The organism is Ruegeria sp. CH11 (assembly GCF_056537105.1).
The window spans coordinates 337,420-381,581 of record NZ_JBQFQX010000004.1 but is presented as its reverse complement, the minus strand read 5'-3'; the positions used below and the strand labels follow the sequence as shown (position 1 = coordinate 381,581).

The 44,162-nt window shown below is 53.5% G+C and carries 47 protein-coding genes and 1 tRNA gene (1 of these 48 running past the window's edge); 33 read left to right on the top strand and 15 right to left on the bottom strand.

Features of this window, described 5'->3' with window-relative positions; all coding sequences use genetic code 11:
- The coding region (locus tag ACR0LX_RS09755; protein WP_480783543.1) for a helix-turn-helix domain-containing protein at positions 1 to 145 on the bottom strand (145 nt) is incomplete at its 3' end.
- Between the two features lie 146 nt (positions 146 to 291).
- On the opposite strand from ACR0LX_RS09755, the gene ACR0LX_RS09750 reads away from it, so the two are divergent.
- Positions 292 to 570, top strand: coding sequence for a DUF4242 domain-containing protein (locus ACR0LX_RS09750; protein ID WP_480783533.1), 279 nt, complete (start codon positions 292 to 294; stop codon positions 568 to 570).
- 237 nt (positions 571 to 807) lie between these two features.
- On the opposite strand, the gene ACR0LX_RS09745 is transcribed toward ACR0LX_RS09750, so the two are convergent.
- Positions 808 to 1,281: a DUF6714 family protein gene (locus ACR0LX_RS09745; RefSeq protein ID WP_480783532.1), complete on the bottom strand. Its 474-nt coding sequence runs from the start codon at positions 1,279 to 1,281 to the stop codon at positions 808 to 810.
- A 385-nt stretch (positions 1,282 to 1,666) separates the two neighbouring features.
- On the opposite strand from ACR0LX_RS09745, the gene ACR0LX_RS09740 reads away from it, so the two are divergent.
- On the top strand, positions 1,667 to 1,915 hold the full coding sequence (locus ACR0LX_RS09740) for a hypothetical protein (protein WP_480783531.1): 249 nt from the start codon (positions 1,667 to 1,669) through the stop codon (positions 1,913 to 1,915).
- Positions 1,916 to 2,788: 873 nt separating this feature from the next.
- Complete coding sequence (locus ACR0LX_RS09735; RefSeq protein ID WP_480783530.1) at positions 2,789 to 3,049, top strand: hypothetical protein; 261 nt, start codon at positions 2,789 to 2,791, stop codon at positions 3,047 to 3,049.
- An 846-nt stretch (positions 3,050 to 3,895) separates the two neighbouring features.
- Here the strand turns inward: ACR0LX_RS09735 and ACR0LX_RS09730 are convergent.
- A complete protein-coding gene (locus tag ACR0LX_RS09730) occupies positions 3,896 to 4,792 on the bottom strand; it encodes a LysR substrate-binding domain-containing protein (protein WP_480783529.1) in 897 nt (298 codons plus the stop codon).
- 378 nt (positions 4,793 to 5,170) lie between these two features.
- Here ACR0LX_RS09730 and ACR0LX_RS09725 point away from each other — a divergent pair, with 378 nt between their 5' ends.
- The 6 genes from ACR0LX_RS09725 to ACR0LX_RS09700 all read left to right on the top strand — a co-directional run bounded on the left by ACR0LX_RS09725 (position 5,171) and on the right by ACR0LX_RS09700 (position 11,503).
- A complete protein-coding gene (locus tag ACR0LX_RS09725; protein ID WP_480783528.1) occupies positions 5,171 to 5,878 on the top strand; it encodes an IS6 family transposase in 708 nt (235 codons plus the stop codon).
- Positions 5,879 to 6,123: 245 nt separating this feature from the next.
- Positions 6,124 to 7,296 (top strand): alpha/beta hydrolase, encoded by a 1,173-nt coding sequence (locus tag ACR0LX_RS09720; protein ID WP_480783527.1) that lies wholly within the window; start codon positions 6,124 to 6,126, stop codon positions 7,294 to 7,296.
- 608 nt (positions 7,297 to 7,904) lie between these two features.
- Positions 7,905 to 8,189 (top strand): helix-turn-helix domain-containing protein, encoded by a 285-nt coding sequence (locus tag ACR0LX_RS09715; RefSeq protein ID WP_480783526.1) that lies wholly within the window; start codon positions 7,905 to 7,907, stop codon positions 8,187 to 8,189.
- A 47-nt stretch (positions 8,190 to 8,236) separates the two neighbouring features.
- A complete protein-coding gene (locus tag ACR0LX_RS09710; protein ID WP_480783525.1) occupies positions 8,237 to 8,920 on the top strand; it encodes a hypothetical protein in 684 nt (227 codons plus the stop codon).
- A gap of 134 nt (positions 8,921 to 9,054) precedes the next feature.
- Positions 9,055 to 11,232 carry a Mu transposase C-terminal domain-containing protein gene (locus tag ACR0LX_RS09705; protein ID WP_480783524.1) on the top strand — a complete coding sequence of 726 codons (2,178 nt, stop codon included), beginning with the start codon at positions 9,055 to 9,057 and terminating at the stop codon, positions 11,230 to 11,232.
- Complete coding sequence (locus ACR0LX_RS09700; protein ID WP_480783523.1) at positions 11,225 to 11,503, top strand: hypothetical protein; 279 nt, start codon at positions 11,225 to 11,227, stop codon at positions 11,501 to 11,503. The genes ACR0LX_RS09705 and ACR0LX_RS09700 overlap by 8 nt, the downstream gene beginning before the upstream one ends.
- A gap of 165 nt (positions 11,504 to 11,668) precedes the next feature.
- Here ACR0LX_RS09700 and ACR0LX_RS09695 read toward each other — a convergent pair whose 3' ends face one another.
- Complete coding sequence (locus ACR0LX_RS09695) at positions 11,669 to 12,187, bottom strand: Na/Pi symporter (RefSeq protein WP_480783542.1); 519 nt, start codon at positions 12,185 to 12,187, stop codon at positions 11,669 to 11,671.
- Positions 12,188 to 12,385: 198 nt separating this feature from the next.
- Between ACR0LX_RS09695 and ACR0LX_RS09690 the strand changes: the two genes are divergently transcribed.
- Positions 12,386 to 13,003 carry an exonuclease domain-containing protein gene (locus tag ACR0LX_RS09690; RefSeq protein ID WP_480783522.1) on the top strand — a complete coding sequence of 206 codons (618 nt, stop codon included), beginning with the start codon at positions 12,386 to 12,388 and terminating at the stop codon, positions 13,001 to 13,003.
- Positions 13,004 to 13,389: 386 nt separating this feature from the next.
- Here the strand turns inward: ACR0LX_RS09690 and ACR0LX_RS09685 are convergent, their stop codons facing one another.
- The gene (locus ACR0LX_RS09685) at positions 13,390 to 14,262 is read right to left on the bottom strand and encodes an amidohydrolase family protein (protein ID WP_480783521.1); all 873 of its coding nucleotides are present in this window, start codon (positions 14,260 to 14,262) and stop codon (positions 13,390 to 13,392) included.
- A complete protein-coding gene (locus ACR0LX_RS09680; RefSeq protein WP_480783541.1) occupies positions 14,259 to 15,272 on the bottom strand; it encodes an ester cyclase in 1,014 nt (337 codons plus the stop codon). Before ACR0LX_RS09680 ends, ACR0LX_RS09685 begins: the two co-directional genes overlap by 4 nt.
- A gap of 151 nt (positions 15,273 to 15,423) precedes the next feature.
- On the opposite strand from ACR0LX_RS09680, the gene ACR0LX_RS09675 reads away from it, so the two are divergent.
- The 14 genes from ACR0LX_RS09675 to ACR0LX_RS09610 all read left to right on the top strand — a co-directional run bounded on the left by ACR0LX_RS09675 (position 15,424) and on the right by ACR0LX_RS09610 (position 29,522).
- Positions 15,424 to 16,470 carry an ABC transporter ATP-binding protein gene (locus ACR0LX_RS09675; RefSeq protein WP_480783520.1) on the top strand — a complete coding sequence of 349 codons (1,047 nt, stop codon included), beginning with the start codon at positions 15,424 to 15,426 and terminating at the stop codon, positions 16,468 to 16,470.
- Between the two features lie 75 nt (positions 16,471 to 16,545).
- Positions 16,546 to 17,757, top strand: a complete 1,212-nt coding sequence (locus tag ACR0LX_RS09670) for an ABC transporter substrate-binding protein (RefSeq protein ID WP_480783519.1) — start codon at positions 16,546 to 16,548, stop codon at positions 17,755 to 17,757.
- Positions 17,758 to 17,824: 67 nt separating this feature from the next.
- Positions 17,825 to 18,847 (top strand): carbohydrate ABC transporter permease, encoded by a 1,023-nt coding sequence (locus ACR0LX_RS09665; protein WP_480571573.1) that lies wholly within the window; start codon positions 17,825 to 17,827, stop codon positions 18,845 to 18,847.
- 1 nt (position 18,848) lies between these two features.
- Positions 18,849 to 20,003, top strand: coding sequence for a carbohydrate ABC transporter permease (locus ACR0LX_RS09660; RefSeq protein ID WP_480783518.1), 1,155 nt, complete (start codon positions 18,849 to 18,851; stop codon positions 20,001 to 20,003).
- A gap of 128 nt (positions 20,004 to 20,131) precedes the next feature.
- A complete protein-coding gene (locus ACR0LX_RS09655; RefSeq protein WP_480571579.1) occupies positions 20,132 to 20,662 on the top strand; it encodes an ester cyclase in 531 nt (176 codons plus the stop codon).
- A 10-nt stretch (positions 20,663 to 20,672) separates the two neighbouring features.
- Positions 20,673 to 22,004, top strand: a complete 1,332-nt coding sequence (gene hisD / locus ACR0LX_RS09650; RefSeq protein ID WP_480783517.1) for a histidinol dehydrogenase — start codon at positions 20,673 to 20,675, stop codon at positions 22,002 to 22,004.
- Positions 22,001 to 23,053: an ester cyclase gene (locus ACR0LX_RS09645; RefSeq protein WP_480783516.1), complete on the top strand. Its 1,053-nt coding sequence runs from the start codon at positions 22,001 to 22,003 to the stop codon at positions 23,051 to 23,053. The genes hisD and ACR0LX_RS09645 overlap by 4 nt, the downstream gene beginning before the upstream one ends.
- Entirely contained in the window at positions 23,053 to 23,817 is a 765-nt protein-coding gene (locus ACR0LX_RS09640) for an SDR family NAD(P)-dependent oxidoreductase (protein ID WP_480783515.1), read from the top strand. Before ACR0LX_RS09645 ends, ACR0LX_RS09640 begins: the two co-directional genes overlap by 1 nt.
- A complete protein-coding gene (locus ACR0LX_RS09635; protein ID WP_480783514.1) occupies positions 23,817 to 24,860 on the top strand; it encodes a LacI family DNA-binding transcriptional regulator in 1,044 nt (347 codons plus the stop codon). Before ACR0LX_RS09640 ends, ACR0LX_RS09635 begins: the two co-directional genes overlap by 1 nt.
- Entirely contained in the window at positions 24,857 to 25,846 is a 990-nt protein-coding gene (locus ACR0LX_RS09630; protein WP_480783513.1) for a nuclear transport factor 2 family protein, read from the top strand. The genes ACR0LX_RS09635 and ACR0LX_RS09630 overlap by 4 nt, the downstream gene beginning before the upstream one ends.
- Before the next feature lie 152 nt (positions 25,847 to 25,998).
- Positions 25,999 to 26,958 (top strand): cupin domain-containing protein, encoded by a 960-nt coding sequence (locus ACR0LX_RS09625; RefSeq protein WP_480783512.1) that lies wholly within the window; start codon positions 25,999 to 26,001, stop codon positions 26,956 to 26,958.
- A 55-nt stretch (positions 26,959 to 27,013) separates the two neighbouring features.
- Positions 27,014 to 28,138: a cobalamin-independent methionine synthase II family protein gene (locus tag ACR0LX_RS09620; protein ID WP_480783511.1), complete on the top strand. Its 1,125-nt coding sequence runs from the start codon at positions 27,014 to 27,016 to the stop codon at positions 28,136 to 28,138.
- Positions 28,135 to 28,830: an alpha/beta fold hydrolase gene (locus ACR0LX_RS09615; RefSeq protein ID WP_480783510.1), complete on the top strand. Its 696-nt coding sequence runs from the start codon at positions 28,135 to 28,137 to the stop codon at positions 28,828 to 28,830. The genes ACR0LX_RS09620 and ACR0LX_RS09615 overlap by 4 nt, the downstream gene beginning before the upstream one ends.
- Positions 28,827 to 29,522 (top strand): RraA family protein, encoded by a 696-nt coding sequence (locus tag ACR0LX_RS09610; protein WP_480783509.1) that lies wholly within the window; start codon positions 28,827 to 28,829, stop codon positions 29,520 to 29,522. The genes ACR0LX_RS09615 and ACR0LX_RS09610 overlap by 4 nt, the downstream gene beginning before the upstream one ends.
- Positions 29,523 to 29,675: 153 nt before the next feature.
- Here ACR0LX_RS09610 and ACR0LX_RS09605 read toward each other — a convergent pair whose 3' ends face one another.
- Together ACR0LX_RS09605 and ACR0LX_RS09600 are read right to left on the bottom strand one after the other, a co-directional pair.
- Positions 29,676 to 31,061, bottom strand: a complete 1,386-nt coding sequence (locus ACR0LX_RS09605) for a hypothetical protein (protein WP_480783508.1) — start codon at positions 31,059 to 31,061, stop codon at positions 29,676 to 29,678.
- Between the two features lies 1 nt (position 31,062).
- Positions 31,063 to 32,316 carry a M16 family metallopeptidase gene (locus ACR0LX_RS09600; RefSeq protein WP_480783507.1) on the bottom strand — a complete coding sequence of 418 codons (1,254 nt, stop codon included), beginning with the start codon at positions 32,314 to 32,316 and terminating at the stop codon, positions 31,063 to 31,065.
- A gap of 290 nt (positions 32,317 to 32,606) precedes the next feature.
- Here ACR0LX_RS09600 and ACR0LX_RS09595 point away from each other — a divergent pair, with 290 nt between their 5' ends.
- The 4 genes from ACR0LX_RS09595 (at position 32,607) to ACR0LX_RS09580 (ending at position 34,832) form a co-directional block, all read left to right on the top strand.
- Positions 32,607 to 32,900: a hypothetical protein gene (locus ACR0LX_RS09595; protein ID WP_480783506.1), complete on the top strand. Its 294-nt coding sequence runs from the start codon at positions 32,607 to 32,609 to the stop codon at positions 32,898 to 32,900.
- Between the two features lie 272 nt (positions 32,901 to 33,172).
- Positions 33,173 to 33,249: transfer RNA gene (locus ACR0LX_RS09590), tRNA-Met, on the top strand.
- Between the two features lie 321 nt (positions 33,250 to 33,570).
- Positions 33,571 to 34,101, top strand: a complete 531-nt coding sequence (locus tag ACR0LX_RS09585) for a hypothetical protein (RefSeq protein WP_480783505.1) — start codon at positions 33,571 to 33,573, stop codon at positions 34,099 to 34,101.
- Positions 34,101 to 34,832, top strand: coding sequence for a hypothetical protein (locus tag ACR0LX_RS09580; RefSeq protein ID WP_480783504.1), 732 nt, complete (start codon positions 34,101 to 34,103; stop codon positions 34,830 to 34,832). Before ACR0LX_RS09585 ends, ACR0LX_RS09580 begins: the two co-directional genes overlap by 1 nt.
- A 98-nt stretch (positions 34,833 to 34,930) precedes the next feature.
- On the opposite strand, the gene ACR0LX_RS09575 is transcribed toward ACR0LX_RS09580, so the two are convergent.
- The 3 genes from ACR0LX_RS09575 to ACR0LX_RS09565 form a co-directional block, all read right to left on the bottom strand.
- Positions 34,931 to 35,428, bottom strand: a complete 498-nt coding sequence (locus ACR0LX_RS09575; protein WP_480783503.1) for a hypothetical protein — start codon at positions 35,426 to 35,428, stop codon at positions 34,931 to 34,933.
- A 61-nt stretch (positions 35,429 to 35,489) separates the two neighbouring features.
- Positions 35,490 to 35,735 carry a hypothetical protein gene (locus tag ACR0LX_RS09570; RefSeq protein WP_480783502.1) on the bottom strand — a complete coding sequence of 82 codons (246 nt, stop codon included), beginning with the start codon at positions 35,733 to 35,735 and terminating at the stop codon, positions 35,490 to 35,492.
- A complete protein-coding gene (locus ACR0LX_RS09565) occupies positions 35,732 to 35,974 on the bottom strand; it encodes a hypothetical protein (protein WP_480783501.1) in 243 nt (80 codons plus the stop codon). The genes ACR0LX_RS09570 and ACR0LX_RS09565 overlap by 4 nt, the downstream gene beginning before the upstream one ends.
- Before the next feature lie 619 nt (positions 35,975 to 36,593).
- On the opposite strand from ACR0LX_RS09565, the gene ACR0LX_RS09560 reads away from it, so the two are divergent.
- Positions 36,594 to 37,076, top strand: coding sequence for a hypothetical protein (locus ACR0LX_RS09560; RefSeq protein WP_480783500.1), 483 nt, complete (start codon positions 36,594 to 36,596; stop codon positions 37,074 to 37,076).
- 49 nt (positions 37,077 to 37,125) lie between these two features.
- Here the strand turns inward: ACR0LX_RS09560 and ACR0LX_RS09555 are convergent, their stop codons facing one another.
- Positions 37,126 to 37,911, bottom strand: a complete 786-nt coding sequence (locus ACR0LX_RS09555; RefSeq protein WP_480783499.1) for a heparin lyase I family protein — start codon at positions 37,909 to 37,911, stop codon at positions 37,126 to 37,128.
- A gap of 955 nt (positions 37,912 to 38,866) precedes the next feature.
- Here ACR0LX_RS09555 and ACR0LX_RS09550 point away from each other — a divergent pair.
- Positions 38,867 to 39,037 carry a hypothetical protein gene (locus ACR0LX_RS09550; protein ID WP_480783498.1) on the top strand — a complete coding sequence of 57 codons (171 nt, stop codon included), beginning with the start codon at positions 38,867 to 38,869 and terminating at the stop codon, positions 39,035 to 39,037.
- Positions 39,038 to 39,335: 298 nt separating this feature from the next.
- On the opposite strand, the gene ACR0LX_RS09545 is transcribed toward ACR0LX_RS09550, so the two are convergent.
- Complete coding sequence (locus ACR0LX_RS09545; protein WP_480577329.1) at positions 39,336 to 39,752, bottom strand: hypothetical protein; 417 nt, start codon at positions 39,750 to 39,752, stop codon at positions 39,336 to 39,338.
- Positions 39,753 to 39,949: 197 nt separating this feature from the next.
- Between ACR0LX_RS09545 and ACR0LX_RS09540 the strand changes: the two genes are divergently transcribed.
- Positions 39,950 to 41,377, top strand: coding sequence for a tyrosine-type recombinase/integrase (locus tag ACR0LX_RS09540; RefSeq protein WP_480783497.1), 1,428 nt, complete (start codon positions 39,950 to 39,952; stop codon positions 41,375 to 41,377).
- 489 nt (positions 41,378 to 41,866) lie between these two features.
- Positions 41,867 to 42,217, top strand: a complete 351-nt coding sequence (locus ACR0LX_RS09535) for a hypothetical protein (protein WP_480783496.1) — start codon at positions 41,867 to 41,869, stop codon at positions 42,215 to 42,217.
- Positions 42,218 to 42,324: 107 nt separating this feature from the next.
- Here ACR0LX_RS09535 and ACR0LX_RS09530 read toward each other — a convergent pair whose 3' ends face one another.
- Positions 42,325 to 42,969 carry an acyl-homoserine-lactone synthase gene (locus tag ACR0LX_RS09530; protein ID WP_480783495.1) on the bottom strand — a complete coding sequence of 215 codons (645 nt, stop codon included), beginning with the start codon at positions 42,967 to 42,969 and terminating at the stop codon, positions 42,325 to 42,327.
- Between the two features lie 338 nt (positions 42,970 to 43,307).
- Between ACR0LX_RS09530 and ACR0LX_RS09525 the strand changes: the two genes are divergently transcribed.
- Positions 43,308 to 43,493 (top strand): hypothetical protein, encoded by a 186-nt coding sequence (locus ACR0LX_RS09525; protein ID WP_480783494.1) that lies wholly within the window; start codon positions 43,308 to 43,310, stop codon positions 43,491 to 43,493.
- Positions 43,494 to 43,968: 475 nt separating this feature from the next.
- Here the strand turns inward: ACR0LX_RS09525 and ACR0LX_RS09520 are convergent, their stop codons facing one another.
- Positions 43,969 to 44,162, bottom strand: the end of a protein-coding gene (locus tag ACR0LX_RS09520; RefSeq protein WP_480783493.1) for a hypothetical protein. It continues 286 nt past the right edge of the window; 194 of the gene's 480 nt are visible here — the last part of the coding sequence; its start codon lies off the right edge, out of view — the gene reads right to left on this strand; it ends in the stop codon at positions 43,969 to 43,971.

Sequence of the window (44,162 nt, the reverse complement as noted above, 5' to 3'; positions counted from 1 at the left end):
GGTCTGTTCCAAGGTAATCTTCCAGCGCTCGGATCCTTTGACCGACTGCAGCAGGGGTGATCCCCAATTCGCTGGCGGCTGCTTTGAGCGAACCAGTTCGAAGAGCTACTTCGATAGCTTGAAGAGACTTTAGGTGCGTCGCCATAGTAAATTGATAAAGATTTTCTTTCGATGACGCAAATTTCTACGCGACCACGCCAGTTTTTCTTTAGTTCAGCAAAGAAAATTTGGTTCGGAATCTTGAAGCTTGGGTGCCACAATCTCTGTACACGGTAAAACGGAGGTTGAGAAATGTTGAAGAGATTTGTAATCGAACGGGACATTCCTGGCATCGGAGATTTTTCGTTGACTGAGCTTTGCGCTGCGTCGCGTGCTTCAAATAAAGCACTTGCCGATGTCGGCCCGTCAATTCAATGGCAACATTCCTATGTTGCCGGAGACAAGACATTTTGCATCTATCTGGCTGAAAGCGAAGCCGAGATTCAGAAACATTCAGAGTTGTCGGGGATTCCAGTGGGTAAGATAACCGAGGTTCACCAAATCATCGACCCGCTTACCGCGAACAACTGATGCACATGGCACACGCGCGGTAACCAGCCCTAGTTGGTCACCGCGCGCGAATTACCGATCTTGTTTTGGTAAAAGTAGCGTAGCTCAATCATAGTCCCGATTTGGTTGCGCAATGGTGAATTTGTATCAGCCTTGGTTTCGCAAATGTTGCGAATGGCGGGAAACCGGTTAGGACAAAAAGCGCTGCGAAGAGCCACATCAAATACGTAAAAATCATCGAACCGGTGACCACACGCCTTATTCAATCCAGTAATTAACCAAAGCGGCTTCCGCAATTTCGCCGAGATCAGGATGGTCGCAGAAAAAGTACAAAAATCTCAACACGGCCTCGTTCTGCGCAGGCGTCAGTTGGTTGAACTTGGACTTCCTGAACTCGTGCAGCATTTCTTTCGATGTGCCGGGGTCGAGTGCAAGTAGGATGCTTTCATTGGCATATTCCGGACTGTCCGAATTTCGCAGAGTCCAAATCAGATACGCAGGCAAGTAGTACTGAAAGGCCTTGGGGCTGAAAGCCGTGGGGGCAGCGTAACCGTAAACGATCATTTGATCGGTCATCTCATGCCATTTGACCCCGCCGTAGAATTCAAGAATATCCACGTCATCCAGACATTCGGGGTGAAGTAGTTCATCATCAGCAGGTGGATCAAGGCCGTCAAACGCAGCAATGATCTGTGTTGCAAGATCGTCCGTTGTTGTCGTTACCTTTGGCATGGTGCCACATTAAACTGGCTGAAACCCTGAGATCGAGTGTATCAGCAACAATTCGGATTCGAGTGATTGCGATGGATAACGGACAGAGGCTATTTTAAAACGTCAGTCATGAGTTCCATGACAATTCAATTTACGTCCTAAAATTGGTTTCGCCTGACCAGACAACAATGACTGGGTAAGCGAACTAATATCCCCCCTTCTCGGCCAAAGTAGTGGCCCAATTTTAGGGGGCAAATACAAAACCTGTGACCGGCATCACTGACATATGTCCAAGAATCAACCAGCCTCGCTGCATTAACAACTTAGCGTTCAATCTGGGTTTTGAACGTGTGATTTCACCGGTCCAAGTTTTCTCTGAGGGCCAATCAGTGAAAGGTAATGAGTTATGTCTAGCGATGAATTTCTTTTCGGCAATATCGATGAAGCGGATCCGGAATATGTTGGAGAAAACTTGTACATCTCATCTACAAGCGCGGAGAGGTGGGGTGTAGACGAAGGCTACGCGCTAGAGGTCACGGTTAGCGAAGCAAAATTTCAGTCGCTGCGTTCAACTGCCTTTGGCATCGAAGACTTACCCAATGAAGTGCCCGCAGAGTACGAATTCACAGGGTTTATGGAAGATGTGTTTTTTTGAATTATCAAATACCAAGCTGTACAAGTTCAAATGGCCAACAATCACGCTTCAAAGTCAGCCGCAATTTTTTGACAACACATAAACATCGCTGCGAAGGGGATACTTAGGAGCATTTGGAGCAGCTTGTTCCAAAGCCGTCGGACCGAGACTATTGCCGATGCAAGCTGCACCACTCGGCTTTTTCGCGCAATCACGTCATTGTCTGATTGGCGGGGCTGGCCGGGGGGTAGTGCCAGCCCCACCGAGCTAAACCGGGCAGGATTTGCCGCGGTCGTTACATTGAGAGTTAGGGGTTGAGGTATTTTCTGGCCGGTTTCGCAGTGCTCTAGCTTTCAGGCGAGGGCAGCGGCCAAAATGAAACCAAGGAATATTGCTGTCAAAGCAACTGAGGCATTCAATAAGCAATTTAACATCCAATCTCTCATCCCAACACGTCAGAGGTATGTCGCCGTGTCTTTGAACAAGCGACTGGGTCAAGTTGCAACAATCCAGTTTAATACTAGGAAAACACGCCGTTAACATTCAGTTAACAATCCTTCGGTTCGCGATGTTTTGTTGCCAGCCCTAAATTTGGATAGGGCAATCCAATCTAACCTGCTTCCGCCTGTACTATCAGGGCCGATATCCACCGGTATCAACCGGTGTCCAAAACTCGGAATTGGAACTATCCCCAAGCTAAAATCGCTAAACCCAATAAACGGTGTCGATTGCATAGGGCCTTAAATCAGTGCTCCGCAACTTTAGGGGGCGTTGGAGAAAGTTAACGTTACGTGAACGACGCATTCCCAATTGGTTCAATCTCGCTCAGGTAAACTGGTTTTGCTGGCCTCAATTATGGCCATGCGATTATCCAACTTTTTTTGGGGGAATATTATGCCAAAATCCAAACTTACTATCATCAGCTTTTTAGCCGCAACCATGGCTTTCTCCGCACCTGTCTACGCAGAGGACGTACCTGATGACCCAGAACCACCGTCTGAAACCAAGAAGGGTGATAACGGCTGGGGCAACGGTGCCGATACGACAAATGCCGGGAGTTTCTCAGGCGGCACCAGTTCGTCAAAGAGCACAAACGGCGGCTCGCGCAACGACAGAAACTATCCTTCGGCGCTTGATAGGTTCGAAGGGCGGTAACACGACTAGGATATGGAACATTTGGCGGGCAGTTTCGATTGCCCGCATCGTTCCTGATTAGAGCAACTAGTTTCTGAAATGTTGTCTATCGCTTTGGTATTCCAGAACCGCGCGTGTTCTCGGTGTATATCTGGAATTCTGACGGTCAATGACATCGAAGCGCGCGTTCGTCCGCAGTTGCGACTCACTGTCTGAACTGAACGTGTCAATTTTTAAGTGCTTGTTGCGTTAGAGCCCGAGTTGGATTGAGCGTTGCCGTTTTAGACATTGCCACACAAAAACTATGCTCTCGAAGGTGCCAACGAGCAGATGGAACGCTGCCGCCACGCAAACGCGAGTTTGTGAGCGGTAGTGAGAGAGGGGCTGGCGAGGGGGTCGATTCCAGCCCCTCTCCGCCGTCTTGTAGGCGTGTGTGACATTTCGGCATGGGCCGTGGAGAGCTATTATGATGATGAACTGAAACCGGATTTGCTTCCAGAAGACTTGGCTAAATCGGCAGAATTACAAACTTGAGCAAGAGTTATTGGCCTGTCGGAAATAAATGAAGGCATTGAAAAATGCGGAACGCCGAGTGCCGAATTGCGTTCACTCATCATCAAAGGGATTTAGAACGCATGTGAAAGGTGGTGGTGCCTCAAACTAACGCAAATTCCACTTCCCGCGCCAAAGCTATCAGCCGCTCACGCTCAGCCCAAGCGGCTAATTTGGCCTCTGAGATGCGTTTTCGACGGTCTTGTCAGATGAACTTTGGTTGAGCGGGGCAGGGCGGTTGCGTTGCTTTTGCCTACGCGGTGACCGAGTGTCCGTCGTCAGAGTGGCAGAGATTTCTTACTGCGCATAGCAAAATTAAGCAGTAGCCACCTCTTCAAGAGATAGCGCCTCCTGCTGCAGCCATTTTCGTACAACACGGACGGCTCGCCGCCGTCCTGCGCGCTGGTTGGTGGCGAGGTAATATCCGCCAAAGGGAATCTCTATGCCATTAAGGCTTACCAATGCACCCGTCTCAACTTCTGTTTGACAAAGGTGCTTGTCCATCAGAACCGCACCCAGGCCCGCCACTGCCGATTGGATTGACAGGAGTGCTCCTAATGGATGAGGCAGATCAAGAGTAGGAACTTCTTTCAAACCAGATTTCGAGAACCATTCTGGCCAAAGACGGAATGTTGCCTCTTCAATCAATGGGCCCGTAGCCAGAACTTTAAGGTCGGTCTCAGAACCTATAATTGGCGCAAAGTTTGGCGCGGCAAAAGCTCTTACCAGAGATGGGAACAACAGGTCGTACCCTTCGTCTGGGTGGATGCGCAGATATCTTAGGCCCAGATCGAAATCGTGCGCCTCAATATTCATGACCTCTGTTGTGATTGAAAGACGTAAGTCTATCTCCGGATGCGCGGCTTTCAGTCGTGGTAGCCGTGGTACGAGCCATTTTTGCGCGACGGCGCTCTCTGTTGTCATGGTAACAACACCCTTTGGTGCAGACGTCAGAGCGTCAGTTGCGATGGCAATTTGGTCAAGAGCGGGTGTGATCTGCCCCAAGTAGATTTGCCCTTGTTTGGTGAGGGCAACACCAGATTTTTGCGTCCGGAAAAGATGCACGTTCAGCCGCTTTTCCAACCCGCGTATGTGACGGGAAATTGCGGAGTGAGATACGTTCAATTCCTCCGCTGCACGGGTAAAGCTACCCAACCTCCCAGCTGCCTCGAAGGCACGCAGCGGATTTAGGGGAGGTAAGTTTCTTGGCATGATCGATTGTGACTTTTTGGAACAACAAATGTCAAGAAACGGCGTTTGTGGGATGCCAAGCTTTCTAAGAGAGTAGGTGCATGACCAATAAAGGAGAGATCCATGAAGTACGCCTATACTCGTGATTTTGTATCACATCGTGAAGTCCCGGTCTCAGGAGTCAAAAGTGCGTACGCCTTGTGCGAAAAAGTCAAAGGGTCGCTCCGTTCGCTGTTTGCAAAGCGAATAGACCCAACCAGAATGAGCAGGGTTGAACGGCAAGATTCAGGAATCTCAGACGACGAGATTGATTGGCATAACGCCTTACGCGGACCTTTGATTGGTCTTGTCAGATTAACTTTGCTTGAGCGGGGCACGGCGGTTGCGTAGCGTTTAGGGATGACCAGACCTGCCTCTTTTAAGTACTTCAAAACCAGTCCCGAGATCATCCGCTTAGCGGTGATGCTGTACGTCCGTTTCCCGCTCTCGCTTCGGAACGTCGAAGATCTGTTGCACGAGCGAGGCATCGTCTTGAGCCACGAAACTGTCCGATATTGGTGGAACAGGTTTGGCCCTATGTTTGCTGCTGAGATCAGGCGGAAGCGTGTTCAGCAGCTACGCGCGTTCTCCAAATGGAAGTGGCACGTGGACGAGGTTTTCGTAAAGGTGAATGGCAAGCGGCATTATCTTTGGCGGGCTGTTGATCATGAAGGCGAGGTGCTGGAAGCCGTTGTCACCAAACGCCGAATCAAAGCTGCAGCACTGAAATTCCTCAAGAAATTGATAAAGCGGCACGGTTGCGCCGAAGAGATCGTCACAGATCGCTTCGCTTCCTACAAGGCTGCGCTCAGAGAAATGGGCGCGCTCGAAAAACAACAGACGGGCAGGTGGCTCAACAACCGCGTCGAGAATTCGCACCTGCCGTTTCGACGACGCGAACGCGCATTGCAACGTTTCAGGCGCATGCGAAGTTTACAGAAATTCGCCTCCGTCCACTCTTCCGTCTACAACCACTTCAACCAGCAAAGATCGCTAAGCAGCAGAGATACCTTCAAGCTGACACGCACCGCCGCTCTCGCCGAGTGGCGTCAACTTTGTTCCGGATAGGTTCGCGGTTCCCGCAGCACACTGAGACTGGTTCGAATTCGTCTGACAGCACCATCTGAACCGTTCGCAGGGGTGTTTTAGCAGGTTGAGGTTTGATACGGGCATCATGGTTTTTCTCCATTGTTGTTGCCACGACCTTGGTTCAATGCCCACCACCACGCTTGCTGAGAACCCTTAGGAAATCCTGTTTTAACCCTGAGTACTTTCTCAGGGACATTTGAAACGCGTACTGTATGTTCTGTCACATGGAATTTTATTTCGCAGATTGCGTACTCGATGATGCGAAACGCATACTCATGCGCAGGGGTGCGCTTGTCGCAATCGAGCCTCAGGTGTTCGATCTGCTTTTGTTGCTGGCAAAAAACGCGGATCGCGTGGTTACAAAAGACGAGATCATTGATGTCGTATGGGGTGGGCGGATTGTCTCTGAAAGTGCAATCAGCGCTCGAATTGCTGCTGTACGCAAGTCGGTGGGAGATGACGGCAAACGGCAATCTGTTATCCGGACAGTGGCCCGTCGCGGGTTTCAGATGTCCGCGGACGTGTCAATGAAAGCGCCACAAAGCAGAGACCAACTTGCAGCAAGGGCAGATACGCAGCACATACGATATACAAAAAACATACGCGGCCATTCGATTGCTTATGCCGTGACCGGATCCGGATCGCCTGTCGTTCGAGTCGGATATAATCTCACGCACTTGGAAGAAGAATGGAAGCTAGAAGCCGACAGGCCTTTCTTTGGCCAAATGAGCGAGCACCATACTTTGATCCGCTTCGATCCTGCTGGTGTTGGTCTGTCAGAACCCGCACCTGTTGATGTGGACTTTGACGAAATGGCGGAAGACATTCTGGCAGTGGCGACGGCGGCGGGTTTCAAAAAATTTGCAATCGTCACACATTCCGGTGGAGTGCTTTCTGGGGTCCGCGCTGCCGCACGTGCACCTGAACGCGTCACTCATCTTGTAATAATAGCGGGATATGTGGAGGGACGTATGCGCCGCCAAGTCGACCCTGAGCCGGACGCAATTCGGGCGATGCTTGCCGAAGGATGGGACACACCAGATAGCGCGTTTAGCACAGCCTTCATGATGTCATATTTTCCTGAGGGTCCGCTCGAAGCAGTTCAGGATTATGTCCGGATCACCACGGCATCTTGTCCGCGTGATCAAGTCCTCAGGATCCGAGACGCAAGCAATGCCGCCTCCATCGCGGGGTATCTTGACTACGTCCAATGTCCAACCCTTGTCATTCATTCGAGGAATGATGGCGTGCATCCGCTATCAGAGGCCAGAAAACTTGCCGCTGGCATTCCCAATGCCGAACTTATCGTAATGGAGACAGCCAATCTGCAACCCTTGCCCGGCCAAACGGAATGGCCACGCATGATGCAGACTTTGCTGGATTTCTTACAATCCTAGAGGCCAAAAAAACAAACGCACCCAATCATTTCGACTTGCTGCGCTCGGGTGTAAGCGGACCTCTAACCATGGACTTGCAATGGCCCCTTTGTCCCGCGTTCTGTAAGTTCGATCAGCGTTGAGTTATGTGCCTGCAGTGAATGTCCGGTAAACGTGCTGCGACTGCAGCATCTTGAAGGTAGGTCTAAGGTCCGCTTTGGGCCGTCATGCGCTTCGAAAGCAGTGCCGGACGTACTTGATGTGTGGCGAGTCGAATTGTCGCACTTACGGGCAATTTAACTTCACTAAGTCCGTGTTTCATACATGAAGCGTTTGAAATTCGATGCGACCGTTCGCTGACCCCAATTTAACGCTAGAACGCCCTTCGGATCTCGAACAGTCAAGTTTCATTGGTGATTGCTGAATTTCCTAAAGTTCATAGTTAATTCTACCCTTGAGAAAGCAGTGAAGGCATTGAATAAAAATATCTTTTCCGAACAAGAAGCTCCACGTCTGACAAGTGGGAAAACCTTGCCTGTTTGATGATTCCCTACTCTTGCCAGCCGAGAATCACCCGCATAAAGATCGGTATGAAATTATACTACATCTAGCGGTTTGGTGTCGAAGAGATGCAAAAAGAAGTGGCCTTGAGAGAAAATCTGAAGTACCGGCTTCGGCTGCTCGGACATAGCTTCAGTAGCATTGCGGCGGAACTCAAAATCAATACTGGAGCCGTCTCAAATTGCTGCTCGGGTGTTATAAAAAGCAAGCGAATTCAGAGCGCTATCGCCGCTAAGCTTGATGAGGATCCGGCCGCCATATGGCCGTCGCGATATTCTGACCATCCAGATCAATCACAAAACGAAAATCAGCAAAAGGAGGTTCAGAACGACAAAGTTTCTGGGGTTCCGTAAAAGGCAAAGGCCGAAGCGTTGGAGCGCTCCGACCTTTGAAAGCTGCCGTGACAATCTGGTCGATCCATCACACTGCTTTGATCCCTCTTTTAACGCCAAAAGTCAAGTTAACGCCGCCCTACCTGGGGCAGCGACAGATGACTTTTGGTCAATTTCACCAAAAGAAGGGAGACAGCATGTCTTCAAATGCTACTACCCATGGCTTTCCTCAACCCGGTTTCCTACCGGGGGCGAGAGCTATCAATCGCCGAACAAAAGGACTTGGTACAAGCAACGTGGTGCTACCAAACGAGGGCTCCGGTCCAAACCACGTTGTTTCAGTTGAGGCTATTCTGGAGCGAAAAGCGCTCCAGCATTACCTGTCCCAACCAGGTATTGTTAACGTTACTGGGCAGGCTGGCCCAGTTGGTTACATGGATGCTGACGGTAACCAGAAGAAGCACACTTTTGATTTACTTGCTCATCGTTCAGATGGTTACAAGATTCTAGTGGCCGTCAAACCATTTGAAACCGCTGTACGAGATCGGCTTGATCTGACCCTTCAGCAAATCGCTGCCTACGTCCCTGCAGGATTTGCAAACGAAATCGCTTTGTTCACGGACCGCACGATATCGCGCCAACAACCGGTCAATAACTCGCGGTACCATGCCATCCGGAGGATTGTCGACCAGGAAGCTGAACTGGCGGTTGATCGGGTAATACGCCAACTGAACGGGAAATACAACAATTAGCGACCTAATTGACGCTGTAGGGCTCGCAGGAAGAGCCTATGGGGCGATCCTAAACTCCATCTATCGTGGTGCCCTGCCCAAGTCTCAACTGGACTGATCGACTACGGCACAGTTGGCCGCTTGGGGGCACTGTCATGAGTTTTATCAATCATAACTTCTGGAACTACTGCACCGGCGACAAATTTGTAATCGACCAGACCGCTTATAGATTTGTCAGACAAGACGCCAAGTGCGCCATGCTTGAAACAGTAATCGAACCACGCGTGGTTGAGACATTTTCACATGAAGAAATCTACGAACTCGGCCAGGCCGAGCGGTTGGTTTACAAGCGGGACGACTACAGTTTTCGCAAGTCACGAAAACCGCGAGTTGATGATGGCCTGCAGTTTGCTGACCTCCCCGAAGACGAGCGCAGAGATGTGTTTTGGAAGAAGCTCTTTTGCGATGATTTGCACCGCGCGCTCGAACTGAAAGAGGCTGTTCGAACAGATGCCTCAATCGAAGCTCTTCTGCCGAGCATCACGTCATCGGTGACAGAGAAGTGGAAAGCCTTCCAGCGTAACGGCAAAAACAAGCGGGCTGGAAAGATATGCGAAGTACCGGATGAACCAGGGGCTCGCACATTGCTTCGATGGTATTGGGATTATGAAGATGCGGGATTTCGCATTGAAGGTCTGAGAAGCCGCATTGGCGAGTCAGGAAACTATACACAACGGTTTGAACCCGGAGTGGTGGCACTGCTGACAAAGTGTGTTCAGGAATACGCTACCCGACGCAGAAAGAGCCAAAAGAAAATAGCGGAAGAGACCGAGGAGGCGTTTACTAAAGTCAATGCTGAGCGCCGTGAAGCAGGCCTGCATGAATGGAAGATCCCAAAACTCAGCGCCGTGCGCCGGGCGATCAAAAAGATGGATGCGTTCTACGTCTACTGCCAGCGTCGGGGGCTCGATGCTGCACGCAAGAAATATGCTTTGTTTGAAAGAGGGGTTCCTCTTCAGTTTCCTGGTGAGCATGTCGAGATCGATGAGGGCAAAATCGACTTGATGACACTGGCAACGACAACCTTCATTTGGGAGCAATTGACAGAAGAGCAACGCAAGAAAATCCCAAAGCAACGGCGTTGGATGTACGTTGCGATTTGTGCGACGACCAAGTGCATTTTAGCGATCCACATTTGCAAAAACCCATCCGGCGCAGAAGCCGTTAGATGCTTATCATTGGCAACGAGAGATAAAGCAGACATTGCAATTGCAGCCGGGGCGCAAGATCGTTGGGATAAGTTTTGCGGGCTGTCTTTCGTGTCAACGGACCAAGGAACGGCTTTTCTATCGTATCAGTTTGCGGAAGCTCTGGCGGCGTTAGGCGCCACGCACGATACACCTGCAGGGGCAACTCCGTGGTTGCGCCCGTTCATCGAACGGGTGTTTGGAACATTCAATACCGATTTGTTTCAAGAGGCCAATGGCAGGGTGTTTTCAAATCCTGCCGAGAAGGGAGATTTCGACTCCGAGGGAACGGCGACGCTAACTGATGACATGCTCGCGATGATGTTGGTGCGTTTTGTTGTCGATGTTTACCACAATCGGCCACATGAGGGCTTGAATGGTGAAACGCCAAACAACGCATGGGATCGATTGAGCCGACGGTATCCGATGTGCCCACCGCCGCTGCCTAAGGTTCGCCGCGCAATTTTCGGTCTGAATGTGCGCAGAAAGGTGCGCGGGAACGGCGTCTTGGTGTGCGGTATTCAGTATCGATGCGACCAACTTGACCAGTTATTCCTTCGTCGACCAGACGATGAACACAATGTCAAAGTGCGGATAAACCCCGAAAACATCGGAACTGTTGACGTGCTGATCGATGGGATGTGGTTTCCTGCCAAGGCTGTCGGTGGTGGGTTTGACGGCATTCGCATGGATCTCTGGATCGCGAAGGTGAGGGCCATTCGCCAATACAACCATGATCAATCCCTACTGAAGCGACAAGTCGTTCTGGAGGCGCAGGCAGATATTCGAGCAATGAATAACGAGCCATTCCTGTTGATGGACATGACTCCATTCGGGTGCACGGCGAAGCAGATTAACCGGGCTGAGAAATCTGTCTTCTTAGGGCTTGAAGCCGAAGCTTTGACCACGGCGGAGATGGAGAAAAACTTTGTCGCTACCTCGTTCAAGGTGAGTACTGCTGGGTCAGAGGCAGCAAATCCTGAAGCCAGCGAGGTCGATCAGAAACCGGAATGTCCAACCATAGATGACGAAGCCATTGTTGAGGCAAGTGGTCTGGTTTTTCATGGGACAGGCCACAATGAATGATTTTGACAATGCAATGCGGGTCTCGAAAGAGACCCGCAAACTCAACGACATCTTTGTTGAAAACCAACTTCATAGAGACTTCTCAAGGGCGTTCACATCCATTTTGGCTGACTTAAGCCTAGATATTGAAATCGCCGCTCCAAAACGCCGGAAATGCGAGGGCATTGTTCTTTTCGGCAATTCAGGCTTCGGAAAAAGTACGGTCATCGATTATGTGCTGGATCACCATCCCCATCTTCAGCCGAAGCGAATTGTTAGGCGCGGCGTGTAGCGGATAACCAAAACTGGCGTATGCGCTATCAAAGCATCTTCTCCTGCGACGCTGAAATCCGTTGGACAAAATATCTTAGCTGAACTTGGGTATCGAAGCGATGATGATCCCCTCAATCTCAACAATAAGGAAGCCCACTACATCTGGAACCTTGTTCGGCAGTATTTAAAGAAATCGGGGGTTCTGGTGTTGTTCATTGATGAAGCGCAGGATTTTTTCATCAATCAGAACCGCATAAAGAATAGACCGACCGAAAAGGGAAATCCTGCCAGGTAACAAAGACAACACGGCGCTGATAATGATTAGAAACGGCCCGAGAAATTTGGCGTCGATAACTACTAGCCAGGCCGTTGAAGTCGTCCCGACATTAGCACCCAGCAAAACCGGAAGACTGCCGCGCATTGGAATTGTTCCTGCTTCGACCAGCGCGACCGTGATGCCAGAAACTGCACTGGAGGATTGAACAAGTGCCGTGAGTGCAGCGCCGAGCGCAAATCCCGACAGGGGTCTTCGAGTGAGGCGCCCAAGCCATTGAGCGAGTGCTTGCCCGCCATATTTTTGCACGTCGTGGCTAAAACCTTTCAGTGCATAGATAAAGAGAACAACGGCCGCAGCGACCGATACCGCAACCTCAAAAAAGAGATGTCTTCCACATCCGCTATTTGAGTTGCTAGCGACTAAGATTACAACTGCAAACCCAGCCCAGCAAAACTCACAACTTGCTCGAGTTACAGTCTGTTTTGGGCTCTCTTCCGCTGTTCTCTACAAACTGTACCAATGACTGCTATAATGTGCTGCGCGGTCTGGAAAAGAAGCCTGGCTGCTTTGCTCAGCTGCTGGTCGGGCTTTGCATCAGTCAGTAAGCGTGTGAAAATCGTTCTCATGGCCAATGCTACATCTTTGTCTTTACCAACCTGTTTCAAGCAGGCCGAGCCACTGAGCGACAATCTCAGATTCATAGCTGTAGACGTCGAGACTGCCGGATACGATATCGCGAGCATCTGTCAAATCGGCCTCGCTTTTGTTGGGTTTGACAGCTCAATTGTCACTTATAGTGCATACATCGATCCCCGCACGCCATTCGCTGCAGGCAATACCCGATTGCATGGCATTGATGCTGCAACTGTGAAGAACGCCCCCAAATTTGCAGAAGTATTGCCAAACCTGCGTCCGATTCTTGAAGCATACCCGCTTATTCAACATAGCCGTTTCGATGAGAAAGCCTTTGATGCAGCGTGCCGAGTTGCAGGACTTCAAGTGTTGAAATCGGTATGGTCAGACAGCGTTGCCATCGCTCGCCAAGCCTGGCCGGAGTTGCGGGGCAATGGTGGGCATGGACTGGCCAATCTCAAAGAGGTGTTAGGGCTTCAATTCAAACACCATGATGCCGGAGAAGATGCACGTGCTGCTGCCGAAGTTACTTTGAAAGCAGAAGCTTCAATGGGGCGAAAAATCAGGTTGCTGAATGCCTCACAGCAGTTGGTCTTCGATTTTCAGTGATGCGAGAGGGCGACTTCGTGGGCCGTAAGGTATCAAAACAACCATCAGCTCAAACTGAATGCTCAAATTTCATGAGAAATAGTACTTAGAATTAATGAACATGCTATGTTTTTTTGTGGACGCCAAAGAGTAATATTCAAAGATGGGTCTCGGTTAAGGCTATGATTTGCATACCAAAAGTGTTTATCAAATGGGCAAACTATGGGCCATTTTACAGTTGTGAACACCAGCGACAGTCTGCAAATTGACCAGATCAAACCAAAACTCTGTTACTGTTTTTCTGGCAGCGGCTATTTCAACGAAGCCGGACTGTTTTGTCGGTGATCAGACCCTAGTGCGCGCTCCCGGCAAAGCGGGCGTGTTTCAAGGATCGCAATGTTTCGCCGCTACGCAATACGGTAAAATTGCTTTGAAGTGCCTTGAAACACTGCGTCTTGGACCGAGCTTGGGACAAGGTCCTGGTGCCGCGAAACGAGTTCTTTGTAGGTTGAGCTGAGGCTGTCGACCGGAAAATTCGATCCGAACATGCAGCGATCAGCGCCAAACTGTGACAGGCAGGTTGAAACGATAGGTGAAACGCTTTTTGCGCTCCAATCATGATCAAACATCCCCAAGCCGGAGAGCTTGCAATGGACCTGCGGCAGCTCTGACAGCGATTTCAAAGCCTCTGCCCATCTTTGCAACCCCTGCGGTGTCCGGTCGTGGGGTGATCCGGCGTGGCAAAGCGCGATTGGGGTTTCAGGAGCCTGTGTAAGAACAGCTGCGGTCTGAGGCATCAGCTCGGGCAGCAGTTGCAGATCGAAGGACAGGCCGCGCGCGCCCAATTTTTTGAGGCCCGCCAGAAACGCGGGATCTTGAAGCAGTGCATTCGTACCCGTCTGCGCGTCCTCACCGGGTGCGCGGCCAACAATCTGACGAACGCCGCGCAGCGAGGGCAGGGTCTGAAGCCGGTCAAGCTGTGCATCCACATCATCAGATGTCAGATCGCAGAATGCGACTTGCACCAGCGGCCAGTCCGGGAACTCGTCGGCGATGGATTGCACCCATTGTGCTTCGGCCCAGGGATCGGCCGCGCCAACCTGGATGTGTACCGATGCTCCAAAGCCCTCGGCCTCGGCATCTGAGCGAAATTCCGGGAGCAGATAATCACGCTGAATCGACGACGGGTCGCCAAAGAAGCGAACCGCGCCTTGCTCCTTGAGCCAGGGGTAATCCACTGCTGAGAGGTCCCACAGGTGGTGATGTGCATCTATCTTCATGGTGTTTCGATCCTGGTGGTTCGTGCCAGAATATCAACGCCCTGACATTTCCAGAAGTGGAGCAGGTCGATGAAGATCCAGTTTTCGGCCAGCTTGTCGCCAGCACGGCGATAGATGTCGATCACCCTGAATTCTCCAGGCCTGCCGGTGGCTGGCATCCCCATAAACCCGCCGGTCGGCGTTGCCGTGAAGTTGGGCCAGCCGAAAAAGCCGCCGTAATGACCTTCGGCAAGGCGGCAGATGTGGCTGGTTTTTGATCGGTCTTTAAAAGCCGCGCGGAACGGGCCTGAGTGTTGCTTTGCATAGCGTTCTATCGTGTACGTGGCGCCGATCCCTTCGGGACCCCACCAGATCATGTCCTGATGCCAGGTTCGGGCCAATTCGTCCTCAAGCGACAATCCGCTGTCCCATTGGCCCAGATCCGCGATCATCGCATTGATGACCGCCAACGTTTTTTCGCCCTCTGCTGATGGCTGCTCGCTCAGCAGCAGACCGTCATGCGGTCTTGGCCCCGGTTGCACCAGATGCGCCGCTGTCTGAGGGGGAAACGGGTTCTGTCCGGCTTGCACCATCAGGTGGGGAATGTCGAAATACATCGCCGTTTCTGTGATCTTGCCGTTGTCGACCTTGTAAAATGCACAATAGCGCAGAAATGCCAGTTTTCCGGTCGGTCGAATGCCCAGCCAGGGCTGGTCGAACAGCCCCATCAAATGGCCCATCGCCACAACCCAGACTTCGGTCCCTTCGGTAAGCGAATTATGCCCCGCAAAAAGAATATCCACACGGTTCTGCATTCTGGTGAGGCTATTTTTCAGCGGTTGCCAGAACTGCAGGGCAACCGATTCCGCACCATTGATTTGACCGAAGGGATGGAAACCGCGCCAAAGCAGATCAGCCGCGCAGAAGCGTGACATTGCTGCTGGGGATTCCTTCGCTGTCGCTGAATCCAAAGCGATGTGGAATTCGGTGACAAGTTCTTTTTCGGTCTGAAAGTTCACGGTTTTCGCCATTTTATCAGTGTGTTGTGCTCGGTTTTTCGCCGAAGTGAGTCGGGTATTCGCTTCAGTTTTGCATACGTATGCAAAAATGTCTTGCCTGATTTGATATTTACGAACTACAGTTTTGCAAACGTATGCAAAATGATTCCTTGCAGGGGGCACCATGGCGGAAATTCAATTGCGGAACGTCGGCAAGCGGTGGGGCTCTTTCGTTGGGGTTCATAACTTCGACCTGACGATCGCGGATCGCGAGTTTCTGGTGCTGCTGGGTCCTTCGGGCTGCGGCAAGACCACCACGATGCGCATGATCGCGGGTCTCGAGGACGTGACCGAGGGCAACATTCTGATCGACGGAAATGTCGTCAATGATCTGGAGCCCAAGGACCGGGACGTGGCGATGGTGTTCCAGAGCTATGCGCTCTATCCCAACATGAATGTCTACGAAAACATCCGTTTTCCCCTGAAGGTGCGTGGAACCGATCCGGCGACCCACGACGAAAAGGTGCGCCGCGCAAGTGCGATGGTTGAGCTGGACGATTTTCTGCATCGCAAACCAGCGGAACTGTCTGGTGGTCAAAGGCAGCGTGTCGCGCTTGCACGGGCCATTGTGCGTGAGCCGAACGTGTTCCTGATGGACGAACCGCTATCGAACCTCGACGCCAAACTGCGGGTTTCGACGCGGGCGCAGATCAAGAACCTCAGTCATGAACTGGCAGTCACAACCATCTACGTAACGCACGACCAGATCGAGGCCATGACACTGGCCGATCGCGTCGTGGTGATGAAACAGGGCGTGGTCCAACAAGTTGGCAGCCCGACCGAAATTTATGACCGACCCGCGAATACTTTCGTCGCCAGTTTCATTGGCTCACCTGCGATGAACCTGATGGATGGCGAAGTTTCGGGCGGTGTATTCCGCGCCGAGCATGTCGAGATTCCGGTCGATGCTCCGGATGGCCCGATGACGCTGGGTTTTCGGGCCGAAGACGCAAGCCTTGCCGAAGGAAGCGGCCAGATCACCGCACCGATCTACACGCTCGAGTTGCTGGGCGATGCGACCATGATCTCGGTTCGGGTTGGCGGTGCTTTGGTCTCGGTCAAAGCCGACAAAGCTTTCCGCGCTGAGATTGGCGAGACGGTCTCGTTCTCGGTGCCAACAGAAATCTGTCACCTCTTCGAAGCTGGAAGCGGTGCGCGGATCGGGGGTTGACCCCACAAATGGCCCGCACGGGCATAACACCGGTCCGGACGTCGACGACGGACCGATCCTGACAGGGAGAAACGCATGAAACTCAAGACGATCCTCATGGCAGGCGCCATGTCCTTTGCCGCCGCGGGCGCGTGGGCAGACTGTGCCTTTGAAAATGAAGTGCCGCTGAAATCGCTTTCAGCTGGCTTTGAAGCCTGGAAAGCGGTGACCGATGCGATGGCCGAATGCGGCAATTTCAGCGCTTCGCTGGACCAGGAATTCCGTGAAAAGCAGCCAGAGGCATTTGCCGCTGATCCGGCGCTCTATCAGATCGGTGGCGTGTCGAATGCCACGCTGGTGCCGTTGCTGAACGCGGGCACAATTCGCCCGCTGGACGATCTGGTCGAGAAGTACGGTCAGGATCTGCTGCCCAACCAATTGATCAAGGTGGACGGGAAGACCATGGCCATCGCCATGATGGTCAACGCGCAGCACCTGATGTATCGCGATGATGTTCTGGCCGAACTGGGCATCGAAGAGCCCAAGTCATATGGCGATGTTCTTGCCGCTGCCGCCAAGATCAAAGAGGCGGGCATGATGGATTACCCGATCGGGGGGACCTTCAAGACCGGTTGGAATCTGGGTCAGGAATTCGTCAACATGTATCTGGGCGAAGGCGGTTCGTTCTTCGGCGATGGCAACATGCCTGCGATCAACAACGATCAGGGCGTCGCGGCGCTTGAGACCCTGAAGGCCATGACCGAGTATATGGACCCCGAGTATCTGGTGTCCGACTCGACCTATGTGCAGCAGCAGTTCCAGCAGGGCAAGATCGCCATGGCGAACCTGTGGGCCAGCCGTGCCGCCGCGATGAATGATGAGGCCGAAAGCCAGGTTGTTGGCAAAGTGACTATGGCTGCGGCACCGATGGGCTCATCTGTCCCGGCAACCACTGTCTGGTGGGACGGTATCGTTCTGGCCGCGAACATGTCGGATGAAGAGGCTGATGCAGCGTTCCGCGTCGCATTGGAAGGCATGGACAGCGACATGGTCAGCGCGAATAACGATGTCGCCGTTTGGCTGAGCCCGGCCTACTCGGCAGGGGCTTTGGCCGCCGGTGCTGCGGCGTCCGCACAAGCGGGTGCCAAGGCGTATCCGGCCTCTGGTCCGATGGGCATCATGCACACCTCGCTTGGTAACGGTCTGGCCGACTATCTGACCGGCGCAAAGGATGCGCAAACCACGCTGGCCGATATCGAGGCGGATTACATCACCGCCGCGAAAGAAGCCGGTCTGATCAGCAACTGATCCTTCCTGCGGGAGGGCTACGGCCCTCCCGACCATTTCCCTCGCGAACCATGAGAAAGGCAGAGCCATGAATTTCCGGACATTTGCCGCCTTTGTCGGCCCCTCTGTCTTTATGATGCTTCTCTTCATCGCATTCCCGCTGGTCAGCGTGTTCAAGCAAAGCTTTTACGTCACCCAGCCGATCTATGAGACGGTCGAAAAGGAAACCTGTACTCCGGGATTTCTGACGCAGACCTGCGTGACCGAGCAGGTTTCGCAACCAAAGCTGGATGAGCATGGTGAGATCATCACCCAAACCGAATATGTCGGGTTGCAAAGCTATCGCAATGTACTGGAGCCGGAACGGGCGTGGCGCGCCATCAGCGATGGCAATTGGCAAGTGCTTTCGACGATCAACTTCTGGAAGGCGCTACGGTTCACGCTGACCTTCACGCTGATCACGCTGCCACTGGTGGTCGGGTGCGGGCTTGGGATAGCAATCCTGATCAACAACGCCGCGCGATCAATCCGCGGGCCGGTGATCTTCGTCTCATTGCTGCCGTTCATCATCACACCTGTGATCGGTGTGCTGTCGATCAACTGGCTGTTCCGCGGTGACGGTATCCTAACCGCAATGATGGAATGGTGGCTGAACCGCGACATCGCTTTGTTTGCGCAGGCCTGGACCATCGAGATCCTGATGATGCTTTACCGCGTCTGGCACGTCGCCCCTTTCGCGGCGATCATCTTCTACGCCGGGCTGCAAACGGTCAATCAGGACAGCCTGGAAAGCGCAGTGATTGACGGGGCGACGCGTTGGCAGCGATTGAAGTACATCGTCATTCCACACCTGATGCCCCTGATCATCTTTGTGGCGATGATCCACCTGATGGACAGCTATCGCGTCTTCGAAGAAATCGTCGGTTTCTCGAGCCAGGGCTATGTCATCTCGCTGCAATGGCTGACCTTCGATTACCTGACGCCGGATCAGGCGGGCAACAGGTCGATCAGCCGGGCCTCGGCCAACTCGATGCTGACCATGATTGGTGTCGTCATCCTTCTTATCCTGCCTCTGCGCCGCACCTGGCGCGATCACAAAGGAGGTCACTGACATGTCCTCGCGCGCGCTTCGCCAACCTTTCAGCCTGCGACTGACCTCGAACATCTTTCTGGCGCTTTGGTGCCTGATCGCGGCGTTCCCGATTTTCTGGATCGTGGTGATGAGCTTCAAGTCACCGGTTGATGCCTTCGACAGCAATGCGTTGAACGTGATCTTTGGTCCGGCCACGCTGGGCGGTGGCAAGGGACTTTCGCTGCTGGATATCATCTTTGGCATCGCGGTGATCTGGGCCACGATTGTGATCTCAACAAAAATCCTGCCGTCGATGGTGAAATCTTACTCGAAACCCGGGCAGGAATGGTTCGGGTGGGTCATCGGGGTACTGGCTGTCCTGGTCGGATTTCTGCTGGTCTTCTTTGTTGTTCTGCCTGCCATACTGAGCGTGCTGAACCCGTGGTTTGGGCCGTTGGGTCGGGACGTGCTGGGCCTGACCACCGAACATTACAAGACAGTCTGGATCGACCGGGGCTTTTCGAACAACTTCAAAAACTCGCTGATTGTCACAACAGGCGTGGTAACGGTTTCGCTGACAGTGGGTACGCTGGCGGGCTATGGTCTGGCGCGATCAGGATCGACGCTGGCCTTCTGGATTTTGATCGTGGCATTGGTTTTCCGCGCTTTGCCGCACTCGGTCCTGGTGGCGGGCTATTTGCCGGTCTTCATCAACTCGGCCGAATGGCTGGCTCCGATACTGGGTGAAAACGCGCCGACTCTTTACGGCAAACCCTTCGCGGTGATTGCTGTGCTCGTGGCCATCAATCAGCCCTTCACCATCTGGATGCTGCGGTCGTTCTTTCAGAACATCCCCGCCGAACTGGACGAGGCCGCCCGTGTCGACGGGTGCAGCCACTTCCAGGCGTTCCGCCGTGTGATCATGCCGGTGATGTGGCCGGGTGTGATCACCACCGGGCTGTTCAGCTTCCTGCTGGCCTATAACGACTTTCTGGTCACAGCGCTGCTGCTGGACGCGCAGAACCAGACCATGGTTCCCGCCATTGTCGGCATGTTCAATCGCGAGACGACGACAACCGATCAGGTGGTCGCCGTGGCCGCCGCCGTGTCGATCACCGCTCCGCTGATCTTCCTTGTGCTGATCTTCCAGCGCCAGATCGTCAGCGGCCTGACAGCCGGAGCGGTCAAAGGCTGATGAGCAACAATGCCCGACATAACGCCATGTCTCGCCATCCGGCGTTGAACAGGATGCCAAGGGACTTTCTGAGCATTGGGACGCGTCTCCCCAATCTCTTCCCTGGACAAACTGAAAGGACATGAAAAATGAAAGGTTCCCGCCCGGAACAAGCGGTTCTGACCCGTGACACGGATCTCAGCAAGACCGAAGACACGCGCCGTGTGATCGAAACCATGGTGGATGGACTGAACGACCACCGCATCGACGATATTGGTGAATTCTTCGCTGGCGGTTTTCGCTGGATGGGCAATCAGGGCTGCGGCACCAAAACCGGCCTGAAAGAGTTTCAGGACAACTGGCAACGCCCGTTTCAGGCTGCGTTTTCGGACAAGACCTGCATAGACGAGGCACGTCTTTACATGGGCGAATGGGCAGCCGCTTTTGGCCGTCAGGAAGCGACCCATTCGGGTGAGTTTCTGGGCATCGCGCCCACCGGCAAACGCGTCGAGATCCGGTACATGGACTTCTGGAAAGTCGTGGACGGCAAGATCGTCGACAACTGGGTGAATGTCGATTTTGCCCATGTTGCGGCTCAGCTGGGCGTGGACATTTTCAACGGCGAAGGCTGGGAAGCATTTGACCGGGGGGAAAAGACCCCGCCCCGGCCCGAGAACTGAGGATCTAAGAATGGCAATCGAGTATCTAAAACGCGGCAAATCTGACGCTGACCGGGCCGAGGATGACGCCAAAACCCGTGCCGTTGTCGAAGCGACCCTGAAAGATATCGAACTGCGTGGCGACACGGCTGTGCGTGAATTGAGCGAGAAGTTCGACAACTATTCTCCGGCGTCATTCCGGCTGTCTCAGGACGAGATTGACGGCCTGATTGGTCAGCTGACCGACCGGGAATTGGCTGACATCAAATTCGCGCAGGCACAGGTGCGCAATTTTGCGCAAGCCCAGCGCGATTCAATGTTGGACATTGAGGTGGAAACACTGCCGGGTGTCATTCTGGGGCACAAGAACATCCCGGTGCAGTCGGTCGGCTGTTATGTTCCGGGCGGCAAGTTCCCGATGGTGGCCTCGGCGCATATGTCGGTGGCGACGGCCTCGGTCGCAGGTGTGCCACGGATCATTGCCTGCACTCCTCCGTTCAATGGCAAGCCGAACCCGGCGGTGATCGCTGCGATGCATCTGGGCGGCGCGCATGAGATCTATGTCATGGGCGGCATTCAGGCCATCGGCGCGATGGCGCTGGGCACTGAAACGATTGACCCTGTGCATATGCTGGTCGGTCCCGGCAACGCCTTTGTGGCCGAAGCAAAGCGGCAGCTGTTTGGCCGTGTCGGTATCGACCTGTTCGCTGGTCCGACCGAGACGATGGTCATCGCCGATGAGACCGCCGCAGATGCCGAGCTGTGCGCAACCGACCTGCTGGGGCAGGCCGAGCATGGCTATAACAGCCCCTGCGTGCTGCTGACCAATTCGCGCAAACTGGCCGAAGAAACCCTGTCCGAGGTCGATCGTCTGCTGGGTATCCTGCCGACGGCAGGGACCGCGAAAGTGTCATGGGAGGAATATGGCGAGGTGATCGTCTGCGACACCTATGATGAAATGCTGAAGGTGGCTGATGAGATCGCATCCGAGCATGTGCAGGTGATGACCGATCGCGATGACTGGTTCCTTGAAAACATGACCTGCTATGGCGCGCTGTTCCTTGGACCGCGCACAAATGTCTCGAATGGTGACAAGGTGATCGGAACCAACCATACGCTGCCAACCAAGAAGGCAGGGCGTTATACGGGCGGGCTCTGGGTCGGGAAATACCTGAAAACCCACAGCTATCAGAAGGTTCTGACTGACGAGGCAGCGACGCTGATCGGCGAATACGGCTCGCGCCTATGCTTGTTGGAAGGATTTGTGGGGCACGCCGAACAGTGCAACGTCCGGGTGCGTCGCTACGGTGGCATCAATGTACCCTATGGCGCGCCGGCCCCATACCGAGATGCTGCGGAATGAGTGACCCGCACACCCAACACAAAGCGCTGATTGCACCGCTCAGGGCAGCGATGTACGATTTCTCCGAGGCCGGTGTCCGCAAGGCGCTGGCCGAGGTTTCGGAGAGTGAGGCCCTGTTCCGTCTGTGTCATCCGTTTGGGGACAGCGTCGGTAGTGAAGCGTTCTATGACTGCGCCTATAAAGGTCTGTTGGACGCCTGGCCCGACCTCGAACGGCGCGACTATATCGTCATGGCCGGTCCGGATGAACAGGGTGCGGATTGGGTCGGCTGTGGTGGCTACTACACCGGGACATTCACCGGCCCTTGGCAGGACATTCCGCCGACCGGACATCAGGTCACCATGCGGTTCCACGAATTCTATCGGTTCCAGGACGGTAAGGTTGTCGAGTTTCAGGCACTTTGGGATATTCCCGAGGTGATGATGCAGGCAGGTGCCTGGCCGATGGCGCCCAGTCTCGGCCGGGAATGGCATGTGCCGGGTCCGGCGACGCAGGACGGTTTCGTGCCCGGACCTTATGATGCGGCCAAAGGCAAAGAGACATGCCAGCACATCATCGACATGCTGGAATATCTCAAGAAACACCCCTCTCAGGGTGGTCCCGAGGTGATGGAGATGGAGCGCTTCTGGCACCCACGCATGAACTGGTATGGCCCTTCGGGGATCGGCACCGGGCGCGGCTATGCGGGGTTCCGAAACTGGCACCAGATCCCATTCCTGAACGGCATGCCGGACCGGGGGCAATTTGTGGACGAGATCACCTATCACTTCTTTGGCGATGGCGAATACGCGGCCGTGACGGGGTGGCCGAACATGATCCAGACCGTCACCCATGATGGCTGGCTGGGCATCGCGCCCTCTGGCAAAAAGATCACCATGCGCAGCCTCGATTTCTGGAGGCTGGAAAACGGGCGCATTCGGGAAAACTGGGTTCTGGTCGATTTGCTGGACGCTTATGCGCAGCTTGGCGTTGACGTTTTTGCTCGTCTGCGGGAATTCAACAAAGCCCGGAATATGGGGCGCATTGAAATACCGGATGGAATGAGCTGATGACAAATCTGCCCCGCACACCTTCGTTTTCCCTGAACGGCAAGACCGCCCTTGTGACCGGAGCGTCCTCGGGTATCGGGCAGGGCTGTGCGGTGGCTTTGGCCGAGGCCGGTGCGCATGTGGTCTGCGCGGCCCGGGGCGCGGAGCGGTTGAATGAAACCGTCGCCGCCTTGCAGGCGCAGGGATGGTCAGCCGAGGCTCTGGTTTTGGATCAGGGCGATCTGAGTGTTCTGAGGACCCTGTTTGAAACTCGCGGTTTCGAGGTGGTTGTGAACTCTGCCGGTCTGGCGCGGCATAGCCCTGCGGTCGAGACAACATCCGAAGACTTTGACGCAGTATTCAACGTCAACCTGCGGTCTGCGTATTTCCTGTCATCCTATGCGGCCAAGGCTTTGATGGCGGCTGGTAAGCGGGGTTCGATCATCCATATTTCCAGCCAGATGGGGCATGTGGGCGGGATCGACCGCGCGGTTTACTGCGCAACCAAACACGGGCTCGAAGGCATGGTCAAAGCCATGGCGGTCGAATGGGGCAAGCAGGGTATCCGGATCAATACTGTCTGCCCGACCTTCATCCGAACGCCGTTGACCCAATCCACTTTCGACAACCCCGACCGCGCCGCATGGATCATGGAAAAGATCAAGCTGGACCGGGTGGGAGAAGTCGAAGACATCATGGGCGCGGTCGCTTATCTGGCCTCGGATGCCTCGGCGCTGGTCACGGGCACGTCGATGTTGATTGACGGGGGGTGGACGGCGGATTGATGGCTGAGAAGGTAACATCACTCCAGGTCGCCCAGCTTGCCGGGGTCAGCCAGTCCGCTGTAAGCCGGGTGTTCACGCCCGGTGCATCGGTCAGCAAGAAGACCGAAGAAAAAGTGCGAAAGGCCGCCGCTGAACTTGGCTATCGTCCCAATGTTCTGGCGCGTGCGATGGTGTCGGGCAAAAGCCGCATCATCGGTTTGGTGGTGGCTTATCTGGACAATTATTTCTACCCCGAAGCGCTTGAGAAACTGTCAAATGCGTTGCAGGAGCAGGGCTATCACGTCCTGATCTTCATGGCGTCCAGAACCGCCGGAAATATAGACGACGTGATGGAGGAAATCCTCGACTACCAGGTCGATGGCGTCATTCTGGCCTCGGTTGCGATGTCATCGGATATTGCGACACGGTGCCAGCAGGCCGGTGTGCCGGTGGTTCTGTTCAACCGCAGTCAGGATATCGACGGGATCACCTCGGTGACGTCAGACAACTATGCGGGCGGTCGCAAGGTGGCCGAGTTCTTCGTTGCTGCGGGGCACAGCCGCATCGCCTATATCGCCGGATGGCAAGGTGCTTCCACACAACGCGATCGCGAGGCCGGATTCCGCGCCGCTCTCAATGATGCGGGCCAGGCCTTGTACGCCTATGAAATCGGCGAGTTCCTGACAGAAGACGCTCGACTGGCCGCGCGCCGGATGTTTGAGGTCGAGCCGAAAAAAAGGCCCGATGCCGTCTTTGTCGCCAATGATCACATGGCCCTTGCCGTGATGGACGTCATCCGGTTCGAACTGGGCCTTTGCGTGCCCGAGGATGTATCCGTTGTCGGTTATGACGACGTGCCGCAGGCGGGTTGGCTTGCCTATAACCTCACCACCATCCGTCAACGGGCCAATCTGATGGTTGCCGAAACCGTTGACGCCCTATTGGATCATATCGAAAACCCAACAGCCGCGCGCGCGCGCAAGGTCGCGATCGATGGGCCGCTGATTGTGCGCACATCGGCACGATTGCCCAAAGGCTGGACCCCTCAAAGGATGAATACATGAAAGGCTTTGATCCCAAGTTCCGGGATTTTCCCGACTATATCATCGGTATCACCAAAGAGATTTGGGAAGACCGGGGTATCGCGACGCTGCACGCCTATTACAGCGAAGATATCGTTGTGCGCTCGCCCGGTTCGGTCGTTCTGGGCAATCAGAATGTGATCGGTGCGACCATGGCGACGCTGGCCGAGTTTCCCGACCGGCAGTTGCTGGGTGAGGACGTGATCTGGTCAGGCACCCCGGAAGAGGGGATGCTAAGCTCGCACCGCATCATTTCCACGGCCACGCATCTGGCCGAGGGCGTCTATGGCAAACCCACGGGTACCAAATTGCGCTATCGGATTCTTGCCGACTGCCACGCGATTGACAATCAGATCAATGATGAATGGCTCATTCGCGACCAGGGGGCGATCGTGCGGCAGATGGGGTGGGACCCAAAAGAATATGCCGCGGATCTGATAGCCCGCGAAGGTGGCCCGGCGAGCTGCATTAAGCCTTTGACCCCAGAAAATGATCAGCCCGGCCCGTATAAGGGCAGGGGGAATGACAATGAATGGGGGCAGCGCTATGCCGACATCCTGACCCGGATCATGAACGCCGATATGGGAGTGATCGAGGCCGAATATGATCGCGCCGCGCAGTCGGAATATGTGGGTGGTGTGACCGGTCACGGATGGGACCCGGTCGATCGGTTTTGGATGGGATTGCGCGCAAGTTTCCCCAATGCCGAATTCAAGATTGAGCACCAGATCGGTCGGGACGACCCGTCGATGCCACCGCGCGCCGCAATTCGCTGGAGCCTGTGGGGCAAGCATGACGGCTGGGGTGCCTTTGGCGCACCAACCGGTGCGCAGGTCTATGTTCTGGGTATCAGCCATGCAGAATTTGGCGCGTTGATTGCTGGCCAGCCGCAGTTGCGCCGCGAATATACGCTGTTCGATGAAACCTCGGTCTGGAAGCAGATCTTGTTGCAGAGCGGGGAGAACTGAGTGACCGAGAATGTGCCTGCACTCAACTCCAGCGCAGCGGCGCGGCGCTTTCATGCGCATCGCGCCTCACTGCGTGCGCGACGATTGAACAACCGACCTCCAGGGGGCGGGGATTGATCCCATCATCCCCCCAAACCCAAGGAGACCCAGTCATGAGCACCATCCAACAACGCATCGTTCGCTATGGCGAGCTGAAACCCTGCAAAACCGCCTTTATCGACGCCCACACTCCGGGCAGCGATCAAAAAGAGAACTTTACGATCGTCGGCGGCGGCGTGTCGGAATCTCCCGATCAGCATGTCCATATCACTGACAAGATCGGATTCAATATCGGTGCTGCGGGCCAGCCGCCGAAATGCCGCAACTCATTGCACAGCCACACAACAGCCGAGGTTTTCTTTGTCGCCAAAGGCCGTTGGCGTTTCTTCTGGGGCCGCTATGGAACGGCCGGAGAATTCATCGCCGAAGAAGGCGACATATTTAACATCCCAACCGGTATTTTCCGTGGTTTTGAGAATGTCGGCCAGGACTATGGAATGATCATGTCGATCCTGGGTGGCGATGATGCTGGTGGTGGCGTCACCTGGGCGCCTCAGGTGATCGAAGACGCGCAGGCGCATGGTCTGATGCTGGGTGACAATGGCGTGTTGTACGATTCCAAACAGGGCCAGGAATTGCCCCATAACGTGCGTCCCATGCCCGTGCTGAGCGAAGAGCAACTGAAAGACTATCCCGAAGTGCCGGTCGAGGATGTGGTTGGCAAATATGTGGCGCGCTACTGGGATCTGATGGCATTGTCAGCGAACAAACCAGCCCTGGTGATTGGCGAGCACGGTCTGATCAGGGACAAGCCGGGGTTTGAGGTCGATTTCCTGGGGCGGGGATCCAGCGTGACCGACGCCGTGCAGGCCGAAAGACCCGTTGTACTGATGCCCGCCAGCGGTCACTGGTTTGTCTCGATTGACGGGCACGAGACCACTTTGGCCAATGGCGACACCGCGGTGGTTCTGCCCGGTGAAACCTACAGCGCACAACCCTCGATGACCGGGCAGGCGGGCCTTTACAGGATCACCGCAACCGACGATCCGGCCGGCGCAACCTGGACTGGATGAAGGTGGGCCCGATAGAATTCCATACCAATGGCACGAAAGACGTAAGGAGGCCTTTATGACCGTCAAAACCACACATGTCGGGTCATTGCCCCGGACACAAAAGGTCGTGGATTTCATCTTTGCCCGCGAAAATGGAACGCCTTACGAGACCGACGCCTTCGATGCCTGCATGACAGATGCAGTATCCGAGACTGTGCGCAAACAGGTCGAGGCCGGAATCGATATTGTCAGCGACGGTGAGACCTCCAAGATCTCTTACGCAACCTACGTCAAAGATCGCTATACTGGATTTTCCGGCGACAGTCCGCGCAATGCACCCGCGGATCTGAAGATGTTTCCGGGTTTCCTGCAGCGTCTTGCCGATGACGGCGGGACGCCGCAATACGCGCGTCCCATGTGCACTGGCGAAGTGCGCTCGAAGGGGCAGGGAGAGCTGGAAAAGGACATTGCCAACCTCAAGGCCGCGATGGCGCAGCACGGGGCCGAACGGGGGTTCATGAATGCGGCTTCGCCGGGCGTGATCTCGCTGTTTTTGCAGAACGACTTTTATTCAACGCGTGAGGCGTATCTGGCCGCATTGGCCGATGCGATGAAAGAAGAATACGAAACCATCGTGGCCGCTGGTCTGGATCTGCAACTGGATTGTCCTGATCTGGCTTTGTCGCGTCATATGCTGTTCACCGATTTGTCGGACGACGAGTTTGTCAAAATCGCCGACATGCATGTCGAGGCCCTGAACCACGCTCTTCAGAATGTCCCGCAGGACAGGGTGCGGGTTCATATTTGCTGGGGGAACTACGAAGGGCCACATTGCTGCGACATCGCAATGGACAAGGTTTTCAGTACCCTGATGGCGACCAAGTCGCGCTATGTGCTGTTCGAAACCTCGAACCCGCGCCATGCCCATGAATGGACGGTGTTTCGTGACCGCAAAGCTGAAATTCCTGATGACAAGGTGCTGGTCCCCGGGGTGGTTGATACCACCACCAATTTCGTCGAACACCCCGATCTTGTGGCCCAGCGGATTGATCGGTTTGCCGGGATCGTCGGAGCCGATCGGGTGATCGCGGGCAGCGATTGCGGCTTTGGAACCTTTGCGGGCTTTGGCGCCGTGGACCCTCAGATTGCCTACGCCAAGCTGGCGACGCTGTCCGAGGGGGCAAAACTGGCCTCATCATGACGCCGCTGATCTTCTTGCCCGGCATGATGTGCGATGCACGTTTGTTTGGTCCTCAGATCGAAGCCTTGTCTGGCAGGATGCCCATCACGACCTTTCCGTTGAACCAGCACGATACCGTCGAGGCCATGGCTGCGGACGTATTGTACAACGCCCCGCCGGACTTTGCCCTGGCAGGCCTGTCGATGGGGGGGATTGTGGCGATGGAGGTGCTGCGTCAGGCGCCCAACCGTGTGACGCGCCTTGCGCTGCTCGACACAAACCCGCTGGCTGAGACGCCCGAGGTGAAAGCCCGGCGTGCGCCCCAGATGGCGGCGGTGCGCGACGGGCATCTATCGCAGGTGATGCGGGACGAAATGAAGCCCAATTATCTGGCTGACGGTCCCCGCCAGGGCGCGATTCTGGATCTGTGCATGGTGATGGCGACGGATTTGGGGCCGCAGGTCTTCCTGCGGCAGTCCCAAGCCTTGATGAGCCGCCCCGACCAACGCGGCGTCCTTACGACCTATTCCGGCAAGGCATTGGTTTTGTGCGGACGAGAGGACGGGTTGTGCCCTGTCGAGCGGCATCAACTGATGCACGATCTGCTGCCAAACAGTACTTTGCAAGTAATCGAGGGGGCTGGCCACATGCCCACGCTGGAACAACCAAATAAAACGACAGCGGCGCTGATCCGCTGGCTGGAGGACACATGACACCGTCCCTATTATCCCTTCTCCGCAAGGTCGACACTCCAACTGTCTGCAACGCCATCGAAGTGGCGCAGGGCAAACGCGGGTTCAACAGGTTTACCCGCGGCACCATGCTGTGCTCTGCTCCCGACGAGCCCGCTTTGGTCGGCTATGCCCGTACCGCCAAGATTGCGGCGATCAACCCGCCGTCCGAGCCTGCGGATGTCATCAAAACCCGCCGCATGGCGTATTACAAATACATGGCCGACGCGCCCCGGCCTTCGGTCGCGGTGATCGAGGACCTGGATTACCCTGATTGCATTGGCGCTTATTGGGGCGAGATCAACACGACGGTCCACAAAGGGTTTGGTGTTTCCGGCGTTGTGACCAATGGGGTGATGCGCGATCTCGGGGATCTACCCGACGGGTTTCCCGTCGTCGCCGGTTCAGTCGGACCAAGCCACGGTTTTGTCCACATCCGCGAGATTGATACAGAGGTTTCGGTATTTGGCTTGACGGTCAAACCGGGAGAATTGGTCCATGCCGACCGCCACGGCGCGTTGATCGTACCGGATGACGTTGTCGACTACCTGGAAGCCGCAATCCACAAGCTGCTGACGACCGAGCGCATTGTCCTTGAGGCAGCCACCAAGCCAGATTTTGACTTTGACGCATTCGAAACCGCTTGGACAGCCTTTGAAAAGGCAAGGGTCTGATTGCTGTTGGCTAAAAGCCCGAGCGGTTTGGTGGTTTTGTGCATTCGGCCCGCGCTTGGCGAATGTACCGAAGATTGCGCGCAGCAAAGGGCGCAGACCAACGCATCCTTTGCTTTGGTCGATCAAGCCTTTCTGTCGCGAACAAACCCGGGCTCAATTCTGAGCATTTGAAAGCGCGTCGAGACAAAAGCTGAGCGGCGCGTTTTTCGGCTGCGCGCAATACCCATTCGATTTCAATTCATCTGTCGGGCCTTCACCGCCGCCGATCAGCACCAGAAGAAAATCGTCCAATGGCGGTAAGTGCCTTCCCGAGTTTGCGGCGATCTCAACCGGAGACGCCGTTTCGGCCGCCTCGAAAAGCGGAAAGTTGAACGCGCCATCAACGCCTTTGGGGTATTCGAACAAATATTGCTGTGCCCCCCAGACAGGATCGCTGAAGAAGTCCCCATAATATGCCCTGTTCAAACGGTCCAATTGAATCTCCAAACCCCGTTGATCGACGTTTCCGGCACGCGCAGTCTTATAAATTTCGGAAATTTTGTCATAGATTTCGGGCCATTTCAGCGCTTCTACGGTCGCGCTCAGCGAAATGATCGCATTGTTCTTTCTCAAGACAATGAAATCCGAGCGCGGATCGTAGGCGGCGCGCATTTCCTGCCGAATGATCTCGAACATTTCAGAACCCTGATTGGCGCCAACATAATCGACCAATAAATGTGTACCGATTTGGGCCTTCTCGTCGTCGAACTCCTCGGCCTTTACCAGCAAGATCAGCATCTCGGTCGAGCTAGGATCGGCAAAATGAATGGTGCCTGTCGGCAGCGCCATGGGCTTGGCGCCGGTGCCGGTCAAAGTTTCGGCCCAATCAGAAAATGGAAGTTTCCAGGCGGTTCGTGCGTTCGGCAGCTTTTCAATCAGACGCTCGGTCCGGCGTTCGACCTCCGGATCACCCGATCGCAGGATCGCCTGTTTCGGACGGCCAAATCGAAAGACGCCATCGGTGCCGTCGATTTCCGCGTCATCCGGTTCATAGGTCAGAAAATCAGCGACCTCGTACAGCACATCTTCGGGCCGTCTGGTGACGATTGATTTAACAGGGCTGAGCCTTTGAAGCGCCCGCGCATACCAGCCGCTTGAGTATTCCGGTTCAAGCAGCAGGTTCTCAAGGTGGATCAGAGTTTCGGGAAAAACACCTTCTGGTGCCGAAACCGTAAGCATCAAATGTCGGTCGCTAATACTGACGTTCTGCGTGACGCCTTTCAGCTCTAGGAACTCAAAAACTTTGGTGGGTGATCGGCTCGATGTGCCGCCGAAGGCCACACTCAAAAGACCCGCTTGCAACGCAGCAACCCGGTCTTTCGTCGGGTGATCGATTTCCCATGCCAATGTAATTGCAGAAATGCCGGTGCGAAGTGGTTCGAGGTAGATGATCTTTGTTTCGCCACCTGTCGCGATCAGCTCGGCGTGTGCCCGCTGCACCGGCAAAAGGCATGTAACTGCCAATAGTGCCGAGAGTATCTTACCTTTAAACGCCTGCATTTTATTCTACTTTTTGGGCCAACACGACGGAAGTGGCGGATGGCTTCATGACTGTTTCCGCGAATTCGATGACGTCCTGATCTGTGGTATTGCTCAGGATCTCAGCAAAGACCGAGGGGCTGATTGGCGGGAAACCGTCGGCGGCCACATTCTTCAGGAACCACAAGAAAGCCGTCGGTCGCCGCGCCGAATTCTGAGCCCAGACAACATCTTTCTGGCGGGCCTTGTCGATCTCTTTTTTGCTGATCGGTTCGTTCAGCAAGTTAGCCAAAGCTGCCTTTAAGCTGTCATGCGCCTCGTCCAAGCTGAAACCGGGCATGAGTTGCATATCTATGGTTAGTTCCAGATCGGCATTTTTGGCAAAATACCATTCTGAGTTGACGTCAAGAAATCGTTCGTCTTCAAAGTACAAGGCCCGGGAAATCCGGTTCCCCAAGACCGTGGTGGTAATGAAAAAAGCCCCCTGCATGTCGATGCTGGTTGACCGGTCCGCGAAATCCACGAATTTCGCAAACTGCACCATATCTTGCGCCAATCTGTCAGATTCGATGCGTTCGACAGCTCTGAGTGAGGGATCCGGTTTCCGGTCCAGCCATGGCTTTGCAGGGGCTTTGGACGGTTTGGTGTCGCCAAAATAGCGCGCAACAAGTTGGGCCGCCGCATCCGGCTCGATCTTACCTGACACAATCAAGGTGACATTTGAGGGCGCGTAGTGCTGTTTGTGAAATTGATACGCCTTATCAAGGCTCAATTTCGGAAGGTCTTCGATCGTATTGTCCGCGCGACCGCGCAGCGTGCCATAGAGGTTTTGCAACGCAATTCTTCTCAGCCAGAGATACGGAGATTGCCGTTCACGGAGCAACGTTTCGCGCTGCACGATGTCAATTTCGCTTTCCGCGAAGCCATCTGGCAGTTTCGGCGTGTCCAGAACTGCCCGAGACAGCCGCAACATCATTTCAATGTCGGAAGGTGCGCCGGAATTTGTGTAGACCGTCGACACATTATTGGTCGTCGCATAGATATCACGCTGCCGCGGCCTTCTGAGCACGGTGGCATCCGCCGAAAAAGCAGCCAGATGTTCTGCCAGATGCGCCGTTCCGGACGGTTCTGGATCATCATATGACCCCGAGAGGACGATAAGCTGCACGTCTACGCGATCAAAGTCGTCTCTTGGTACAACATAAGCCGCATAAAGCCCGCCTTTGTCCGAAAGCGGGATGATGTCCTGCGCATGCGCCGTCGCGCCGAGTTGCATGAAAAAAAGCGAAAGAAATATGCCGACTGCGCGCATCGTTAGCCTTTGAAACATGTCACTTGGACAAAATGAAAACTGCCTTGGGGCATCATTGGAAAGTGAATCTGGATTGCAAAAATGCTTGTCGGACATGAGTCGCCTTTTCAAGTGGTCAATTCAAGGCACACCATTATGTCGCCGGCTTGAGATCAAAAAACACCAGCACCTGCCACCTTTTTTGCGGCGCGGCAGGACTACACGCAAACCTCTACATTGCTTATGCGCGCGGCAATCTCAATCAGGCAATCGATTTGGCCAGTTCTGACATCGAGCGTCACGGTCCGTCTGGCGCCGCGACTGACGCCCATCTTTTCAATGCTGCTGCACTGGCCCGAACCAGACGCTTTGACGAAGCGGATGCGGAAATCCGCGCCGCGCTTGAGGTCAACCCGATCGCGCGCCGCAGCCTGCGCTGTGGCATCATGCTGGAACTGGCAAAAAATGGATCCCCGACCGACCGGTCCGAGGCGGTGTTTTTCACGCTCGATGCAAACTATGTCCTCAGCGATTCATTCGATGAATTTTACGCCCAGCTGCGCGAGTAGTCACGCAAACGGACCCGCTATTCCGACCGCCATGATCCCAATCCACAATCATTTTCGCTGTGACCGATCAGAGAGGTCGCTTTGCCCAGCCCAGCGCCTGCAACGCTCTGTGCTGAGTGACGGAAAGCAAATTGCTGAACGCGGCGCTGGGATCAGGGTGGTCGCAATGTGTACGGAAACCGGTCGCGCATTCAGTGCATTTTCTTATCCTCGAAACTGCGCTTTTCCTCTTGACCGCCTGCGCCCCCTCGCTTACATCGCCTCTCACTCATGGCGGAGTAGCTCAGTTGGTTAGAGCAGCGGAATCATAATCCGCGTGTCGGGGGTTCAAGTCCCTCCTCCGCTACCATTAAAATCAACCACTTACATTAATATTGGCGCTGCCCGAATTTCCCACCCTGGATTCTGGGGGACATATGGGGGACAAAGGGCTTGTTTTTCGCCCACTAGCTGCGCCAGTAAGTTCTTTGGCGCTCTACAAAGGCAAGGTCGCCCTGACTTCGGACATCTCCGGTGCCGGTGACACCTTGATGCGCTTACCGTTTGACATATTGCGCTCAAGGGCGCGGCGTTATGGCGCTTGCCGGTTCAAGTGGAAAACGTCTTACTTGCCAAAGGGCTTAAGTCTAGTAGCGGCGATAAGTCGTATAACCGAGAGTAATTTTGCGGCATGAACAAGGCAGACAAGATTCGCCTTTGCGATGAAATTGATGAGTACTTGGGGTCACCAAAGTCGCTCAAAGGACAGCAGCCTATCTGGCGCGAAAATGGCCGTTTGGACCAAGTGGATGCGAAGTGGCCGGTAATAGAGGCTGGCGGTATCAGCCGTTCCCACCTTACTTTTCGATACAACAGGGTTTCCACTGGAGAGCCCAGTGTTTCATTAATTTACAAAGGTAAGAAGGTGTGTCGGGTTGATATTAAGCCAGAGGCAGTCAGCGACGGGAATCCGCCTCAAGCAGCAAAACTTGGCTTGCCTCCTCACGTTTATGGAACGCATATTCATAAGTGGAAGAACAACCGCCAGTATGTGTTGGAGGCTTTGCCACTAGATGAGTGGGAGATTCCAATAAAGGAAGAAATTTCTCAAGCGACTCAAAAGCTTGGACATTTGCTGGCTTACATTTGCAGCGAATGTAATATAGAATTTACAGCGGAGCAGCGAGAGTTGAATCCGCCTGCGCGAGAGGAGCTTTTCTGATGACGGCGCTTTGTGAAACACTTCTAAAATACACCGCTAGCTTCACGTCATGCGTTGAAACGGAAAATGGTGCGCAACTGCGTACTATGTGCGTCTATCCTTCGTTTGAGCCAGTCTTTGTCTACATCGCGAAGCTAGGAGACGGTTTCGTTGTCCACGATGCGGGGGAAACGGTTGCTGTCATAATGGGGCATGGCCAGTCTGGTGAAGCCGCAAAAAAAGTTATCAAATCCGAGTGTAAGCGATACGGCCTCGCCTTCGGGAAACGTCGAGTATCATTAAAAGTCGATGCTACGGAATGGCTGGAGCCAGCTATAATTTCTGTTGCCAATACTTGTGCGATGTCTGCTCGGATTGCGCTTAAGGAAAGCACCAAAAAAACGGAACACGCCCTTGCCGACAAACTATATGACTTGTTAGCTCCGAGCCTGCCCACGGGAGTAATATCAAAGAGCTACCCGTATAAAGGAGCAAGTGGACGTCGCTACAAGTTCGATTTGGCGGTTCAGGGATCTGAAGGGATAACCCTGATTGAAACAGTCACATCACATGCGAATTCTGTGAACTCCAAGTATGTTGCCTTGGCGGATATTCCTTATGACGCGAACGTCAACAAAATTGTGGCACACAACAACGACCTGACTGCTGAAGATATCCTGCTTCTTCAGAATGTCGCCACAGTTGCGGGGCCGGATGGTGTCCACAACTTGGTCACGCGAAATGTCCAATAGTTTATCTCGCCTCGGTAAGCTGACAGAGACACCCGGTTTGGAGGCGACATGTGATTTATATGTTACTCAGCCTTGGCTTTTCGTTTTCCGGTAGCGTCCTAATTTGTGCTTTGCGCCACCACTAACGGCGGTTCTTTCGGGAACGACCGGATATCGAACCACTTGAAGCACGTTCCATCCGCGTTTCGCTTGTCGCCCATGCTCAGGTGTGCGCCCGTGGTTCTATGCCGTATCAGCGCCGCCCTGAATGCTCGTAAGTCTATCAACCACCAGTTCAGGATAGTCTGCCCGTCTGGCCCTGCATGGCCGTAGAACATCCAGTCTCCGTGGCCGTTTACAATCTTGGACAGCTCCGTCTCGGCCCCGGTTGGTAGCTTGGCGCGTATAGTGAACTGATGCGGATATCTGGCGGCGTACCCGTACCGCCTGACCCTGGCGGCGATCCGCATGTCCTTGGCGTCCAGCATCAACAGGTCAGTGGCCTGAAAGTGGTCCAGCGGATCTGGCGATGCCTGCAGGATGTGGCAGCCGATGATGCTCTTTATCTCGGGCAAGAACTGGTCCGACCAGTGGCGGTTGACGGTATAAAAACTCATATCAAATCTCGAAAATAAAAACGGGCGCAGGTAATGCCGCGCCCTTTTTTGGTACTCAAATTTAGGCTGCTTTGTTCTGCGCTTTTCTTACCTCTGATGCAGCAAGTTCAAGGCGTTCAATTGCATCCGCCGCCAGTTCAGCGATTGCTTCAAGCAGCGCGTCGTAGCCGCCCTTGTTTGCCAGGTCGATGTTCACTGCTGAATCACTTGCAGCGATACCAACTCGACACAGATTGAAAATGGCGTAGCAGTTGCCCTCTGCGGACTTGGTGTATTCAGCCTCGTACAGTGCAAATGTATCGTTCATGACACCAACTCCGGCTCACTCACCGAATCCAAGGCGACGTTGAGATTGTGGGCTCGCTCCTGCGCCATAGCCATAACCTCAACCATTTGTTCCCGCCCGTCATTGCCGCTTATCAAAGACGTCGCAGCGTCTAACAGGCATTCGATGATGAGCGCCTCTTGCTGCAATTCAGCGCGGGTGCAGCTTTTTCTGGGATAGGGTAAAACTTCCCCGTTCGCGCAAACGCGTTGTTCAGTCATTGCTGTTTCCTCCTGAGTTTCGAGCAGCCAATTGTTGCCCTTAAAAGTGATACAGTGTATCTATAAGTAGACGGTGTAATTGTCAATACGTAGAACTCAAAAAGATACAGGGTATTCATTATGACGCCATCACAGGCGCGGGCAGCAAGGGCAATTCTGAAAACTGGTGTGCGGGATGTCGCGCAACACACTGGAGTCACTCCGAACACGGTTTCACGGGTAGAGGCAGAGGCACCACTTAGCGGGCGCGGACCAAATGCCGCTACAATTGCTGTGCTTAAATCTTGGTACGAAACCCAAGGTATTCAGTTCCTGGACGAGGGCGACATGGCCAATGGGGTGGGTGTGGTTTTAGTTGGAAAGCGGCCATAAGCCCTATCCCCTTGCAACCGTGGTCTCGCACATGGCATGTCCTGTTGGCTTGTTTTTGGTCCGCAGGGCATTACTCGCTGGACGCATTTCTCCGGAAATTTGGCAGCTTTGCTCAGGTCAGGGTACAATAAAGCTGGGACGTCAGCCGCACAGTTAGCGGAATACTTCATAACCAAACGAAATTAGCAGCGATAAAGTAGAAAGACGGCGCGTAGTGAAAGATTCACCTTACCTCAAAGAGTGCAGATTGGGTGACGTAATTGCAGCGATTCAAGTGCTTGCTTACTATAAGTTCTACAGGCTGAATCTGGAAGATTGGGCAGAACGCATTACCGAAGACAAAAGCCACGTGGAGACGCTTAAAGAGCTATTCTATGACCATCCCGAGTTTTTTCAGTTGAGTGGTGATGAAGGTTCCCGAAAGGCTGCCCTGGTGGCGCGCCGAAGTTTTACCCGCTCCTACGACGTGGACCTGGCGCGAGAAATTCCCAAGCCTGAAGTCATGGAGCGCCGTGATAACCCCGCATCTTGGGGTCGATTGTCACGCCGACCGCTGACACCAGACGAAACCGCCGTCCTTATTGGAACTGCTGTGGATATGCACAGCCGCGCCATCGAACAGCAACAAGCCTCCCGATGGTGGGTTCCGTTAGCTGGTGCGGCCCTCGGATTTCTTGGCGGTCTCGCCAGCACCGCGCTAGGTTTTGGTCTCGCGTCCATCGGCAGTTAAATCGCGGAGGTTCCGGTTCTTGGACGAAGGCGACAACGTCGCTTGTACGTCACTTAGGTCGTCCATAGTAAATATTTCTAACTTGAATTTTCACCCCGCGTTTTGGAAAGGGCGCAAATGGGTTTGGCTTGCCAAGTCGCCCAAAGTCCCGACCGTATCCACTAAAGTTCGGCCCAATAGCCCAGATTATGTCTGCTTTAGGTTTCTGTTTGCTTGGGTCGCACTGAAGTTTGTATTCCGCAGCGCAATCAGGGGGAATGACTGTCTGTGTATTTAATCTTCTTAGGACCACACGGCCGTTGCATTGCGCCTCCAAAAAGCCATCTGGTTTTGCTGACCACTTTATCTTGAGGCGGAAATTATTCCATTTCCCAAACTCGCTTGGTTTGACGCAAACTTGACGCTCAAAAGTCGCGCCTCTAACGCCATCGAGTAGAATCTCATAGACGTGGTTCTTTACACCTTTGTTCCGCTTCCATTCCGCTATGAGCAGCCTGCTGTATGCGGGGTACCGTTTGTCTCCGTCATAGTTGAAAGATTTCGGAACAAAAAACTCGAAGCTGTACTCCACGGTTTGCCCGACGCGCGCCAGCTTTTTTGTTCTGATTTGAGAACGAAGCCGCCCACCTCCGCAGTCACTTTCTCCTCGCCCATCACCGTACTTTTTTGCTCCACACTCTCCAGGACGAAGCTCAAAGATATGTGAGCCATTGGAAAATATAGGCTTTGTGCCGTTCCACTTCACTTCTCGGAAAGCAGAACGATTGGTCTGAGCGTTTGCAGCGCTTAAGCTCAAATTAATGAGCAGCAATATTGTGGTAACTAATGCCAACATCCTCAAAGTCATGCTCTCCAGCTGCGCCTGAGACAGACTGCTTTCGTAGCATGTTATCTAGAAAGTTCGTAATTCCTACAGTTTTGTTTTCGCCAAAATGGACCAATCACTTTTGTCGGCGTCCGCTTTGGAGACATTGGCATTCTCAGCCGCAGGGCCTGGGTTGCAAAAATCTGGACGATGTGTAACCCGCATCACTGACGAACCCGTTGGAATGGCCCAAAGTAGGCGCAGTTAATGAGTGAGCGTTGGTGTATTTGAGAACGCGGAATTTACAATATCCTCCCAGAGAAGGGGCGCGCTTGTGGTGGGTGCGCCCTTTTTCTTTGGCATGCAGGTTTGGGTGACCCAAGGTCATGAGCCCCTGCCTCTTTACGTCTCAAAACGAAACTCATAGTTCGGCCCAGTCGCTGCGGGTTGCCGCTCACGGAAGCTAATCCTTGAACCCAACCTGTCGGCGCGGTTCGGATGAGGCTCGCAGCGACACGACAGGACTGACAATCTGTACATCAGACTTTCTTTAACTTTCCTCCAAAAACTTGCCGCGCGAGTGTCAAACTTCACTGTGCTTTGATTGCTAGGGTGTTTGATGTACTGAACAAGTATCCAGGTGAGGCACTGATGAAGCACGTTCCCGCTACAACCCAAACAGTCGTTTCCCACGCCTACAGTCTCGGTGACAACGATGCAGAGAGGCACATTGCGCTGTGGGCGGGAAGCCAACTCATGGCGCTCTATGGCAGCCGAGCGGACATCTATCAGGAACACGCCGACATATGGGCCGAAAAGCTGAGTTCTTGGGGTTCGCGTACTCAAGTCGAAAATAGATGATGGCTGCGTGACTTTAGGCCAGTCTTCGCCGTGTCGGGAATGCCACCTGTCAGAATCGCGCGTTTTCGGGTATGCAATCTATCAGGTAGGCACCCAACGTTTCATTCTGCTCTGAGGCATTGCCATGACCTTTGTCCGCACCCCAACTGACTATCACGCTGCTCTCCGGGAAATCGAATATCTCTGGGGTTCAGAACCAGACACAGATGAAGGCCGCAAGCTGGACGAGTATCTAAAGGCGGTTGAGCGATACGAGGAAAACGACAAGAACAAAAAACACCCCGTTTCCGCGTGACGCTCTGTACCATTACACGCCACTCGCTGATTTGGGAGGACGAATATGAATAGGAACTTTCTGATTATTGCGGCTGTGATTATTGTGGTCGTCCTAGGTTTGTCCGCCATGAGATCCGGAGATGAGGGCCTAGGTGTTGAAGAGGCAACTCCGGCTACTGCGACTGACTGAGCGCGAATTGCGGGCCTGTGGGCGCGATACAGGAGTTTGGCGGTAGCTGGGATATCGAACCCGTTATTGCACCTGACGGGTGTATTTGGGGGCTCTGTGCACCACAGAGACCCCATCTGTCCAATTTCTACTTGGCCTTTTTCTCAAAGTTCTTCCAGAACTTCAGCTTTTGCTCGAAGGTCTTCTCCATCTCCTTCGGTTTTGCTTTGGGGACGGCCTGCTGCACAACGTGCGCTACTTCGTGTTTGAGTAATTTTCGTGCTGCAGATGCAGTCTTTGCGGCCTTCGATACCTGAACCTGTAGCTCTTTGTTGGCTTTTGGGTCGGCGCATTTTTTCTTTTTGGCAGTAGAGATGGCCTTTTGCGCAGCCTTGCCTTGTTTCATTGCGACAGTGAGGGCCTTTTTAAACGGAGCCAGCATCTTCTTCGCCGCTGGAGATGCCTTTTCAGCTTGGTCGATGAATTTGGCCTGTCGAACAATAGCTGCTCCAATTTGGTCGGCCTCTTTTTCGAGTTTAGCCATCTCGTTGATTTCTATCTTCACCTTATGTCTCCTTGGACGGAAGTGTTCCATTGTTTCGATTGGCAGATTTGACCGACTCTGCGCTGGAGTTCAGTGAAGTGTGTCACCTAGACAGAAATTGGGCGCAGAAGGGTTCTGGGAACTCTGTCTCAGTCGTTTTTCAACCGAACCCACGACATGATCGAAGGGCTAGAAACCCGATTGAAGAGGGATTGAACATGAACGAAGCGAAACACGCGCCAGACTTATCTTGCCTGGAAAATATCGCCGAATTACCAGCAAGGCGCAGCCCATATTGGAATATTCTCGAGTATTGCCGACACATTGGTGTGGTGAAACTACCATCAGGTGACTGCAACTGGATGGCTCGGATTCGTAGAAGAGATGGAAAGTACAGCCAAACGCGACTCGGAGCACTTGCACCAATCCACTTGGAAGGTTTGGACTACGAGCAGGCGCTTGCTTGTGCAAACGATTGGTTCAGCAGCCCCGGCATCAAGGCAATTGCGTCACAACCTTACCCTTTGGGCGCGAACTCTCGGCTGAAGTACACAAAGACCAGCGCGCGGTTCACGGTCGGCGACGCAATGCATGGTTTTGTTGAATGGAAACGCATTGCGGCAGCAAAGACATACTTCGAAACATCTCTATCTCTGATAAACCACCACATAATTCCCAGATTGGGCGAGTTACCCATCGAAGAACTCAATCAAGCTGCATTTCAACGGTTTTGCGTCGATGTTCTTGAGGCAGCGCCAAAACGAGGTAACGGCAAACAAGGTCCAAGAATTCGCATTGAGGCTTTGGATCACGAACGTCTACGAAAGCGGAAGAAAACTCTAAATACGGTCATAAGCATTCTTAGGACTGCCATCGAGATGTCTTGGGAAAACGGTGACGTCGAAAGTGAGCGTTCTTGGCGGATCCTACGTAGGATTCCGCATGCAGATTCGCCAAGACAATTCTTCTTAACCCGCGCGCAAGCAAAACGTTTGATTGCTTCCTGCAGGCCGGATCTGGCGCTTCTTGTCCAGGCTGCGCTCTATACAGGATGTAGAATTTCCGAACTGGTGAACCTCAAAGCTCGCGATGTCGGTGGGCATGTATTTGGTGTGTATGTCGAGCCCTTAAAAAGCTACCGGGGCCGCTATGTGATCCTTCCCGAGGAAGGGATGTCTTTCTTTTTGGATCAAGCGGAGTCATTGGACGACGAAGACCTGTTGTTCCGAATGTCATCTGGAAAACAGTGGACTGGTTGCCAAAAACACCTTTTCAAAGATGCAGTTCGACGCGCAGGTTTGCCGGACGGGTTCGTTTTTCATGGCTTGCGCCACACCTACGCGAGCCAACTTGTTCAGGCCGGAACGCCCTTGGCGATTGTCGCGAAGCAACTCGGACACTCCAATACCGATACCGTCAGCAGAACCTATGGCCACCTGTGCTGCGACTCGGTTGAGGCGGAAATTTCACGCAGGTTTGTATCCCTAAGAGAGCCTCGTTCAGATTCTCGCCTCAATGAGCTTCGGGCGACTCTTCAGGGCGAAGTTGCGCCAAATTGGTCCTGGCCACAAAAGAACCGCAGTAAAGCAACAGGTGCTGTCGTCAGAACCTTGAGGAAAAAAGAAGACGAGTTGCGCAAAGGATAGGGCTACAACCAACAGTAAATTCTCAGAACAGAGCAACTATTTAACGGTCTGTTAACCATTGTGTTCGAGTTGTCATTTGTGGACGTCGGTCGCCCTTAAAGTATCAATTTGATATCTAATTTTTGACACAAACGCCGTCCACTTCATCTCAACGTCCAAGCTCAGTCAGCCGTCCGGCTCCATGTGCTTGAACGCTAAACAATCTAGAAAGGAAGAAATGAAAATCCTCAGTTTTTGCGTGTTCGCCGTTGGGGCAACCTTTGCCATGAACGTAAGCGCCAAAGTAACCCCAGCGAACGCAACTCTACAGACCGTTCAAATTGAACACGGAGGCGGGTGCAGAAAAAGTAGTCCGGCAGGGCAGTGCTGCCACGCTGGATCACAACCCTATCACTGCCACTAGCGTCGTCGAGAAACGATACAGAGAACATCGGGATCGAAGAAGCAGATTAGTTAGGTTTCTGACATCTCAAACACTAGGAAAAGTGAATGAAGAAGATTTTTGCGGCTCTGTGCGGGCTGTCTATTGTCTCAGCGTGCGCGCAACAACCCGCTTCTATCGCCCCCGTGTCAATGGGCGACACTTACAGTAACGTTACTTGCTCCAAGGCTGCCGAATTGTACAAGCAGGAAGCCGCAAAAGTTCCAAGTCTTGTGGCGGCTCAGAAGCAAGCTGTCACAGGCGATGCATTGGGAGTCTTCTTAATTGGCGTTCCGATGTCGAGTTTGTCAGGTGGCGATTTAGAAGGCGAAATTGCTGCAACAAAGGGTAAGCTGATTTCGTTAGGTGCCAAACTGGAAACGTGCGGTACATCACCTGCTCAGGTGGCGTGGGGATAGTCACCTGTCGTTGAGGCCAACAAACAAGGGCCGCTCCCAATCTGGGCGCGGCTCAAAGCCTCTAGGGGACCTGTCTTCTGCCATTTCGACCTACTAAAGAAAATAGATCATGCGGACCGTAGAAACTTCGAATTTTGACGGCCAAATCTACCGAGAGAAGACTTCAACCAAAGCCGCGAAAGTTCTCGTGAAATCCCAGCCCTATGTGCGACCCGCGCACAGTCCTCTGCAGAATAGGGCCAAAGTCCTACCGATATTTTGTTTCGGCCATTGCCTTCACATCCGAGAATCGTCGGCGAAGATCCTATAAGGCGATAAATCCGAACCATTCGTTCATCAAATACGCCAGCGATGTGGGTCAAGTTGAAAGCTTCCATTAATTCACCCCCGCTCAGCATTATTGCACCTGCAGTGTGCGGGCCTGAATCGCGAGACAGGCAAAAGCGGGTTACCTCCCAAACACGAGGGTTTCTGATCGGCTCACCACCAGTCAGGTGTCCAAAGACTTCGTTCACCATTACGGGACCAGTGGTAGGTAGTACACGCATCGAACCACCGTGACTGCCATCTTCGTTTTCCCATATCACGTATAGCGGGTTCAGCTCATCGTACTGATCCCTTTCTTCACCTTTGTCGTTGACCACAACATCCCATCCAAGTCGGGTTTTGAACTGGTCAGCTCGGTCTCTAAACATCCCATCGGCCAAAACCGGGTACCGATGTAACTCATCCGAAAATAAATAGCGGAGCATTGGCTTCACCTCTTGATTCCACAACGGAGCCAAGTGGTGGCGACTTATGGTTAATAGTTAGTCATCACTGATGGAGGCTGGTAACCTAACGTTAGCGATTGTTTTCTAATAGTTAAGAAATCTGTACGCCTTACGACAGACAGACTCATCGCGCACTACATCTGATGCTGTGACGGAAACAATGCAGTTTTGGTTCGTGCTAAATCCTTAATCATTACCATATCTGGTAGCACCTGACTTGCAGACGTCTACGAATGAGACTGACCAGGCGACAATTTACCATTCGTTAAGGGAATCGCTTCAATTTGGAGCAAATCGTATCAATGGGGACTGTTGTCATGGATGAAGAGTTTTTACGACGAGCAACCGAGATAGAACTCAGACTTGAAGCTGAGGGAATGTTTGTAACCGCTGAAGCTATTCGACAAGTGGTAAACGAGTACATCCGCGCCCACACAAAAAAACCGATGCAAATGTGTGGCCGAAATGACCCAGAAATAGAAGCTCGGTTAACTACCCATTAACCAAGCCGCCCCAACGATACAAAAAAACAAAAGTTGAGGGGTTTCATGAAACCGAGCCACTGGTTTGTCGAAGCAGTTTACGAAATGATTAACGACGCAAGAAGCGAGAACCAAAAACACGTAGTGTGTGGGCTAAGAACCGCTTTCGAAGTTTTTCAGGAAGAGGCCAATTTTACAGATGAGGATAGACTCATCGTCGAAAGATTAATGCATGAAGATGCGCAAGGATTGTGCGAAATGAGCTACTCGCACTAATTCGATTTTAATAGTATCAGGTTAAACTCCCTGCAGATAGCTGGTGCCCGTTTGTGGGGAGATACTCCGATTGTTTTCGACATTCAGCCAGCTTGAATTATTACGTGAAATTCACCCTTGCACTCATCGCGGTTGCAATTCACCGACGTAAGTTCATGACATCAACGGTTTGAAGAATTGACAATTGAGCAACCCGATTTGTCGTCGGATTAGAATTCATTTAGGCCGCGTCAGACGAAGCCTCAACTTGCGCCAATGCCAAATAAACCCTTTCGAATACTCCTAATATAGCGTTCGTGATGTCCTTGGACATGCGGGGACAATAACTCGCTGAAATATTTCTTTCTTTCTCAGTAAAGAAAGCATCGAGACAATTCCAAACCGAGTCCTGCAGTCTAGAAGTAGTAGAGACTT

What these genes read in the sequence shown, in the direction of transcription:
- ACR0LX_RS09730 (WP_480783529.1), bottom strand. Translation starts at nt 4,792, where the DNA reads ATGCCAAGAAACTTACCTCCCCTAAATCCGCTGCGTGCCTTCGAGGCA.
- ACR0LX_RS09630 (WP_480783513.1), top strand. Translation starts at nt 24,857, where the DNA reads ATGAAAGGCTTTGATCCCAAGTTCCGGGATTTTCCCGACTATATCATC.
- ACR0LX_RS09675 (WP_480783520.1), top strand. Translation starts at nt 15,424, where the DNA reads ATGGCGGAAATTCAATTGCGGAACGTCGGCAAGCGGTGGGGCTCTTTC.
- ACR0LX_RS09740 (WP_480783531.1), top strand. Translation starts at nt 1,667, where the DNA reads ATGTCTAGCGATGAATTTCTTTTCGGCAATATCGATGAAGCGGATCCG.
- ACR0LX_RS09570 (WP_480783502.1), bottom strand. Translation starts at nt 35,735, where the DNA reads ATGAACGATACATTTGCACTGTACGAGGCTGAATACACCAAGTCCGCA.
- ACR0LX_RS09605 (WP_480783508.1), bottom strand. Translation starts at nt 31,061, where the DNA reads ATGCAGGCGTTTAAAGGTAAGATACTCTCGGCACTATTGGCAGTTACA.
- ACR0LX_RS09700 (WP_480783523.1), top strand. Translation starts at nt 11,225, where the DNA reads ATGAATGATTTTGACAATGCAATGCGGGTCTCGAAAGAGACCCGCAAA.
- ACR0LX_RS09655 (WP_480571579.1), top strand. Translation starts at nt 20,132, where the DNA reads ATGAAAGGTTCCCGCCCGGAACAAGCGGTTCTGACCCGTGACACGGAT.
- ACR0LX_RS09685 (WP_480783521.1), bottom strand. Translation starts at nt 14,262, where the DNA reads ATGAAGATAGATGCACATCACCACCTGTGGGACCTCTCAGCAGTGGAT.
- ACR0LX_RS09725 (WP_480783528.1), top strand. Translation starts at nt 5,171, where the DNA reads ATGACCAGACCTGCCTCTTTTAAGTACTTCAAAACCAGTCCCGAGATC.
- ACR0LX_RS09585 (WP_480783505.1), top strand. Translation starts at nt 33,571, where the DNA reads ATGAACAAGGCAGACAAGATTCGCCTTTGCGATGAAATTGATGAGTAC.
- ACR0LX_RS09580 (WP_480783504.1), top strand. Translation starts at nt 34,101, where the DNA reads ATGACGGCGCTTTGTGAAACACTTCTAAAATACACCGCTAGCTTCACG.
- ACR0LX_RS09555 (WP_480783499.1), bottom strand. Translation starts at nt 37,911, where the DNA reads ATGTTGGCATTAGTTACCACAATATTGCTGCTCATTAATTTGAGCTTA.
- ACR0LX_RS09735 (WP_480783530.1), top strand. Translation starts at nt 2,789, where the DNA reads ATGCCAAAATCCAAACTTACTATCATCAGCTTTTTAGCCGCAACCATG.
- ACR0LX_RS09680 (WP_480783541.1), bottom strand. Translation starts at nt 15,272, where the DNA reads ATGGCGAAAACCGTGAACTTTCAGACCGAAAAAGAACTTGTCACCGAA.
- ACR0LX_RS09610 (WP_480783509.1), top strand. Translation starts at nt 28,827, where the DNA reads ATGACACCGTCCCTATTATCCCTTCTCCGCAAGGTCGACACTCCAACT.
- ACR0LX_RS09565 (WP_480783501.1), bottom strand. Translation starts at nt 35,974, where the DNA reads ATGACTGAACAACGCGTTTGCGCGAACGGGGAAGTTTTACCCTATCCC.
- ACR0LX_RS09600 (WP_480783507.1), bottom strand. Translation starts at nt 32,316, where the DNA reads ATGCAACTCGGCGCGACGGCGCATGCGCAGGACATCATCCCGCTTTCG.
- ACR0LX_RS09690 (WP_480783522.1), top strand. Translation starts at nt 12,386, where the DNA reads ATGGCCAATGCTACATCTTTGTCTTTACCAACCTGTTTCAAGCAGGCC.
- ACR0LX_RS09670 (WP_480783519.1), top strand. Translation starts at nt 16,546, where the DNA reads ATGAAACTCAAGACGATCCTCATGGCAGGCGCCATGTCCTTTGCCGCC.
- ACR0LX_RS09720 (WP_480783527.1), top strand. Translation starts at nt 6,124, where the DNA reads ATGGAATTTTATTTCGCAGATTGCGTACTCGATGATGCGAAACGCATA.
- ACR0LX_RS09530 (WP_480783495.1), bottom strand. Translation starts at nt 42,969, where the DNA reads ATGCTCCGCTATTTATTTTCGGATGAGTTACATCGGTACCCGGTTTTG.
- ACR0LX_RS09525 (WP_480783494.1), top strand. Translation starts at nt 43,308, where the DNA reads ATGGATGAAGAGTTTTTACGACGAGCAACCGAGATAGAACTCAGACTT.
- ACR0LX_RS09745 (WP_480783532.1), bottom strand. Translation starts at nt 1,281, where the DNA reads ATGCCAAAGGTAACGACAACAACGGACGATCTTGCAACACAGATCATT.
- ACR0LX_RS09550 (WP_480783498.1), top strand. Translation starts at nt 38,867, where the DNA reads ATGACCTTTGTCCGCACCCCAACTGACTATCACGCTGCTCTCCGGGAA.
- ACR0LX_RS09750 (WP_480783533.1), top strand. Translation starts at nt 292, where the DNA reads ATGTTGAAGAGATTTGTAATCGAACGGGACATTCCTGGCATCGGAGAT.
- ACR0LX_RS09540 (WP_480783497.1), top strand. Translation starts at nt 39,950, where the DNA reads ATGAACGAAGCGAAACACGCGCCAGACTTATCTTGCCTGGAAAATATC.
- ACR0LX_RS09715 (WP_480783526.1), top strand. Translation starts at nt 7,905, where the DNA reads ATGCAAAAAGAAGTGGCCTTGAGAGAAAATCTGAAGTACCGGCTTCGG.
- hisD (WP_480783517.1), top strand. Translation starts at nt 20,673, where the DNA reads ATGGCAATCGAGTATCTAAAACGCGGCAAATCTGACGCTGACCGGGCC.
- ACR0LX_RS09615 (WP_480783510.1), top strand. Translation starts at nt 28,135, where the DNA reads ATGACGCCGCTGATCTTCTTGCCCGGCATGATGTGCGATGCACGTTTG.
- ACR0LX_RS09645 (WP_480783516.1), top strand. Translation starts at nt 22,001, where the DNA reads ATGAGTGACCCGCACACCCAACACAAAGCGCTGATTGCACCGCTCAGG.
- ACR0LX_RS09705 (WP_480783524.1), top strand. Translation starts at nt 9,055, where the DNA reads ATGAGTTTTATCAATCATAACTTCTGGAACTACTGCACCGGCGACAAA.
- ACR0LX_RS09620 (WP_480783511.1), top strand. Translation starts at nt 27,014, where the DNA reads ATGACCGTCAAAACCACACATGTCGGGTCATTGCCCCGGACACAAAAG.
- ACR0LX_RS09640 (WP_480783515.1), top strand. Translation starts at nt 23,053, where the DNA reads ATGACAAATCTGCCCCGCACACCTTCGTTTTCCCTGAACGGCAAGACC.
- ACR0LX_RS09625 (WP_480783512.1), top strand. Translation starts at nt 25,999, where the DNA reads ATGAGCACCATCCAACAACGCATCGTTCGCTATGGCGAGCTGAAACCC.
- ACR0LX_RS09575 (WP_480783503.1), bottom strand. Translation starts at nt 35,428, where the DNA reads ATGAGTTTTTATACCGTCAACCGCCACTGGTCGGACCAGTTCTTGCCC.
- ACR0LX_RS09535 (WP_480783496.1), top strand. Translation starts at nt 41,867, where the DNA reads ATGAAGAAGATTTTTGCGGCTCTGTGCGGGCTGTCTATTGTCTCAGCG.
- ACR0LX_RS09665 (WP_480571573.1), top strand. Translation starts at nt 17,825, where the DNA reads ATGAATTTCCGGACATTTGCCGCCTTTGTCGGCCCCTCTGTCTTTATG.
- ACR0LX_RS09660 (WP_480783518.1), top strand. Translation starts at nt 18,849, where the DNA reads ATGTCCTCGCGCGCGCTTCGCCAACCTTTCAGCCTGCGACTGACCTCG.
- ACR0LX_RS09635 (WP_480783514.1), top strand. Translation starts at nt 23,817, where the DNA reads ATGGCTGAGAAGGTAACATCACTCCAGGTCGCCCAGCTTGCCGGGGTC.